We start from the raw sequence: 57,671 nt of genomic DNA, 5'->3' as shown, positions 1-57,671 counted from the left end.
TTGATTTAGAAAATATGGGATTATTGCTGAAAAAACATATTGAAATTCTAAACACAAGAGCACCTACTGTTCGTAGCGCAGGGATCAAAGTGAAATCAGTGCTCGAATTATTATATAAATTACAGCATGAAGCCAAAGTGCTTTCATAAGGAGACACACATGAGCACTTTAGTACTTGTTGAACATAATAATCAAACCATGCACCCAGCAACACGCCATGTTTTAGCAGCAGCAATACAATTAGAGCAGCCCATTACTTTGCTTGTTGTTGGCCATCAATGCAGAGCAGTTGCTGATGAGGTAGCTGTACTTTCTGGTGTAGATCACGTTTTATATGCCGATAAACCTTGTTATGAAAATCCAGTCGCAGAGCAAATGAGTGATTTAGTGCTTTCTGTTGCTAAATCATTTAATGCATTGCTTGTTGCTTCGAGTACTTTTGGCAAAAATTTAATGCCACGTGTAGCCGCTTTGTTGGATGTTGCCCAAATTTCTGATGTTAGCAAAGTTATTGATAGTAATACTTTTGAGCATCCAATTTATGCTGGCAATGCGATTGAAACGGTTCGTTCTTTGGATCCAATTAAAGTAATAACTGTTAGAACGACTGCCTTTGATGCAGTCACTTTAACACAGGCTGCTTGTGTTATTGAATCATTGGATAAAGAATTTACGGCCAAAGCAACGCATTTTGTAAAACATGAGCTGAGTAAATCAGAGCGCCCTGACTTAGGCAATGCCAAAATTGTAGTTTCTGGTGGGCGCGGCTTGCAAAGTGCAGAGAAATTTAAATTAATTGAAGAGCTGGCAGATGTTCTTGGTGCTGCAGTAGGAGCTTCGCGTGCAGCGGTTGATGCAGGATTTGTGTCCAATGATTATCAAGTAGGTCAAACTGGAAAAGTTGTTGCACCTACGCTATATATTGCGGTAGGTATTTCAGGAGCAATACAGCATTTGGCTGGGATGAAAGACTCCAAAGTCATCGTTGCTATTAATAAAGATGAAGATGCTCCTATTTTTCAAATTGCTGATTATGGATTAGTTGGCGATTTGTTTGAAATTGTACCACAATTGATAGAGCAATTAAAAAACAGATAGTATTCCAGCGAATTATTTCTCGGCGAAGAGAGATAATTGTTGATCGTTATACAAACGTTATAGGGAGTAGGTATGTTAGTAGGCGTTCCAAAAGAAATTAAGCCCCAGGAGTATCGTGTTGGATTGGTACCTTCAAGTATTCGCGAAATTACTAGAGTTGGTAGTACGGTGATTGTAGAAAAGGGTGCTGGATTAGGAATAGGCATTTCTGATGATGATTACAGTCATGCTGGCGCAGAAGTAGTTGATAGTGCTGATGAAGTATTTGCCAAAGCTGATTTAATCGTTAAAGTAAAAGAGCCTCAACCTATTGAATGCAAACGCCTTCGTGAAGGTCAAACTTTATTTACCTATTTACATTTAGCTCCAGATCCACATCAAGCACGTATGCTGAAAGAATCAGGGGTTACTGCGATTGCTTATGAAACAGTAACTCAAGATGATGGTGGTTTACCTTTATTAGCCCCTATGTCACAAGTTGCTGGACGCATGGCAATTCAAGCTGGAGCCCATTGCCTTGAGGTAGCTCAAGGTGGAAGTGGTATTTTATTAGGAGGTGTCCCTGGCGTTGCAGCTGCTAATGTAGTAGTTGTTGGTGGTGGTGTGGTAGGAACAAACTCCGTACGTATGGCTATGGGCATGGGAGCACGAGTGACTGTCCTTGACCGTTCCTTACAACGTTTAAATGAATTGGATTTTCAATTTGGTTCAAAGATTAATACGGTTTATTCTACTGCGGATGCGATTGAGAAATACGTTTCCAGAGCTGATTTAGTTATTGGTGCAGTACTTGTTCCAGGAGCTGCTGCCCCTAAACTGGTAACACGCTCCATGTTAAAGTCAATGCGTCCTGGCTCAGTATTAGTGGATGTTGCTATTGATCAAGGCGGATGCTTTGAAACCAGCCATGCTACCACGCATCAAGAGCCAACTTACGTAGTTGATAATGTAGTCCATTATTGCGTTGCAAACATGCCAGGTGCCGTTCCTAGAACATCAACTTTTGCATTAAACAATGCCACATTACCTTTTGTGTTAAGTATCGTGACCAAAGGCATCAAATTGGCATTATTAAATGATCCACATTTATTAAATGGTTTGAACGTACATCAAGGTAAAATTACTTTTGAGGCTGTTGCACGTGATTTAAATTATGAATACGTTCCCGCAGCAATTGCGTTAGCTGGTCGATAATTCTAATAGACAGGGTGGCGAAATAGTTCAGTTAATGGACATCATGTTTTTTTAGTGATACTATTGCAAATAATTTAATACAATGGAGCATTTAGTTATGCCAAAAGTTATTTCGCATCCTGGGAAATATAGTGAGGAACAAGCTCAAAATGTAGAGTTTCAGCATTCAGAGCAGCCATTTGGTTATTTTGAGACGCAGGGTCCGCGCTCCTCTCAAGAAGATACTTTAGCATGGGAAACTTTGGAACAATTAGATTCCTTAAGTCCGGAAGATATTGGCAAACAGTTATCGGCAACTTATCAAGCTTTGGATGAGCACGTTTTAAAAAATGATTATGATGATGGAACCACAGCAGTTACGACAGTATATGATGGAAAAGGAAATTTTATTACAGCAATTTTAGCAGATGCTGCATCTTTTGCCGCAATTTATGATAAAGAGGATAAAGTTTTGGGTGTAGTTAGGTTAAATTCTGTCACTCATAAACCAACGGATCCAGAGGAAGAAAAGAGAATTAACAGTGTAGGTGGTTATGTTTATTTCAGCAGAGTAAATGGCATTCTTGCGGTGTCACGAGCTATTGGTGATAAGTCTCTTAAAAAGTTTGGCATTTGCTCAGAAGCAACAATTGATATTACTAACATTGATAAGCTTGCCGATCATGTTAACATTCATCGCGATGATATTGGGAAGATACAGATTATTGTAACTTGTGATGGCTTTACTGATGGTGCAGAAAAACAAACCAAAAAAGGACATGAAGACTTTTTATATGCAAATCTAGAAGAGATTGTAAAATCAAATAACAAGAAATCTGAAACAGAAATAGCAAGATTTCTGGTAGATCAAGTAATAAAATCTGGTCGTTCGCGTGACAACGTTACCGTTGCAATTCAAACGATCACTAAAGACACAAAGGCGGCTTTTTTGATCGGAGTTTATGATGGGCACGGGGGTGCAAACGCATCAACGTACGTTGCAGAAAATATTGGTACTGAATTTAATAAACAATGTGCTTTAACTCCAGAATTGTATAAAGAACAACCAATCAACGCGGAAGTACGCGATTATTTCTTTAAGAATCAAACTGAAGTAAAATCAGAGGTGTATGAACCAATAATCACACAACTTCGTTTGATAACTCAAGAATACCAAAATAATTTATCGAAAAAAAATCTAGACATACATACAATTATTGGCCAACTTTTGACGGCATTAGATAGCTCAGAACCAAATCAGAAGAAAATAGAAACTTATTATAAAATCCTTGAGACAAAAGAGAATGGCAGGGCATTAAATAATTTGGAGATTATCCAAAACAATAAAGCTCCCTGGACAAAACGATTTATTGCACGGATTGCAGAGCTTGCGACAATTCTTATCAATGGAATTCTCTCAGGGCTTGCTACTATCGGGGTAATGCCTGTTTTAACACGTCAAACTGCAGAGGGTTTATTTAAAATTAAAGCACATGACGAAAATGACACTTTTAGAGATAGTGTAGTGCAAGTTAAAGAACAACTTTCCTCGTCAGACTATGAAAATAAAGGAAAATTTACTCCATAAGAAAAAGAAACTATTATCATTGTGAACTTAGGTAGGGTTTCTATTTGCAACTCTCTACCCAATGACGGTAACTGTTCACACAATGGCGTCAACTTAAGGCTATTTCCTCTTTCTCTCTGTCATTAAGTTAAGGAAAATCGTAGGTTGGGCCTTGGCCCAACAATAGGTTATGATGATACCAGCTTCAATGTTGGGCCAAGGCCCAACCTACAAAAAAATTGCTTAATTTAATGGCAGTGGGTCCGGAGGGGCCCACTATATGTTACAATACTTAATTGACACCTTGTTCGGGTCAACAAATCTTAGCCATAATAATCATACAGCGGAATATATGCCACGTTAGATAGAGCCGCCCCTAATCCATTTGTACCCGCATAGATTTGCCCATTTTTATCAACAGAAATAGCCCCTGTATTGTTTCCCTGTAAACCATCCGCCCAATAAGCATATCCTAGTTCTTTTAATTCCAAATCACAGATATTTAGAACATTATTGGTTGCAATAAAGAGCCGTCTATTCACGGAAAAGAGCTTAGGATTACATCCTACGACAGCAATATCTAGAGCCCGCATAGAAGGGATTACCAGAAACCATGTTTTACCATTATCAATAGACTTCATGAGCAAGATCATACTGTTGGTCCCTTCGGAAAAGAGTCCATAAAGCTCGCTAGTGGTTGGATCATACCAAACATCATAAACTGCATTATGACCCAAACAGCCATTTATTTGCTTATTGCCCAATTCAACGTACACACATTGTACTTGGTTACTGGCCAAACCATCCTGTGTCGTTAAATGCCATACCAGCTCATTCGGAGCAGCGCTGGTAACAGGATTACTGCAAATTACAATCCCTATTTGTTCTGTAGCTAGGGCATAATAATCCTCATTTATCATCCATGAAGTTTGAATGTCATTGATTTGTTGTCCCTTTAAATCAGTATTCCTTACGGCATCAATTCTCTTCCAACTCGCTCCTCCATCCACACTTCCCATCAAACCTTTATCTCCTCCAGCCAATACGACCGCCGAACCCGAGGCTGAACGTCCCGCGCTAAGACATAAGACCGTATTGCTAGTTAAACCATCTTCTGTTGTAGCGTAATCCCATATTCTTGGGTACTGTGCAACATCGGCCATGTTGGCAATTGCTATTCCATTATTCGTTGGAATATAAACCTTATCTTGCTGAACAAGGAATTTATCCGGCCCATCAAGCGCTTCATCCTCGTAATTAAGGTTAAGACCATTACTACTATCAAAAAGACGTAACGACATTTTCTTCTTATCAAAAACGCGCAACGCTTTCCCACTGCAGACAAATAAGTCATTATTTAATGCTTCGATACGCGTAAAGCCTACAGCATCAGAATGAAGTATATAATCCCATGTCGTTCCATGATTCGTAGATATTAAAACATAAGATTCACCAATGTTATTAGGCACCTCGTAAGTGCACGCTAAATACCAAGTGTCTGTAGGATCGATATAAAAATCAAGAACATCACTAATAATCTCCGATCCGAGCCCAAATTCTTTAAAAGACCGCGAACTTACGTTAAAGCCGGTCATAACATTCCAAGTTGTTCCATCCTTCGAGATGGCAAGCGCTCCTTCTGCGCAAACATAAATCGTTTCGTTATAGAATTTGATTGTATTGATCGATTGAACCACACCAGCAAATTCTGGTGGTTGGAGGATTTCCCATTTTTTGCTTTGTACGTTATATCTGGAGATAGTCCTATCGTCAACTTCGCCTCCAAACAGAGTACCACTATAATGAGTTATATAAACAGCGCTAAGTGGATCATCCGATGAAATACTTTCATTAATTTGAACCGAATTAACCTTATTGGAATAAATACCATCTTTTTCTTGCGTGATGTAATAAGGATTAGGATTTTCTGCATTCTTGGATTTTACTCCAAGGCCACGATTGTCCATATAGGTAAACAAAAGTACGCCTGAGCGCTGATTGATACAAATATCTATTTCACCATTATCTGCAATGGCTCCTTCTACTTCAGGCTGCCATGTGCCACCTGAATCCTTCGATGAAGAGCTCCCTTTATCTGTGGCCGCATAAATAATACCTCCTGGCCCACTAACGACGTCCTCAATGCCATTTGATAATAAACCGTTTTTTTTAGTGTTGTATGTCCATATATCTTTCATAATGACCTTCCTTGTCTAGTTTCCTTCATAAATAATTTATTGGACTAATATCAGGTCTTGTTGTAAAAAAGAATAGCAAAAAACGGAAATATTTGCTTGATTCGGCTGAGTGATTAGATAACGTAAAATGTCGCTGACGCGGCATATATGATTCCCTCTCTTCACATATTTTACGCGGTGGAGAGAGGACTTGATCGAATAATAACGATTGCTCTTATCCCGAACTACGTTAATTTAACTCTCCAATCTATCTTTATATTATTAATTTGGAATTGAATGAGTACTAATTTAGACCTATAATATTTTAAAAGGAGAACGGTTATGTTATCTAGTACAAATAAGCTAATGAACTATTTTAAAGATCCTATTAAAGAAATAGAAATAATAAGAAAAGGCATTAATCCTGAGTTGATTGAGAATTTTTTAAATGATCAATCCTTTGTAGTTAAGGATGTTCTTAGTCGATTAAAAATTACGACTTCTACCTATTTTGCAAAGAAAAAAGACCATAAATTACTCGATTCAGGTTCTACAGAAAAATTTTTAAGATTAATTTCTGTTGTAAAAAAGGCAGAGGAAATTTTAGGAAGCCAAGAAGCTAAGGGGTGGCTTTATAAAAAAATTCCTTCATTAGGAGAGCAAATTCCAATGGATTTATTGGATACAGAAGCCGGGCATCGTCTTGTAGAGCAGGCATTATTACAAATTAAATATGGGATCTATAGCTAATGTCTATTTGGTTTAGAGGAGTTCAAAACCAACAAATCGAAGTCGTATTCTCAGGTGAGGGTGGATTATACGTTGCAGGTAGGTGGAATGACAAAGGAACAAAAGCTGTATATTGCTCCCAATCAATATCTCTTTGTACATTAGAATGGTTATCGCATAATGGACTTTCCGTATCTGGTTTTAGCTATTATAAGTTTTCGGTTGAAATTCCCGATGAATTGATCATTAAATATATTGTCTCTGATTTGCCTAAAGAATGGAAAAATACACCTTCACCAAATTCGAATCGTGATTTTGCTGCGAAAAATTTTTATGATTCGAACGAATATCTGGCAATGGCTATTCCTTCAGTAATGGTTCCAGAGGAATTTAATTTAGTTATAAATCCATTGCATGCAGCTTTTGCAGAGGTTAAAAAGACAATACGTATTTTAGGTCAGTTTACTGCTCCTAGTAGATAAGCATTAATTGAAATAAGCTAAAGCTAAAATAAGCTCTCTTCATCCATAGGTATTTGGCCTTGATCATTACTGGCATTGTAAACAGGAGTGGGATCTTCTTCCGCAGGCACTTCTTTCTCACGGAAGTATTCTATAATCCCATTTTCTTGGTTTGGTTTAGCTAATAAACCACTGCTTGGGTCAATGCGTACAGCAACAACATTTTCTGGTTGTTTCATCTCACTTTCAGGCTTACCTTTAAGTGTATTTTTCATGAAATCAATCCACAATGGCAGAGCAAGGTTTGCTGCATATTCATGTAATGATTTAGGATTATCAAAACCTATCCAGGTAGTGACTACCAGGTCAGAGTTAAATCCTGCAAACCAAGCATCTACTTGATCGTTTGTGGTACCGGTTTTACCTGCAATGTCTTGACGATTTAAGATGCGGGCTGCTTTTGCGGTTCCATGCTGAATCACGTCTTTTAATGCTGTAGTCATTAAATAGGTAATATCCTCAGGTAGAACTCGTGGTGCTAGAGTGGAATGGTCTACATTGGCATCGCAATTATTGCAAGCAATAGTTGGCTTCGCTTGTAATAGAATTTTTCCATCTTTATCGGTAATGCGATCAATTAAAAAAGGTTCTACTTTATAGCCGCCATTTGCAAATACTGCATAAGCAACGGTCAAATCCATCGGGCTAATAGACAAGCTCCCTAAAGCAAGTGATAAACCTTTTGGAAGTAGTTTTTTATTAAATCCGAATCGAGTGAGGAAATCAATGGTGTAATTAATACCAATATCATCCAATATACGAATGGAAACTAAATTTTTAGATTGTACTAAAGCTTGTTTTAAGCGAGTAGGGCCATTGAATTTTAAATTTACATTATGAGGACGCCATAAATTAGGCTGGCTTGGATCATCAACCACAATGGGAGCATCGTTAATCAATGTTGCTAAGCTGTAACCTTGGTTTAATGCTGCTGCATAAACAAATGGCTTAAAACTTGAGCCTGGTTGTCTGCTTGATTGAGTTGCACGGTTGAATTTACTTTTTTGGAAGTTAAAACCACCTACTAATACTTCAATAGCACCGTTTTTGGGATTTAAAGCAACCATTGCTGATTCTGCTTCAGGTATTTGTGCTAATTCCCAATGCTCTTTGATGGCATGGACATAAACAATGTCACCTACAGCAACGACTTGACTGGCTTTAGCAGGTGCTTTACCAACCCAGCCATTTTTAAGTGCCGGTCTTGCCCAGGATAATCCAGTCCATGGAATAATGACTGAATGACCATTTTGTAACACAGCAGTTGCCGCTTTATCATGAACTTCAGTAATTGCGGCAGGGAGCAAATGATTGAGCTCGGGATATTTTTCCAGGTTTTTATGGATAATGGTCAGTGATTTACTGTCTTTGATACCAATTGTGGCGATTGGACCGCGATAACCATGACGATGATCATAAGCAATTAAATTTTTCTCAACAACTTCATCGGCAGTATTTTGCATGTTACCATTAATTGTGGTGTAAACTTTATATCCTTTAGTGTAAGCATCTGGGCCAAAGTTATCATATAAAGATTGGCGAATCATTTCAGCAACATAAGGTGCACTGACTTTGATGTCTGTGCCATGATATTTAGCGGTAATTGGCTGATGGATCGCCTTTTGGTATTGCTCTTCATTGATGTAATGCTCTTCAAGCAGACGCTCAAGTACATGATCTCGGCGTTTTTTCGCAGCCAGAGGGTTAGCTATAGGGTTTTGTGTTGAAGGTGCTTGGGGAAGCCCTGCGAGCATGGCTAATTCTGCCAGGTTCAATTCTTTTAGTGATTTACCATAATAGACCATGGCTGCGGCACCAACACCATAGGCACGGTTACCTAGATAAATACGATTAAGATATAATTCAAGAATCTTTTCTTTGCTGAGTTCGCGGTCAATTTTAATTGCCAGCATGATTTCATTGAATTTGCGTAAAAAGGTTTTTTTACGAGTCAAGAAAAAGTTACGAGCGACCTGCATTGTGATGGTACTGCCTCCTTGGGACTTAGTTCCAGTTTTTACCATGCGCACTGCAGCACGGCCAAGTCCCATGACATCAACACCAGGGTGCTCAAAAAAACGTTGATCTTCAGTAGCTACCAATGCATGAATCAACGTTTGTGGGATTTCATCATAGGTTACGGGAATACGCTTTTTTTCACCGTATTCTTGAATCAGTAAACCTTCTTTACTAAAAATTTGTAGTGGTACTTGTAATTGTACTGTTTTTAATGAGTCTACATTAGGTAACTGGCTTTCAAGATAGAGGTATAAAAAACTACCTGCTCCCAATAAAAGGAACAACAGGCTCATTAGTGCCCATAGACCCTTGCGCCAGAAGTATGTCAGTGTTTTCATAGAACCAATGTAAATATAAATTTAATTTGGTGTCTATTATACAGTGATTCCTTATAAGATTGCGAGTTTTGTACGAAAAAGTCAGCGACTCTCTCTTGAAGTAGGGTATTTAGCAATTTAGAAAGCGTTTCATCAAGGTTTTTTAGTGAACTATTCAATGAAACGCTAGATGGTTTAATTATTTCCCTCATTGCTAGATAAGCCTGAATGCAACATTGGAGAAGAAGGCGAAGGAGGTAAAACTGTGGAATGAGATAACGAAGACCCAAATATTGTTTCTCTGATAAAAGGAGCTAATGTTACATGAATACGCTTGTTGGGTACAAGAATTGGAGGAATGGCTTGTATTTGTCTTTGCAAAGAATTAGTAACCTCTGTCTTTGTTTGAATAGTATTGCTTATTTCTTTATATTGTAGTTCTTGAATCTTTATCTCGCTCGCGTTTAATTGTTGTTTTAGTGTGGTAATTGTTCCATTCGCTTCTGACAACTCTATAGATAGTGTATTTTCTTTTGTCTGTAACTCAGTAATTTTATCTGCTTCTTTGTCGAGTAGCTCTTTAGTCGCTACTTGATTCGCTTTCAATGAATTGATTTCTATATCTTTGGTGGAAATTGTTTTGTTCGCTTCCGATAACTCTATAGATAGTGTATTTTCTTTTGTTTGTAACTCAGTAATTTTATCTGCTGCTTTGTCTAGTAGCTCTTTAGTCGCTACTAGACTCGCTTTCAATGAATTGATTTCTATATCTTTAGCGGAAATTGTTTTGTTCGCTTCTGATAACTCTATAGATAGTGTATTTTCTTTTGTCTGTAACTCAGTAATTTTATCTGCTGCTTTGTCTAGTAGCCCTTTAGTCGCTACTTGACTCGCTTGCAATGAATTGATTTCTATATCTTTGGTGGAAATTGTTTTGTTCGCTTCTGATAACTCTATAGATAGTGTATTTTCTTTTGTCTGTAACTTAGTAATTTTATCTGCTTCTTTGTCTAGTAGCTCTTTAGTCGCTACTTGGTTCGCTTGCAATGAATTGATTTCTACATCTTTAGCGGTAATTGTTTTATTTGCCTCTGACAAGGTTGCATTTAATTTCTCAATTAAGATTTGAGTTTCTTTTAATTCTGAATGAGTCACTTCTTGTTTTTTAATTATCTTTTCGTGATTAACTTTTTCCAGATCAAGTTGAGCCTGGAGCTCTTTTATTTTGGCATTGAGTAAGGAGTTTTGGTATCGCTCACAAATTCTCATCACTTGTTCTTCAATTTTATCTAAAGATTTGAACTGACATTCAAATCTTTTCATCAATTCTTCTTCAACACATTCTCCTGATGTACATAAAACTGATGTACATAAAGTACTATTTAAAAGCCCATAAGCATTCCAAACTTCAGAACTTTTTTTGAAGCCTCTTAGTGCAATTATATCTAATGGCTTATTGTCTAATCGATTAACACGAACATTATGGGTTTGCAACTTATTGATCTTTGATAAGAGTATAAAATCTTCAAAAAGCATCGTAATTTTTTTTCTAAATTCTTCAAATTCCTGATTATTAAATGGAGTTTCTCTGTTAAGTTGCGATCTTAGAAAGATAATTTCATCTCTTATAAACGTTAAAAATTCATAGCGTTCAGAGTATTTTTTTGTACATTCTCTTATTATTCGTTCAAGTTCCGTCTCATAGTTATTTTTCTTTAATAGAGCAATTGCATGGTTAATATTTTGTATTTCATCTTTCGTAGGATTAATAAGTACCACTTCTTTTTGACTGTCATGATAACGAACAATGATTGCTGCTAAAGAATTAATGAATGTTTCTATTGTTTGGATCATAAGCCAATCTCCGTATTTAAAAGCACAAATGTGAAATTCCATTACAAACTGATTTTTCACTATATTAAATGTTTTGTTGGAGTTCAAGACGTTCTATGAGAAGCTGGTAATGGGGATTTAACTTATTAAAATATAAAAAACATTTCAAATTTATAAGAACTTACGTTAATATTAAGCTCCCAGCCCTCGCGGAGTTTTTGGGATGAAAGGACCATTTAAAGGAATAAAAAACGTACTTAGATTGTTTCAACCTAAGCATCATTCAATTCTAGGTATAGATATAACATCAACGACTGTCAAAATATTAGAAATTTCCAGTGATGGCGAACGTCTTTGCGTTGAAAATTATGGGCGCGAAGCCTTACCCCCTCACATGCTTGATGGAAATATTATTAAAGATATTGACGCGGTAGCCTCCTGCATTAAAAAATTAATGGACCGTCTGCATACACGTTGTAAACAGGTTGCCTTAGCTGTTCCAGATGCGGGGGTAATCAGCAAGGTCGTTCAAATTAGTGATGGCCTTAATGATGTGGAGATGGAGGAGCTAGTTGCCATTGAGGTGGATAAATACATTCCTTATTCAATTGATGAGATTAATCTTGATTTTGAAATTCTCGGGTATTCAGAAAAAAATCCCTCCATGCTTGATGTACTTATCGTGGCCTCACGAGCAGAGAATGTTAATAATCGTGTTGAGGCTGTTATTCGTGCAGGTATGGATGTTCTGGTAGTTGATGTAGAGTCTTATGCGGTAGAGCGAGTAGCCTTGCAATTGGCCAAAGATTTACCTGAATTAGGACAAAATAAAACCATTGCTATTATCGATATTGGTGCAACCTATACCCATTTATTTGTTTTGCATGGCATGAAATTAATCTACTCTCGGGATGAGAAATTTGGCGGTACCCAGTTGATTGAAGCCATTGCTGAACATTATAAGCTAACCTTTGCCCAGGCTTTGGCTACTCAAGAACAGGTCGCTTTACTTATTGATTATGAGTCTGCTGTTTTAGAGCCATTCAAAGAAAATATTTTATTACAGATAAAACGTACCTTGCATTTCTTTTATTCCGTTAGTCAAGAAGAGAATATAGATCATATTTTATTAGCTGGAGGCTTAGCGCAACTTCCCGGTTTAGTTGACGTGATTCAAGAACAATTAGAAATTGTCACTTCTGTGGCTAATCCTTTTGTGCATATGACTCATGGAAAAATGGTTCATTGGGATTCTCTAAATAAAGACGCACCATCATTTATAGTTGCTTGTGGTTTGGCCTTAAGGAGCATTGAATAACGTCATGACCCAGATTAATCTGCTCCCTTGGCGTGAACAAAAACGCACGCAAGAAAAGAAAATATTTATTATTCTGTTGCTTGCTTGTGTAACTACAGTAGGTGCAATTGTGTTTTTAGTTAATTGCTACACCAGCGATTTAGTCAGTAATCAGATTACTCGTAATCAAATGTTGCGACAGGAAATTATGATTTATGATGCGCAAATCAAAGAAATTAAACATTTGGAAAAAGTCAGAGGTATCCTGATTTCGCGTATATCCATTGTTCGCAATTTGCAATCCATGCGCGTACTGATAGTGCATTTATTGGATGAGTTAATTAAAGTCACGCCTGCGGGAATTTATTTGACCCATATTGAAGGTAAAAATAATCAGATCACTTTAACAGGATTTTCCCAGTCAAATACTTTTGTATTACAAGAAATGAAAAATATAGAAAAGAGTGACTGGATTCGTAATCCGATACTTAATGAAATTAAAAAGCGAAATGATAAAAATCAGCGTGAAGATAATGAGTTTAAATTAATGTTTATTCTTGAATCCAAACATTCAGTTGAAAACGTCTAATGGTAAAGATTAACTTACATGAATTAACCGTGGATAATGTTGGACAATGGCCTTTGCCAGTTAAGGCCAGTATTCTTTTCGGTATGAGTCTATTCATTAGCATGCTTGGATATTGGCTGATTGTGTCTCATCATGTTGCGAAATACGATCGTTTAAAGGTACAGGAAATTACTTTAAAAAATGAGTTTGAGAATAAGCAGCGCCAAGTAGTTAATTTAGCAGAATATCGTCAGCAATTGGCAATTATGACGGAGCGTTTTGCTGTCATGCTCAAACAGCTAGCAGCAAAGAATGAGATACCTGGCTTACTGGAAGAAATCTCCAAGATCGGTGTTGCTTCAGGATTACGCTTTGAATTATTTGCACCACAACCTGAAATAGCTCATGACTTTTATGTTGAGTTGCCTATAAAGATATCAGTGGTAGGCAATTATTTTCAGCTAGCAGAGTTTTTAAGCCGAGTAGCTGAAATGACCCATATTGTCACAGTGCATGAGTTTTGTGTTGAAAGGGAGTCCTCTAAACAGCATAAAGTAGTTTCAGAGGATGAATTAGTGATGAAGATCACTGCCAAAATATATCGATATCTTCCTTAAAATGAGTTATAAAAATAAAATTCTATTCATTTTGTTTGTTATATTATCAGCTTCTTGTTCTGATGATAGTGATCTACAGCGTTATATCCAGCAAATCAAACAACGAAAGACACGCTTTATAGCTCCAATTCCTACTTTTGCTCCTGTGCCAGAGTTTAAATTTCCTAATCGTGAAAATAGACGAAGTCCATTTAAAATAAGTAGTCAAAGAAAAATGGTAGATTCTTACACGTTTGATCCACATAGAATGAAACAAATTTTAGAAGCCTATCCTCTCGATACCTTAAAATTTGTGGGAACGTTGACGCAAGATAATGAAATGTGGGGGTTAATAAAACAACCTGACAACCAAATTACCCATATACATGTTGGTGATTATGTGGGGCAAAATTATGGTCGAATTATTCTGATTAAAAATAACCTGATTAAGCTGGATGAAACAATTAAAAGTTCTTCAGGAAAGTGGGAAAGGCATATCAGCACTCTTAAACTGTATGTCGAGAAGTAGGAGTTATAATGCTTAAAATATTTACATTTTTCATCCTCATTAGTATGAGTATCAGTTTTACTGTCAATGGAAAAAGCGGTGATTTAAAAATGTTCACTGGAAAACGAATTTCTTTAAACTTTCAGAACATCAGCGTTCGTGCTGTTTTGCAATTATTAGCAGATTTCACTCATATCAATATTGTGGTAAGCGATAAAGTACAAGGGAATATTACTCTTAGATTAAATAATATTCCTTGGGATCAGGCCTTAGACATTATTCTTACTACTCATGGCTTAGATAAACGCCAAACAGCTAATGTCATGCTAATTGATACGAAAGAGTCCTTAGACAAAATAAAAGAGCAGCAACTGAAAAGCCAACAACTCATACAACACTTAGAGTCTACACGCTCAGAATTATTACAAATTAATTATGCTAAAGCATCTGATATCGCTCTATTGGTTAAAGACCGAAAAAATTCCCTCCTATCCGAAAAGGGGAAAATTAGTGTTGATACGCGCACGAATATGATTTGGATCCAAGACAGCAATACGAAAATAGAAGAGATGCGCAAGTTAATCAAACAACTGGATGTACCAGTAAAACAGGTTTTAATTGAAGCTCGTATTGTTGAAGTGACTAAAGATTTTGCTCGTGATTTAGGCATTCGCTGGGGCATTTCTAAGCCCTCACATTTAAGTGGTACATTGGTGGGCACTAACCAAATGGAGCAAGATGCTTCACAAGCAAATGCGAACTCCTACACCCAACGTTTAAATCTGGATTTGATTGCTACTCCTATAACAGGAATGACTCCGGCTTCGGTAGGTATTGCTATGGCCAAGTTGAGTGATAGTATATTGCTTGATTTGGAATTGTCTGCGTTGGAAAGTGAAGGACGGGCCGAGTTAATATCTAGCCCTCGCTTGATTACGACAAACCAGCAACCTGCAGTCATTGATTCAGGACAAGAAATTCCTTATCAAGAATCTACCTCCAGTGGTGCTACCGCTGTATCATTTAAAAAGGCTGTATTAAGTTTAAGGGTAACACCGCAGATTACTCCAGACAGTAAAATCTTGATGGAGTTAAAGATTAACCAGGATACTACATCATCACAATTATTTAATGGAGTTCCTGCTATACTTACTAAAGAAATTCGAACGAACGTTTTAGTAAATAATAATCAAACTATTGTTCTTGGCGGAATTTATCAACAAGATACAAATAGAGCGATTACTAGGGTACCATTTTTAGGGCAACTCCCGATAGTAGGAAATTTTTTTAGGAATACGCAAACCTCATTAACTCATGATGAGGTGCTGATTTTTATTACACCCAAAATAATAACTAATTCTTTGGCAATTACGTCTGTTGAGGGACGAAAAACTAATCAGGCAGTAATGCAGGATAAACTTGGCAAGCCAATAGTTTGGAAAGAAAAATAATTTTATGGGTTTTTGCAAGGTAATTGTGTAAAATATTCTTTAGGATTTTAGAGCTGCGAAGACTTATCGGATGGAGTTTTGACAATTAGCGCTATTAATGTTTGGGAGATGCTCTGTTACTAGTTTAATGACTGCACGAAATATAATTTGCTGTTATAATAACTTGTTTAATTTATGGCGCTACAGAAGAAAAGAGGTATGTAATTAAAAATGAGCATAGTTAAAGTACGAAATATTTTTCTGATTGGGCCTATGGGTGCTGGGAAAAGCACAATTGGTCGTGCTTTGGCAAAAGAGCTCAAGTTGGAATTCTTTGATTCTGATGAAGTCATTGAAGAGCGCGCGGGAGCGGACATATCATGGATTTTTGATATAGAGGGTGAGGAAGGGTTTCGACGTCGAGAACAAAAAGTTATTGATGAATTAACTCAAAAAAACAATATTGTTTTAGCCACTGGTGGCGGCGTAGTAATTACTCCAGAAAACCGCAATGCACTTGCAGGAAGAGGCACGGTCATTTATCTCAAAACTTCTCTGCAGCAACAATTTGAAAGAACCAAGCGTGATACTAAGCGTCCATTGCTGCAAACCAATGATCTTGAAGGACGATTGGAATCATTAAGAGATGAGCGTGAGCCATTTTATGATGAGTTAGCCGATGTAAGTTTTGAAACTGATAAATTAACGGTCAAAGCAGTGGCAAATAATATAATAAAATATATTTATGGCGAATTTTAAGACTTATGGCCAAGTGAATGTTTCTTTCACAGGGCATCACTATTCGATCTCCATTTGTCGTCATGGTTTGAGCTGTCCGGAGTTGCTCCAAGCCATAGTGAAATCACCACAGGTTCTTATTGTTACTAATCAGACGATAGCTCCTTTGTATTTAAAAAAAATTCAATCGACTTTTTCAGGTATTCAATGTGACGCCGTTATTTTAAAAGACGGTGAGCATTACAAAAACCAAGACAGTTTGTTTACTATTTACGATGCATTAATCCAATATAAACACCATAGAGACACAACCATAATTGCTTTAGGTGGTGGTGTTATCGGGGATCTTGCAGGTTTTGCTGCGGCAACCTATCAACGTGGTGTTGGTTTTATTCAAATTCCTACGACTTTATTAGCACAAGTTGATGCTTCTGTTGGCGGCAAGACTGCGATTAATCATGCTCAAGGAAAAAACATCATTGGCAGTTTTTATCAGCCTGATGCTGTTTTTATTGATGTAGCAACCTTAGATACTTTACCTGAACGCGAGTTTCGTGCCGGCATTGCCGAAATGATTAAATATGGTTTGTTGGCAGGCGGTGAATTTTTAAAGGAACTGCATCAATCCTTAAATAAAGGATTAACAGCAAATAGCCCACAATTACCTTATTTAATTACACAATGTTGTCAGATAAAAGCGCAATTTGTGGAACGCGATGAAAAAGAAAAAGGCCAACGCGCTTTACTCAATCTGGGGCATACTTTTGCGCATGCTTTAGAGGCTTATACACATTATCAACACTGGTTGCATGGTGAAGCAGTGGCAATCGGATTATATTGCGCCTCAGTCTTGTCCGAGCAAATTGGCTTGATTAATAAAAAACAGGTGGCGCAAATCGAGCAAATGCTGCAAAATGCTGGGCTACCACACAAAATTCCAGAAACAATTAATTTGCACAAATTAAGAGAGTTGATGAGCCTGGATAAAAAAATTAAAAATAATTGTTTACGATTTGTACTGATAAAAGAACTTGGTTGTTGCTACCTTGACGATCAAATAACAGAAAAGCGTTTACATAAGGCACTTATAGCTGCAGTTGAAGGAGAGTAAAAATGAATGAGGGAATGTTTCAATCTGATTTAGCAGCTGCAATACAGCCGAGAATATTGCTTAAGCCTGAATCTTGGCTGTCTAAGATTGATTTCATTAATCATTTAATTCTTTTTAATAATGGACTAATTACTATTTTATCAGAAAAACGAGGCGGTAAGTCTTCATTTGCTACATTACTCCAAGAAAATCTGGACCCACAAGTTAAGGCTTTGTCGATAACGGTGAGAGCGCCTTGCAATCGTGAGCAAATTATTGAAGATATTGCTGCGCAATTCCATTTAAAGCATCATCCAGAGACTGACATTTCTTCTTTAGTAGCACAAATTAATGAACGTCGCTCTCATGTTTTACTTTTGATTGATGATGCGCAGCATGTACCAGAAGTTTTTATTAAAGAAGTGATGTTAGCAATTAAAAATCAGGAAAATTTTAATTTCTTTCATTTATGCCTTATTTCGGATTATTCAATTGTCGGTGCGTTAAACGGTTTATCTGCTTCTTTTTTTCATGATTTGGTACATACATTGGAAGTAGGGCCATTAACTGAGCATGAAGCAAGAACTTATACCTTACAACGTGCCATGGCCACGCATTTGATTACTAAGCCATTAACTGAAGCCCAGCTTAAACAGTTTTATCAATTAACCAAGGGCAATGTGGCAAAAATTAATAATAGTTTGGAATCTTTTGTATTTGGTTTGGATAATAAAAAACAGAGTAGTCTTCTGGATGTAGTAAAAAAGGCAGGCTTACCTGTAGGAAGTGCAGTTTTATCTGGATTAGTTTATCTGTTTTTAGTTAAATCTTATTATGAAGAGCCGCACGCAACAAAGGTGACAATGCCGGCAGTCCAAGCTCGGAATATTGTGAATCTTGACAAGATTCCTGAAGTAATATCAAGTCAAATTGCTTCTTGGCAAGATGGGGCAACACGAGAGTTAGTGGATCATTCTTTAGCGAAACAGCAAGATTTAGACATGCTGATGAAGGCGGTCAAGTCTGAAGTTGTAGCGGTTGCTGACAAAGCTTCCAAATCTGCTCAATACAAGACCATGGTAAACGCAAAATGGCAAAAACGTCATTCTATATCGTATCACCAAAAGCAGATTATTAAAGAGAAAATAGCTCAAAATAATAAAAAATTATACACAATTCAGTTAGTAGCCAGCCCTGATAAAGTAGACATGCAACGCTATTTGAAGAGTAATAAGCTTTTGTATACCACTGCTAAATTAAAGCATTACACTGAAAATCATGTAGTGTGGTATGTCTTAACTATTGGTGAGTATGGCAATATGACGGATGCAAAACGCAGTATTGCCAAGTTGCCTCCTTCATTAATGAAGCTAAATCCTTGGGTTAGGCCTGTTTCGTCTTTGGGATAGGTGAATAGATTAGCATGTGCTACTGATCCAGGAAAAATACCATTTACTTTTTTTTTAGAATTGTTAAAATGTGGACAAAAAGAAAAAATTGAGAGCAAAGCATTGAAAAAATTAGTCTACACAAAAGAAGGTAATGGGCACAGTTATCATAAGAGTTTGGATGGAACAATAGAAACTATTGGAATAACGTGTGGTGGATTAACTGACGATTTTATAAAGATGAACCGTAAGCATCGTAACGCCACTCATTTTAAGTTTGGATTAGGTCATTCTTTTGGAGAGAAATTTGAAATCGAAGATAAATACGTAGGAATATTTCCATCTATAACTCATTTTAGTTGTAAATATGAAACGATTAAAAAACTGTCTGAGAAAGAAATTAAAGCGGTGGCATCTCTTTTCCCTAATTTGGTTTCTTTAAAGTTATTAGATGAAGATGGGCAAGAAATAAAATTACCTCTTCTTGAAAATATGAAATTTAATCGCTTATTTCTCCGAAAAACACTTTATTCACTTAAAGATCAATGCGCTTTTTTAATTTATAATAATAATATTCCTACATCTTCTTTACCTGAAGATTTAAAAGAAAAATATTATCCATCTAATAGCAATGTGTAATACAGAGATCCTGAACAATCCTGTCATCCTTGTGGAGTTTACGACGAAGGATCTCTTGAATGTGCCTCATATTGTTTTTTTGATTTGCCCAATACGCTCATTTCCAGCTTGATAAACACGTTGAAACGAGGCAAAAAAATCCTCGACTGATAATTGCTGTAACGAATGTTCAGTAACGCCTTGCGGTGTAGTCACACCCGCACGTAATTCTGTGAAAGAACGTTGCGAATGTTCTGCCAGCATTGCCGTTCCTGCGGTAACATCAAAAGCGATTTGTTTTGCTACAGACGCAGGAACTCCTTGACTTATTGCGGCTTTTTGTATGGCTTCCATAAACAAAAGCACATATGCCGGGGCGCTACCAATAGCTACTGTGAGTGGATCAAGTAGTTGCTCCTTATCGAGCCAGAAGGCTGAGCCTACATTGTTAAATAGGGTTTCGGCTATTTTTTTATCCGCAGCTGAGACAAACTGATTGGCAAATAATGCGGAAGTCCCTCTACAAAATTCCATAGGTGTATTGGTCATCACCCGTATCATTGGCAAGTCGTCAATCCCAAGCCACTGGCAAAGATGTGCAATTTCCGTTACTGCAGCCAGGGAAATAATTAACGGACGTTTTTGTTGCACTACTGAAGCAATTTCTTGGCATAATTCATAAATATACTGCGGTTTGACTGCTAAAATCACAACATCTGAATGCATTACTGCTTCTCTATTCGATGCTTCAGGCACAACGCTTAACTCATCAACCAGGCGTGTTAATTTATGATGATTACGGTTACTCACCCGGATTGTTTTTGGTGAAAGCCCTTTTTTTATTAAACCGCGGGCTAAGGCACTTCCTAAATGGCCCGCACCAATAATTGATATTGATTTCATAATATATGTTACCGCTAAGACCACAAATTAAACTCCCATATTATCACGATAATATGGAAGAAGAAGAAATTAAGCATATTTCTTAAATATTTTCTTCGAGCTTTCAACACCCGGTTGATCAAAGGAATTAATGTTCCAAATAATCCCTTGCACGAATACTTTATGTTCATACATGGCGATTAATGCACCTAGTGTTCTTGGTGTTGTATCTGCAATTGAAAGGTGATTTAAATTCACTGCTCCATGAATATAACTATGAGGATTTTCTTCAGTGACCACCCCATGAGTTAATACTTTACGATGACCAAGACACATTTTATTTATGGGTTCTTCATCAAAAATTATAGCACTGATTAAATCAACAGAGATGCTACGTGTGCCTTGGCAGAGTAATTGATAATAGCTGTGCTGAGCCTGATTTCCTTGACCACCCCAGATAATCGGTCCAGTATCATAATCAATGCGCTGGCCTTGCTTATTGATTGATTTACCATTGCTTTCCATATCCAATTGCTGTAGATAAGGGACAAAATATTGTAAATCTTCAGTATAAGTAAGCACTAATAAGTTATTTTTATTAAGAAAATTAATATTCCAAATTCCTAATAGAGCTAAAAGTACAGGTAAATTTTTTGAAAATTCAGTATTTCTAAAATGTTTGTCCATACTGTTGGCTCCAGCCAAGATTTCAGCAAAACGTTCATATCCTATAGCAATACAGCTAATTAAATTAATTGAAGAGCAAAAAGAATAACGACCACCAACCCAGTCCCAAATTGGCAAAATATTTTTAAAATCATATTCACGTGCTTGTTCAATGTTGGCAGTTACGGCAATAAAATGCTTATCCTGATGTGCTTTTTGATTAAGCCATGCAAACGCCTTTTCCATATTGGATAAAGTTTCAGGCGTTGTAAATGATTTTGAAGAAACAATAAATAAAGTGGTTTCTGGATTTAATTTTGCACTAAGCCGTGAAAAAGAATTAGGATCAATTTCAGAAACAAAATGAAATTGTAATTCATTGGTCACATAATCACTTAAGGCATCAATGCAGAAAAAAGGGCCGAGCATTGAGCCGCCAATGCCTAAATTAACTATGTCGGTAATAGATTTTCCTGTATATCCTAACCATTCTTTATTCCTAATTTTTGTAGAAATTTCTTCCATTTTTTTACGTGCTTGAATTACATCAGTGATCACATTACGCTCATTTACCAATACCACTTCATCATCAAAAGCGCGCAAGGCAGTGTGTAACGCGGATCTGTTTTCGGTGTTATTCACCGGATGACCGTCTAATAAGGCATTGATGTGTTCACTAAGATTACTTTCATAGGCAAGATCTAAAAGGGTAGATAAAATGGTTTGATTAATAAGTTGTCCACTATAATCTAAAGCGATATGTTCGCTTGCAGCGAAATGGTCTTTAGAAATTTGCGTGGGTAATTTAGAACTATTTAGTGCATAATCCTTTAGTTTTTTCCAGGAATTCATTTCTGTTGGGTGACTCATAAGTACGTTTCTCTCTTCGATAGATGTTCTTCAATGATCCATTTAGAAAATTTTTCTCCTTCAATTGGATGAGATTTTCCAAGATCGACATTAGCTTTGAGAAAACCCAGCACACTGCCACAATCATAACGCTTTCCGCTATAGTTATAAGCAAGAATTGTTTCCTGCTTGAGTAAACTATTAATTGCATCTGTCAGCTGGATTTCCTTATTCTCTACTTTAGGTAATGCTTTTATCTGTTCAAAAATCTTTTCTGTGAGAATATACCGCCCAACAATTGCTGTATTTGAGGCAGCTAAATGAGGGAGTGGTTTTTCTACAAGATTTTGAACTTTTAACAGATTCTTTTCCCAGGGAATTCCTTGAATGATGCCATATTGCTCCGTCATTGCTGATGGAACATGTTCGGCTGCAATAATGCACTGTCCATATTGTTCATAAAGATCCGTCATTTGTTGCAAAACCGGAGGCTCCCCAATCATTAAATCGTCTGCCAATAGTACTGCAAAAGGCTCCTCACCGACAATTTTTTCTGCGCATAAAACTGCATGACCTAAACCAAGGGTTCGTGGCTGACGTACAAAAAAACATTCCATATCGTTTGGTTTTACTGATTGAACTATGGATAATAGCTCGTCTTTATGATGGGCCATCAGTTCATTTTCAAGTTGATAGGCAAGGTCGAAATGATCTTCAATTGCCCGTTTGTTATGGCAAGTGACAAAAATCATTTGCCGTATACCCGAAATATAAGCTTCTTCAACGGCATATTGGATAAGCGGTTTATTAACAACAGTAAGCATTTCTTTAGGAGCTGCCTTGGTTGCAGGTAAAAAACGTGTACCGAGACCGGCAACTGGAAATACTGCTTTACGAATAGGTGCGTATTTTGTTTTCATTGTTAATCTACCTATTTCACAATAATATAGAGTGGAGACGCATACACTTTAAGTATGTATCAAAATCCATGATTGTATGGGAATTTTGAATATTTTTTTCAAGGTGGTTGTCATGTATTCTTTAAACTGGGGAAGAGCTCATGGTTTGCCCCAAGCAACAGCGCAATTTAAATACAATCCCGAAGACTTTCAGGTGCACGAATTTTTTGATGCTCCCTTTAGTGGTCATGGTGAGCATATTATTCTTAAAGTTGAAAAACGCGGACTAACCACAGCAGAAGTGATTAAATCTTTATCACATCTTATTAATAAACATCCTAAGCTTATTAGCTATGCCGGTTTAAAAGACAGACAGGCTGTGGCGACGCAATGGTTGAGTATCCACGCACCTGGTGAAGAAATTGCAGGGCTTGAACAACTTTCGGCGCCAGGCTGGCGAGTTTTGCATAGCACTAGACATCATAAAAAACTTAGACCAGGGTTTTTAACCGGGAATAAGTTCGTTGTATGTTTGCGAGCGCTTACACAGCCTAAGGCACTGATGCAACGTATTGATCAGATAAAACAATGTGGCGTACCTAATTATTTTGGTGAACAACGGTTTGGTTTTGAAGCGGGTAATTTGGTGAAAGCAGAAGAATTATTAGTATGTGGAGCAAAGGTGAAAGATCGTTTTCTAAAAGGAATGTATTATTCTGCTGCACGCTCATGGATTTTTAATTTGATACTCTCACAGCGGGTTAAGGACCAATCTTGGAATGCTCCGTTAGCAGGGGACGTTGTACAATTAAGTGGTTCAAACAGTATTTTTGTGATCAATGAAGTGACTGATGAAATCGCGCAGCGCATTAAAGATAAAGACCTTTCTCCAGCAAGTCCTTTACCAGGGAAAACTAAAGATAAGGTGCAAGCGGAGGCTTTGGCTTTAGTTAATAAAATTTATGCTGAGTGGCGACCGTGGATAGCCGGTCTAGAACAGCATGGATTAGAAGAATCTTGGCGAGCAAATATTTTACATGTACAGCAGTTTGCATGTTTTATTGAAGGTAATCAGGCAGAATTATCATTTATTTTGCCTGCAGGATCTTATGCAACTGCGGTATTACGTGAATTGGTGCTTTATGGGAATGAATAAAAAAATTCTGTTTAAATTTTTTTTCTTCGCGCAGCGGTGGTATATGTGTCGGGCTAAGGCCCAACAACTGACTCTAACAATCTGACTCTCTTGCTCAGATTGTATCTGCTTATTTTTCAATCAAATTGCCTTATAGAGCGTGATTTTTTACCTTAATGACAATGCCCCACGGCAGTGTGGGGCGTAGCATTAGCCAACAAAAATTTTTCAACACTGTAAACCAGATGAGGAATTTTCCAGGTCGTGGAATAGATCTGCTGTTCGCTTGGAAATCCATCGACCTTGGGTGGCTCTTGGGAATTTTTTTTTGGTCAATTCTACTGCTTCAACAACAGGCATCGACTTAGCATTAGTCATGAGTGCATTTAATGCATAAATTTTATGTTGTTTCAAAGCCCTGTTATACATATGAATGGGCCAATAACTTTTCATTTCGAGCTCTAATTGATGAATCATTCCATTAATTCGCTTTAGCTGATCTGGGTTTAGTGAAGAGTCAAGATGTTGAGTATTTGATGCATCAACTTTTTTCGCTTCGGATGCTGGTGGGAAGAAGCCATTTGCACCTGGGGCTTGTAGAGAAGGAGCGGTTGATGAAGATAAGAAAGCTTGTTCGAATACATATTTAGGCGCTGTTTCATCCTTAGTTTCTGTATGTGATCCAGATGGAGTTTCTATTGTGTTTTGCTCCATTGGTGCCACACTAATGTTGTCTGACAGAGGTACATCCTGTGGTACCTGGTCAGGTTTCTTGATAACCGTATTGTTTAAATTTATTTCAATGATGCGGTCATAAGCTTCTGAGTTGATACCGTAGCTACCTAAAGGCGCTGTACTAATAGTGCCAATAAAGGCTTCCAAGCTATGACTTGGGTGGGTGCCATTAACTTTTAGTTTGGAATCTATTTGCCAATGAGCACCTACATCTTTTAATCCATAAACCACATCGCTACTTGCAGGAAGATGTAATGCACAGTACAGCTTTTCTGATTGGAGATAGAGGACGACGTCAATAATATCTTTTGTAGTTTGCGCTACATTAGCTGGATAACCGGCAAGTTGAAATGCCTTTTCAAAAATACTTTCGTTAGCTCCGGTGTTATAAATAATGTTTAATTGCGGATATTCTTGGGCAACGGTCATTAAGGTGTTAAAATACATTTGCGCACTGCCGTTATGCTTACTTAAACCGACTGCTGGCATGACAATGTATTTGCGACCTTCTTTAATTGTTGCAGAGAAAAGGTTACGGTACATGCTGGTAATATATTTTATCTGTTCTTTATTTTTTAGAGCTTTGGTGTGTTCTTTACTTAGATCAAGTCTTGGATTTGAGAGTAATAAAATAGTTGGTGTATCTTCAGAAATAAGAGAACGCTCTGGTTTTACGGTCACATGCGATCTTTTATGTTCACTGAGGCAAGTATCTACTAGAAGATCAATTTCCTGAGCATGACAAATTCCTACAGCAAGATTTTCGTATGAGGTACGGTCATTGTCTTTGGCGGTTTGATCTGTATGAATCATTGGTTTTTCGGTGATGATTTTTTTATAATCTTCAGTACTCATCAGGTCTGGATTAAGATAAATTTTGCTACTAGCAAATAAGTTATCAATACGTTTTCCCCTAATAGTAAGATCACTTGATTTTTTCTTAGGCATAAAACTATTGATCATAATATCAGCATTACCAACTGACTTGATTGTCCCTTTGGCGGTGAGTAATGGTGTTTGGTGTGAATCTTTACAAGCACCAAGTGCTGCTAATACTTGTTGTGAGGGTTTGAGTTCAAAGGGAATATTGTAAGTGTGACTATTACTTATCGTTTTATGTGATTTTGAAAAGATACCTAAGTTTTTATTATTTTCTATGTTTACAATTAGTTCTGATAACTTCATTATAACAACTCCTTATGTTTGTGGTAATTCTTCTCTTATGAGAGCAAATAGAAGAATTAGCATGCCGTATTGGTTAATCAAACAGCATGAATTCAGAATATCGTAAGGAGAAAATTAGTGCAATTACTCTTAGGGTGCAGAGTATTCGCGAATGACAGCAAGAAATTCTTTTCCATAATAAGCTAATTTATGTTGACCAACACCAGGAACTTCAAGAAGTTCTTCACTATTTTGTGGCTTGGTATCTGTCATGACATGTAAAGTGGCATCGCTGAAGATCATGAATGGTGGTTTATTTTCTTCATCAGCTAATTGACGTCTTAGAGCACGTAAAGCAATAAATAATGGGTTGTCATTAACTGTATTAAGTCGAGTTTCTTTCGTTTTCTTTTTGCGTCCTTGCAGATCGTTATTGGGAATGGTTAAAGCGATTTTTTCTTCCCCTTTAAGTAAGGGAATTGCTTTTGGAGTTAATTTTAATACATTAAATTGATTTACATCTTGTATGCAATAATCTTTGTGAATAAGTTGCCAAGCCAATTGTTTCCAGTAGTGGACTGATTTTTCTTTACCAATGCCAAAAGTACTTAAACGTTCGTGCCCAAATTGTTTTATTTTATCAGAGCTACTACCACGTAAGACGTCAATGGTATGAGTTAAACCATAGTTTTGCCGTAATCGATAAATACACGATAAGAGTTTTTGTGCATCTTCTGTAGCATCGGCTGTAACTGGTGGATTGTCACAGACATCGCAGTATTTGCATTCTGTGTCTGAAGGTTCATCAAAATAACGTAATAAGATTTGTCGTCGGCAATGAGAGGCTTCTGCAAAAGCCAGCATGTGATTGAGCTTGTTGGTTTCTACTCTTCTTTGTTCATCGAGCGGATTATTGATAATCCATGAACGTAGTCTGGCGCTGTCTGCAGCATCATACAGAAGTAAGGCTTGTGCTGGCAAACCGTCTCTTCCTGCGCGTCCGGTTTCTTGATAATAACCTTCAATATTCTTAGGTAAATCATAGTGAGCTACAAAGCGCACGTTGGGCTTGTCAATGCCCATACCAAAAGCAATAGTGGCAATGACAATATCAATGCGATCGTAGCGAAATAAATTTTGTACCTCTTTACGTGTATTATGACTAAGTCCTGCATGATAGGCACGTGCTTTAAATCCTAAGCCTTGTAATTTTTCTGCAAGTAATTCAACACTATTACGTGTACCACAATAAATAATCCCAGATTGTTGCTCTACCGTTTCTAAAAATTGACTCAATTGTTTTACGGCATTAGTTTTGGGCACTACCTTGTAATGAATATTGGGACGGTTAAATGAGGCAATATATTTTTGCGGAGAATAATTTAATTTAACCACAATGTCTTGTCGTGTTTGTTTATCCGCAGTGGCCGTTAGGGCAATAATTGGAATGTTCGGAAAATGCGTTTTTAATAAGCCTAAAGCTGCGTATTCAGGACGAAAATCGTGACCCCATTGTGAAATGCAATGGGCCTCGTCAATGGCAAATAAAGAAATGGCACATTCTTGCAAACGCTCTAAAAAGGAAGTACTAATAAGTCGCTCAGGAGCAATGTACAGCAAATCTAATTCATTATTATGTAATTGAGTGAGTACTCTTTTTGCTTCCTCGCTGGATAAAGATGAGTTGTAATATGCAGCTCTAATGCCTTGTGATTTGAGTGCCGTGACTTGATCTTCCATTAAGGCAATCAATGGTGAAACTACAATTCCTATTCCTGGCCTTACGATCGAGGGAATTTGATAACAAAGGGATTTTCCTCCACCTGTTGGCATTAATACCAACACATCGTTGCCTGCAATCACATCATGGATAATGTCTTCTTGCGGGGACCTAAATGAATCAAAACCAAAATATTCTTTAAGTACTGCTAATGCTTCTTTATTTTTAGTTGAGGTTGGCGTTGAAGTTTCCATGCTGTTATTCTTATTATTCATTAATGCCTAAGACCGGCAATCATATCATTATGGCTTGGAAATAAAAGGATTATCTTTGATATAAAATCGTAGTAATTTATCAGCCCAATCTTTAGCATAGTGTACGCCAATTCTTGGTTTTTCAATAATAGTGAATGATTCTGGCTGCTCAGGTTCTGCAACGTAAAAATTATTACTAGTTAAATCATGGGCATAAAGACGTTTGTCAATATTCATTGCTTTGGAAAGTAAACCAGGTCCCTGAGTACGCCCTTCAATATTTTGAATGGGCTCAAGAGCACGTAATAACACACCACAACCAATCCCTTCGGTTTCGGTTACGATATTAGTGCAATAGTAAATACCATAAATTAAATAAATGTACGCATGGCCGGCAACGCCAAAAAGGGCTTGGGTTCTTTTAGTATTACCCTTTGAGCTATGGGCAGCCAAATCATGTTGGCCTACATAAGCTTCCACTTCCACAATTTTACCAACTTGATGTTCATGAACCAGGTATTTTCCTAACAGTGCCTTGGCTACAGTAACAGTATCTTGCTCATAAAATGAGCGAGGGAGTTTATGAAACATAAGTCTTTTTATAAAAGCGAAAAGATGGCAATAATATTACATTAATAGTATTGTTATAACAAAGATTTCTAAGGATGGTGTATGGATTTTAAATTTACTGAGGAGCATCAGGCAATTAGAGAAATGGCAGCTGATTTTGCGCGTGATAAATTAGCACCTATGGCTGATGAGTGGGATGAACATGGCTATTTTCCTGTTGATATATTCCGTGCTGCTGCCGAGCTTGGTATGGGTGGGCTCATGGCACGAGAAGACATCGGTGGTTCGCAATTAAATCGTTTGGATTCAGCTTTATTATTTGAGCAATTAGCGACGGGTTGTGTCAGTACAAGTGCTTATCTTTCTATTCACAATATGGTGACTACTCTGATTGATCGCTACGCACGTACCGAGTTACGAGCAAAATGGGGACCAAAATTAACGGCAATGGATGTTTTTGCCAGTTATTGTCTTACTGAGCCAGAGTCAGGTTCTGATGCAGCTTCATTAAAAACTAAAGCAATAAAAGATGGTGAGTACTTTGTCTTGAATGGTTCAAAAGCATTCATTTCTGGAGGTTCTGTAAGTGATGTATATTTGTGCATGGTGCGCACTAGTGATGATAAGCATCATGGTATTTCTTCTTTGCTTATTGAAAAAGATACTCTGGGATTGTCTTTTGGCAAGTTAGAAAAAAAAATGGGTTGGCGAAATCAGCCTACGTGCATGCTTTATTTTGAAAATTGCCATGTGCCTGTTACTAATCTGGTTGGTGAAGAGGGGATGGGTTTTAAGATCGCCTTAAATGCCCTCAATGGAGGGCGTATCAATATTGCTGCCTGCTCTTTGGGGGGAGCACTTGCTTGTTTGCGTTACACACAACGATATATGAACGAACGTAAGCAATTTAATAAACCTTTAAAAGAGATTCAAGCCTTACGTTTTTATTATGCTGACATGCTTACTGATTATGAAGCTGCTCGCTTAATGGTTTATCGCGCAGCTGCTGCTCTGGATGGTGACGATCACCACGCACCAATGTATTGTGCTATGGCAAAGCGAATGGCAACGGATGTTGCATTTCGTATCAGTGATAAGGCAATGCAATTACATGGGGGTTACGGTTATTTACGTGATTATCACATAGAACGAATTTTTCGAGATTTACGTGTGCACCAAATCCTGGAGGGAACTAATGAAATTATGCGTGAAATTATTGCTAAAGCGAGTTTCGATGATGAGCATTTATTGGATTAACGTTGGCTTAATAAGTACGTCTGGAAAATTTATAGTACGAACAGGAGTTAACGAATGAATTTAATTGAACAAGAATTAGATAGTAATGGTATTTTACTTTTAACTTTGAATCGCCCTGATAAATTGAATGCTTTAAATAGTGATGTATTAACTGGACTGGCGGAACTATTTCTTGCCGCAAAAAGTAACTCTAAAATCAAAGCCATCATGCTCACTGGTAATGGCAAGGCTTTTTGTGCAGGTGCTGATATTAACCGTCTGGCGGAATGTACGGCTCTAACTGGATATGAATTTGCCTGCCAAGGTCAGGAGACTTTCCGTTTATTAGAAACTATTGGCAAGCCTTCACTGGCGGCAGTTAATGGTTTTGCTTTTGGTGGTGGTTGTGAGTTAGCGATTGCAGCAACACTACGGCTTGCGTCAACCAAAGCACAATTTGGCCAGCCAGAAGTGAAGTTGGGTGTGATTCCTGGTTATGGTGGTACGCAACGTTTGGCGCGTTTAATTGGTAAAGGGCGTGCTTTAGACTTATGCTTAACGGCGCGATTTATTAACGCCGAAACAGCTTTGCATTGGGGTTTAGTCAGTGAGGTTGTAGAGCCTGAAGTATTAATCGAGCGTGGTAAAGAAATTCTGCTTGGTATTTTAAGTATGTCACCACTTGCTGTAGCTGATGTAATGGACGTGATTCATTTTGGTTATGATTTACCTTTGACTGAAGCCTTGCATTTAGAAGCAATTCATTTTGCAAAAGCGTGTGCGACTGAAGATAAGCAAGAAGGAGTTACAGCCTTCTTAGAAAAAAGAGTTGCTAAATTTAAAGGAAAATCGTGATGACAGATGAAGTGCTGTTTACCCAGGAAGGGCAATTAGGCTTAATTACCTTAAATAGACCCAGCGCCTTAAATGCGCTGACGCTTAATATGATTCTTGCGATGCAACGGCAATTAAACCTGTGGAAAAATGATGAGCGAATTCGCGCTGTGCTAGTGCAAGCAGCACCAGGGAATGCTTTTTGTGCGGGTGGAGATATTCGCTCATTGTATTTTTCTGGCCGCTTAAGTGATGCTGAGCAAATGCAATTTTTTTGGCATGAATACCGTTTAAATCATTTCATTCATCATTTAGGTAAGCCTTATATTTCCTTAATCGATGGTATTGTGATGGGCGGAGGTGTTGGGATTTCATTGCATGGTAGTCATCCTATTGCAGCAGATCATTTCGTTTTTGCTATGCCTGAGACAGGAATTGGTTTTTTTCCGGATATTGGTTCTAGCTATTTATTATCTCGTTGCCCTGGTTATTTAGGTATTTATCTAGGATTAACGGGTAACCGCTTAGGGGCTATGGATGCCTTAAATGCGAGATTAATTAAGCAAATTATTTCTTCCAAGCAAATTCCTGAAGTGATTCCTGCTTTAAAAAGTGCTAACTTATCTGCTGATCCTTTTGAGGGGGTAGATCAGTGTTTGCATGAATATTCAATCATGCCATCTTCTGTAGAACCAAGTCAGATAAAGCCTGCCATTGATGTTTGTTTTGCACAACCTACGGTAGAGTTGATTAAATCGTCTTTGCAGAGGACAGAAGGGGTATGGGCAGTCAGCATTGATAATAGCTTATCGCAAAAATCACCTTTAAGTTTGAAAGTAACGCTGGCGCAACTACAAAAAGCGAAAGGGTTGAGTCTGGCGCAATGTTTACAAATGGATTATGACATTGTCAGTCATTTTATGCACGGTAAGGATTTTTATGAAGGAGTTAGAGCGTTATTGATTGATAAAGACAAGAATCCTCATTGGCATCCTGAATGTTTGGAACTGGTTACAGAAGAAGTGATTGAAGGGTATTTTGCGCGTAGTCATACAGCTTTGGAATTTATTGAGTAAAGGCTTATAGATTATTTGGTATCTCAATAGATTTGCAAATAGCAAGCTGTAGGATGTTGACTAAGAACACTCTTTAGGTTTATAATTGAACATATTGTTTTAATATTGGTCATTTATCGGGTGTATTGATGCTATTTCGTGAACTTTCCTCTACCGATTTGATGAAAAAAATAAAAGATTTGGGTATTACTTGCACTTGGATGTACTCTACAATATTTTATCGTATCGATCCTAACGAGCAAAAAAGCTGGCCTCTAAAGGAGCATTATAAATCATCTTCTGTTTCTTATGGGATATATACTGAGTATCTCAAGGCAAAGCAAAATGATCAATATCTTGTTAACAAAGCTCAAAATAAAATGCAAAATGCACATTTTGAGGGACAGAATTATAATCATCCAGAAGCCTCTTTAAAATTACATCTCAGCCTTAATAATATTGGAGAGGTCCATGAAGATGTACTATTAGGTTTGATTAAATTATTGACATCTGAGGCAAATAACCCGGAAAATCATTTAAATTTTTATTTCAAAATTATCGACCCCGCAAAGTACAATGATTCACGGTTTAAAATGAATGATCAATTAACTCTTTATTTTGACAAGTATTCTTCAACGGGTGATGTGATAGGTCTTACCGAAAAAATTAATCATTATTTAAAACAATATTTAAAAGAAAATACTCAAGCTTTAGGGCCTAAAGATAGCCTTTCTTTAAACTCTTTTGTGTCTGCACGTTTTGATACTAATGGACTTCTTAAAAAATATGATGTTTATCCATTTTTTGATTTGGAGCTAAAAAAATTTTTTGAACGTCACAATTTTGAAGATCTTGTAAATCTTCCTTTATGTGCACTGGACGCAGTATTTATTGAGATTATTACTTCCAAGGAAATTACTATTCCTAAAATGGGTATAAAAGAAGCATTAAGTGAGAAAGATAGTAATATTGTACAAAAAGAATTGGAAAAAATGCTGAAAGCTCCAATAGAATATTTAAATGTTAAAAAGAGATTGGAATCCTCAGAGAAACTAAATAATTCCATTATTTCAGGTGTGGATGGAATTACATTACAAGAAAAAAAATTTCAATCTAAAGAACAACAATTACTTAACCAGGAAGCGATTCAACATTTCGAAGACTTATTAGAGCGTCATAATAAAAAACACCAAATAAGTAAGGAAAATGCGTTCGAGTATGCCAATGATATTGATTTAATGTATGAAAAAATACATCTTTCCTTTATTCGTCATAGACAAGGATACAAATTGTTTCGAGAATTCCAAAATGAATCTGAAGAGGCCATTACTCGAACTGAATCAAAACTAGAGGGAGAGGGTGAATGGAGATTGAAAGATCTATTCTTGGATTTGTGGACCTTAATAAAATCATTGGGGAACTCTTTGTATAAGGGATATGAAAAAATAAGAGAGAAACATTGCTTTTTTAGTGCATCCAATGAAGATAAATCAATTGATAATTCAAAGCATTGGGTATATGGAATAAAATAAAGAAGTAATGTGAAAGCGTTACCGAAGCTGAAAAAATAAGGTTACTCCCTCCATATCTACGTACCGCGATATGGTAGAGGATTACCTGAAAACTACATAATCCCCTGAGTCGAGGATTATATTTTAAAATTCATTACTTGTTTTCTAACCAGCTATTTAAAATATCAACAATTTTTTGTGCTTGTTCCATGCTGGAAATGTTAAATTTGGATTTTAACCAATACTGATTATTACGTTTTTGATAACGGCGAATGGAGTATTTTACTGGGCCAAAATCATTTTGTGCATTATCCCAATCTTGGTATTTAAACATAATAGTGGTCCACGCACCTTTGCTTAATATTTTTTTATCTAGCTCTTTAGTTGTTTCAGTGCCATTTTCACTAAAAGCAATGGTGATATCATCTATAGTTTCAGACATTTAGCATCATACCTCAATTAATTAGTCGATGGATTGTAGTTTACCTTCAACAAAAGTCAAGGTTACTGTAGGTTGATATTCACCGGGTTGATAGAGCCAAATTTGTGGTTTTGATGAAGTTGGTACTACTTCATTAATGTAGCTATTATTGACTAAAGAAGGGGTACCACATGAATAATATACTTTTGTTGCCGGATCACCTACTTGAATACTATTGCCGCGACAGATAGAAACAGCATTGCTATTGGAGTTATTTAAGCGAATATTTTTTACTTTTTTGTTCACTATATCAATCTCTAATTGTACTCCACCATTACCTGTGGGTAGATTCCAAACACCATAAAATGCAGTGCTGGTGCCTTTATTATTATAAATCATCTGCGTTACTGGAATTTTTTGAGTTACTGGTTGATTGGAGTCTTGTTTGCTAAGAGGCTGTCCGCAAGCTGCAATTACCTGATCCATAGTCATGCCTACGTTAATATAGCGATGATTTTGCGGGCAATATAACGATTGTGTATCCGCAAATAGGCTAAAAGGTAAAATAGCTAATGCAAAAGCTACGCTTTGAGCCGCTTTCATAATATCATCCTTGTCACTCAAGCATACAAGTAAGTATAGTAGTTTTTATAATAATCTCCAGGGAAGGCTGGCGTTAATAAAAAGGGTAATCACTTTCAATATCATCAGGATAATGAACGGTGAAAAATCAAAGCCAGAAATATCAGGAATGATTTTTCTTCCTAATTTGAGTAATGGTTCAGTGATAATGCGTAAAAAATCAGCAATTGGTCCATTCCAGGCAGGATTGACAAAGCTCATAATCACACGAATTAATATTACAAAAAAGAGCAGATCACAAGGTTGTAAGATCAAATCAGCAAGAACGTAAAGTACGAGATAGCCTATGTTCATCAAGCCATGGAAGGCAATCAGGCTAATGAGGATAATTTTTACCAGCTCAACTAAAATTAATAGAATAATTGTTGGAATATCATATAAATCACCGGACTTAGGTTTTTGTTTCACTACGAATTGTATTGGTTCGATTAAAGGATCGGTAATGGTATGAATCAGCTGACTTAAAGGATTTAGGGCGCTAATGCGAAAATAGCGTACCGCTATACGTAGCCATAGGGTAAAAATAAGTAATGAAAAGAGTAATGAAACAAGAAATAATGCTACTGTTGTTAAACCGGACATAGTTTTCCCTCATGAGATTATTTTAACTGGTTGAGCAAAACAAGTATATCAAGGGCTATACTTTTTGTCGCTCACCAAAAATTGCACGCCCAAGACGGACAATGGTTGCCCCGGCTTGAATTGCCGGGACTAAATCATCTGTCATTCCCATCGATAGGGTGTCCATAGTTAAACCTAATTTCAGGTTTAGGTCATGCAGCAGCTGATTTAATTGCATGAACAAAGTATATTGTTGTTGCTGATTTTCTGGCGTAGGGGGGATAGTCATTAAACCTCTAAGCTTTAAATTAGGTAAGTGGCTTACTGCCAAAGCTAATTGTGCTACTTTTTCTGGAGTAATTCCTGATTTTGTTGCTTCAGGGATTAAATTAACCTGTAAACAGACATTAAGTGGTTCTGTATTAGGAGGTCTATATTTACTAAGTAACTGTGCTATTTTAAACCTGTTGATGCTATGCACCCAGCTAAAGTGTTGGGTAATTCCTTTGGCTTTGTTACTTTGAATTGGGCCAATAAAATGCCAGTGTAGAGGCAAATCGCTTAAATTAGTTATTTTAATTAGAGCTTCTTGGAAATAACTCTCTCCAAAGTGAGTTAAACCTAAAGCAAAAGCCTCTTTAATGGCGGTAATGCTTTGTTGTTTGCTGACCGCGAGTAATAAAATCTCTTCGGGGTTTCTGCTGCTTTTCAAAGCAGTTTGCGTAATTACTTGTTTAATTTGAGTCAGTTTTTGTTGCATGTCCATTTTTATCTTTTACATTATTAAAATGCTAACAATAACAAAAGAAAGGAGGTTTGCCGAGTAGGCTTCTCATGCATTAATCTATCTTTATTAAACCAACTCGCATTTAGGAAATATAAGGCTATGGATATAATAGAATTATTAGCGTTTTCTGTTAAAAATAAAGCATCAGACATACATTTATCTGCAGGTTTACCTCCAATGATGCGCGTGGATGGTGATTTGCGTAAAATCAATTTACCTGTGATGGAACATACAGATGTTATTAAAATTGTTTATGATTTGATGAGTGATTGGCAAAGAAAAGAATTTGAAGAGCATTTAGAAATAGATTTTTCTTTTGAAATCCCTAAATTGTCACGTTTTAGAGTGAATGTCTTTAACCAAACGCGTGGTGCAGGAGTAGTGTTTCGTACTATTGCTTCGACTATTTTAAGTATGAGTGATTTAAATTTACCGCCTATTGTTGAAGAAATATGTCATTTTCCTAATGGATTAGTTTTAGTTACAGGGCCTACCGGTTCGGGAAAAAGTACTACTTTAGCATCGATGATTGATTATATTAATTCTTCGCGTTATGAACATATTTTGACAATAGAAGATCCAGTTGAGTTTGTACATCAAAGCAAGAAATGTTTAATAAATCAGCGTGAAATACATAAAGACACTCATAATTTTAATATGGCTTTGCGTTCTGCGTTGCGTGAGGACCCTGATGTGATTTTGGTAGGTGAACTGCGCGATCTGGAAACCATTCGCTTGGCGATGACTGCTGCAGAAACGGGGCATTTAGTTTTGGGTACTTTACATACTAATTCGGCAACTAAAACAATTAATCGTATTATTGATGTATTTCCTACAGAAGAAAAATCGATGGTTCGTTCAATGCTTTCTGAATCTTTACAAGCAGTTATTACACAAACCTTATTGAAAAAAAATGAAGGCGGACGAGTAGCGGCTTTAGAAATCATGATCTGTACAGGCGCTATTCGTAATTTGATTCGTGAAGATAAAATAGCACAAATGTTTTCCTTTATCCAAACAGGCCAAGCTAAGGGAATGCAGACTTTGGATCAGCATTTAAAGGATTTAGTGAATAAGAACATAATTTCTAAATATGTAGCTTATGAAACGGCGGTAGATAAAACTCTTTTTTGCTAGAAAAACAATGGGATCTGTAGATCCCATTGTTTTATTTAGGAACCAGGATACGCTCTAAGCATATCTTTAATCTTAAGCTAGTTTAAGAATAAGATGCTTTTGCCTGTTCCTGATTGGGGCGGAGTATATATTCCACTATTATACTCTTGCCATGTTTGTGCGGATCTGATGTCACAAGATTTTGGAACCATGTGCCATCCTGGTGTATGCATATAGCATGAGCATGCTGCTTGGACTGATCCAATTGCTGCAAACATTGTAGCTGTTGTAACAATTAATCCAGCAGTTAATGATTTAACTCTCATAATCGATCTCCTTATCCTTCTCTATATCAATGCATATTAACACTGATACATATGATTATATATTGAACAGGTTGTGTATTCAAGTTTCATTCTCGAATAGTGTTACATGGAACTCTGTAATCAATCTACTTGGGTACGAATAAGTCCATATTTCGAATCAAGCTTCTTTCGTGAGAGCGAGTATTTGTCATTGCCCTTAAGTTAAGCTTTTTTCTGTAATTCAATTAACTGCGGAATTCCCGCTTCAGCGAGGGCTAACATACTGTTTAATTGTTCACGATTAAAATTTTTATCTTCTGCTGTGCCTTGAACTTCAATAAAATGCCCTTCTTCATTCATCACCACATTCATATCTGTTTCTGCAAGAACATCTTCGGCATAATCTAAATCCAGAACCGGCTGTCCGCGGTAAATGCCAACAGATATTGCGGCAATATAGTTAAATGCAGGCATTTTGCGAATTTTTTCACGATCAACCATCCAGGTGATTGCATCGCGTAGGGCAATGCAGGCGCCAGTAATTGCTGCGGTACGAGTACCGCCATCGGCTTGGATGACATCACAATCTAAAGTAATCGTGTTTTCACCCAAATGTTTTAAATCCACACAAGCTCTTAATGAACGGCCAATCAAACGTTGGATTTCCATAGTTCTACCACCTTGCTTGCCCTTAGCTGCTTCACGCTCAGTGCGGCTATGAGTAGCACGTGGCAGCATGCCATATTCAGCAGTTATCCAACCTTGATTTTTTCCTTTGATAAAACGAGGAACGCCGTCAATAACTGATGCAGTACACAATACTTTAGTTTCGCCAAACTCAACAAGTACAGAACCTTCTGCATGCTTGGTAAAATTACGAGTTAATTTTATGGAACGGGGTTGATTGGGTTCACGATTACTAGGGCGCATGGGATAATCCTCGCAAAAAGTGCAATTATAACGCTTAATACCGAGAGTTGCACCCAAGCAGAACAAAAAACTCTGTGGCTTGTTTAATTAATAAACTATACTGTCCAATTTCTTTAAATTGCGGTATATTCGCGCAAGGTTTATTTATTGGTATTGACATGATTCAAAGTATGACGGCTTTTGCCCGTGTACAACGACAATTTGGTGCAGGGAATTTTTGCTGGGAAATTCGCGCAGTAAATCATCGATATTTAGATGTCTCTTTACGATTACCGGAGTCTTTTCGTTTTATGGAAACTCATCTACGTAATTCATTACGCGATAAGGTCAGTCGTGGAAAATTAGAATGTCAACTTAAGTATCAAGATACTGGTTCGGAGAATCAGGCTATGCTTATTAATGAAAGTTTGGTCACTGGGCTAGTCGATTTAAGCCATAAATTAGCTGTTTCTCATCATTTAGCCAATGATTTGGGAGTAAGTCATGTACTTTCATGGCCTGGAGTAGTACAAGCGAATACTCCCGAGGTGGATGTAATGGCTCAGGATGTTTTGACGCTATTTGCTGAAGCGATTGAACAATTATTACAGGTACGTATTACTGAAGGCAAGGCATTAAAAGCACATGTTGAAATGCGTTTGGAAGAGCTGAAACAGCAGCTGGACAAAGCACGTTCTATAGTTACGGCACAAGAAGGGCAAGTGAAAGATAAATTGCTTACCCGTTTACATGCGGTCCAGGTTGAAGTTCCTGAATCTCGTGTAGAACAGGAAATTGCTTTAATTTTGGCGCGTATGGATGTGAGCGAGGAATTAGATCGCTTACAGACTCATCTTAGTGAAGTGAGCCGTACCGTAAATTGCGATAAAATAGCGGGAAGGCGTTTGGATTTTCTGATGCAGGAATTAAATAGAGAGGCTAATACTTTAGGGGCAAAGTCTGATTCTGTTGAGTTGACCCAGTGTGCAGTAGAAATGAAAGTATTAATTGAGCAAATGCGTGAACAAATCCAAAACATTGAGTGAGTACTATTGTGGGCGATTATTTGGGGAATTTATTTATTGTTGCCGCACCTTCAGGAGGGGGCAAAACCAGTCTGGTAAGACATTTAGTCAATTCACTTGATCATATTGAAGTATCCATTTCGCATACCACACGTATGATGCGACCTGGAGAAATGCAAGGGGTGGATTATTTTTTTGTTGAAGAGAATGAGTTTTTGACAATGGTTAATGCGGGTGCTTTTTTAGAGCATGCGCATGTGTTTAACCATTTATACGGTACTTCAATGGAACAAATTAAATTACGTTTAGAACAGGGAATTGATATTGTATTGGATATTGATTGGCAAGGAGCGGCGCAAATTAAGCAGGTTTTTCCAGAGGCGGTGAGTATATTTATTATTCCACCATCTATTGATGAACTGAAACAACGCTTAATGAGCCGACGGCAGGATAAAGATGATGTTATTAGCGATCGTATGAAAAAAGCGCAAGATGAGTTAAGTCATTATTCTGAATTTGATTATTTAATTGTAAATGACACATTTGAGCATGCAGCTAAGGATTTGGAGGCAATTGTGGTTGCAAACCGCTTACGCACCAAGTGTCAGGTAAATAAACAATCAAAATTACTTTCTTTCCTATTGTCATCGCAGTAAAATAAAAAGTTTTGGTTATCGGAGAATGTATTATGGCACGAGTTACAGTTGAAGATTGTTTAGAACACGTAGCAAACCGTTTTGAATTGGTGATGGTTGCTACAAAACGTGCACGACAAATTGCTGTTCGTGGTGATCAACCTATGGTTGAGTGGGAAAATGATAAACCTACGGTTGTTGCTCTACGTGAAATTGCAGAAGGCTTGATCACTGCAGAAATTTTAGATAAAGAATAAGCGATAAAACTTTTCCCAAAACGAAGTAATATATTGGTTAAACTTTAGGCCTAAAAACTCCTTAGAGCCTTGGCTCAGTGTATGAGCTAGGTACAGGCTACACTGCTATTAAGTTAAATTTGTCATCCCCGCGAAGGCGGGAATCCATGCTCAATGTTGGCTCTGTGCTTGCATGGAAATGGGTCCCTGCTTTCGCGGGGACGACAATGAAACGCTTGACTTAAGGGCAGTGGGTGCAGGCCAGAGGGCGTGGTTTGGGCTATTATTTAAATAAGAGTTTAATTTTGCTTAAACAGTAGGAGATATTGTTGGGGCAGTTGTCCCCGTATTACATTATATCCGTCTAAATAATGCCTGCATTCAAGGGGTAAAGTGAGGTACGGCCATGTTGGACATTAGGGAGTGCTGCGTGAGCTACTTTAAGGAGCTTGACGAAGAGCTTAAATGCTATCTTGAACAAGCTCAAATAGAAAAATGTTATCAAGCTTATTTAGTGGCTGAAAAAGCACACCATGGCCAAATGCGCCGCTCTGGTGAACCCTATATCACTCATCCTGTTGCTGCAGCTTTAATTCTTGCACGAATGCGTCTGGATTATCAGACCATCATGGCTACCTTGCTCCATGATGTAGTTGAAGATACTAGCGTGAGCAAAGAAGATCTAACTCGCTTGTTTGGGGAAGATATTACCGCCTTAGTTGATGGAGTAACCAAACTCACAAAAATAAAATTTGAATCCAAAGCTGAAGCGCAAGCAGAAAACTTTCGTAAAATGGTTTTAGCTATGGTCAAAGACATACGAGTAATTATCGTCAAATTGGCTGATCGCTTGCATAATATGCGCACTTTAGGCGCTATGCCCGCTGCCAAACGCCGTCGTATTGCTATTGAAACTTTAGAGATTTATGCCCCCATTGCTAATCGGTTGGGGATGCACTCTATTTATGTAGGTCTTGAAGATTTAGGATTCCAGGCTTTATATCCCATGCGTTCCCGTGCAATTAAATCCGCAGTAGAAAAATCCCGAGGTAACCGTCGCGAATTAACCCAAACCATTGAACGAGACTTGCAACAAGCTTTAGCCCAATTAAATATTCCTTATGAGCAGGTTTTTGGTAGACAAAAACACTTATATAGTATTTATCGTAAAATGCGCCAAAAGAAGGCATCGTTTACTGAAATTACCGACGTATTTGCTTTTAGAGTGATCACCGAAGACATTGATTCGTGTTACCGCATTTTAGGTGCCTTACATTGTACTTATAAACCAGTACCGCAGCGCTTTAAAGATTATATTGGTATTCCTAAAGCCAACGGATATCAATCATTACATACTACTTTATTTGGTCCTTTTGGCGTGCCATTGGAAGTACAAATTCGTACTCGTGATATGGATAAAGTGGCTGATAATGGGGTTGCCGCGCATTGGATTTATAAATCATCGGGCCTGGAGGTCAATGAAGCACAATTACGTGCCCGTGAATGGGTACAAAGCCTATTAGAAATGCAACGCAGTACTGGTAGTTCCTTGGAATTTATTGAAAACGTTAAAATTGATTTATTCCCTGATGAGGTTTATGTATTTACTCCTAAAGGCCATATTATGGAATTACCTAAAGGGGCGACCCCTGTTGATTTTGCTTATGCAGTACATTCAGGTGTAGGTAATAGCTGTGTTGCTGCTAAGGTTAATCGTCGTTTAGTGCCTTTGAGCGTGCCTTTGTCTAATGGGCAAACAGTAGAGATTGTTACTACTTCGGGTGCACATCCAAACCCTTCCTGGCTTAATTTTGTTGTCACTGGAAAAGCGCGTTCTAATATCCGTCATTTTCTGAAGAGCCAGCAAAATACTGAATCGATTACCTTAGGAAAACGCTTGTTAGAACAATCACTTAATGATTTATCCAGTGATTATGCAAAAGTTCCGCCAGAATCGTGGCATGCTTTATTAAGCGATTTGCCCTATAAAACCACTGATGATTTATTATATGCCATCGGTATTGGTAACCAAATGGCCATGGTTATTGCCAAGCGCTTGGTTATTACACCGGATGCGAATGAATTAGATAAATCTAAATCTGGTAAGGCACGACCTTTAGCAATTAAAGGTACTGAAGGCATGGTAGTGCATTTTGGTGAATGCTGTCAGCCTATACCCGGTGACAGTATTGTTGGAATATTCCAACAGGGTAGGGGAATCGTTGTTCACAATAGTGATTGTAGTACATTGAAAACATCTCGACTTAATCCCGAGCAATTCGTTGCTTTACGCTGGGATGATCAGGTTGAGGGTGAGTATTGGGTCGATATTACCGTTGAGGTACCTAATGTGCGCGGCGTACTAGCGGCTTTGGCAACTGCTATTTCAGAAGCGGGTTCTAATATTGGTAATATTAATGTTGATCCACGAGATGGCCGCCATAATGCGGTCACGTTTTCCATTAGTGTGGTGGACAGAACACATTTGGCACGTGTAATGCGCAGACTGCGTGCCAATAAAGTTGTAATGCGTTTGTATAGAAAAAAACAAGGGGAGAATTAATGCAATCGGTACATAGTAAATCAGCTCCAGCAGCGATTGGCACTTATTCACAAGCCATTCAATGTGGAAATACTGTTTATTTGTCAGGGCAGATACCACTAAATCCTAAAACTATGGAACTGTGCAGCCACGATATTAAAGCACAAATCGCCCAAGTTTTAGATAATTTATCTGCTGTATGCCAGGCAGCAGGCGGTAGTTTGGCAAATATTGTCAAATTAAATGTATTTCTTACGGATTTAAGCCATTTTCCTGTGATTAACGAAGTTATGGGGCAGTATTTCACTGAACCTTATCCTGCACGTGCGGCTATTGGTGTTGCTGCTTTACCACGAAATTCTCTGGTTGAAATGGATGGAGTTATGGTATTGCCTGTTTAGGGCATTTGTTTAGATTAATTGAGTTAATGCATGAGTATTGTTTCCCTTCACGATTTAAGTTTAAATATCGCTGGTAATCAACTGTTAGATAAAGTCAACTGGCAAGTCCAACCTCACGATCGCATTGCGCTTGTAGGTCGCAATGGAGCTGGAAAATCAACGCTCTTAAAGCTATTGCAAGGAGATATTGTTCCTGATAGCGGTCAAATTAATTGTTTGTCTGGATTAAAAGTAGCGGGTTTAACTCAGGAGGTTCCTGTTTCTGCTGATGATTCTGTTTATCATTTTCTAGTAAAAGGCTTAGGTGAAGTTGGTGAAGTTTTAACGCAATTTAACGAACTATCGCAAAAAGGAGATATGGATAAATTAGCAATTTGCCAGCAAAAAATGGACAGTTTGCATGCTTGGGATAAGTTGCCACTCATTGAAACTATGGCTACTCGCTTGGGAGTCAGTGCTAATGAGCGCATGTATAATTTATCGGGAGGCATGAAGCGGCGAGTACTCTTGGCTGCAGCGCTCATTGTTTCACCTGATTTGTTATTATTAGACGAACCAACAAACCATTTAGATATTGAAGCTATTGAATGGTTGGAAGCTTATTTAAAAAACTTTAAAGGCTCAGTATTGTTGGTTACTCACGATCGCGAATTTTTGGGACAAGTAGCTAATCGTATTGTTGAAATTGATAGAGGGAAGCTTTATCAACACGATTGTGATTACAAAACTTATTTAGAGCGTCGTGAAACTATTCGTCTTAGTGAGCAAAAACAAAATGATTTATTTGATAAAAAGCTTGCTGAAGAAGAAGTATGGATTCGCACTGGAATTAAAGCCAGACGTACTCGTAATGAAGGACGGGTTCGTGCATTAAAAGCCATGCGTGAAGAACATAAAGCACGCCGTAATCAAATAGGTAAAGTGAAAGAGATCTCTTTGGACGTCAATCGCTCCGGTGCCGTGGTTATTGAAGCCAATAAGGTTAATTATTCACTAGGGCAAAGAAAATTACTGCACGATTTTTCTTTATTACTAATGCGTGGTGATAAATTAGGCATTATTGGTCCCAATGGCTGTGGTAAAACCACTTTGGTTCGTCTATTGCTGGGAGAACTTCAAACTGATTCTGGTGAAATCAAACAAGGTACTTCATTAAGTGTTGCCTATTTTGATCAATTACGTCGGCAATTACATGAAGATAAAACAGTGATGTATAATATCGGTGATGGTGCTGATTATGTGTCTATTAATGGCAAGCAAAAGCATGTAGCCAGTTATTTGAAAGATTTTTTATTTACGCCTGATCGTTTTAACCAACCAGTTTCTGTGTTATCAGGTGGAGAGCGCAATCGATTATTACTCGCCAAATTATTTGCCAAGCCTGTTAATTTCTTGGTGATGGATGAGCCTACTAATGATTTAGATATCGAAACTTTAGAATTATTAGAAGAAATGTTAGTCGAATATCCTGGCACTTTAATTCTGATTAGCCATGATCGGGAATTTATTAATCAAGTTGTGACCAGTGTTTTGGTTTATGAAGATGTAGGAAAATTTAGCGAGTTTGTTGGTGGGTATGATGATTATAAGGTACATCAAAAACAACAACAAAAGCGTGAACGTGAAGTCAGTGAAAAAAGCACATCGGTAGTTAAGCGCTCTTCCTTATCGAGTAAGTTAAGCTTTAATGAGCAACGAGAATTGATGCAATTACCTCAAAAAATTGAACAATTAGAAAAAAAGATTTCTGGGGTACAACAACAAATGGCAGAATCAAAATTTTACCAACAAGATGCTAATACCATTGCAAAAATCAATCAGGGCCTTGCTGCAGATGAAGCTTTATTAATTGAATTGTACGCACGTTGGGAATCTTTAGAGGAACGGATGTAGTTTGTGTAGATTATTAAAAGGAATAAGTACATGTTATTCACGTTAACTCTAGTGATTATATTCGCTTCTATTGTCGTTTTCTTTTCACAAGAGTTTGGTAAGGCGTTTAAGAAATTTTTTGCGATTAAAGGAGTCGCTTTATTCTTACCTTTATTAATTGGCTCCTGGTTTATTTATGCTTTTGATTATTGGATATTATGGGGAGTTTATTATTACCGTGAGCTTTTGCAAGTTGCTTTGCATTATATAGGTAATTTTATGCCTTTTACTCTGTATGCTGAAGAAGTTGCATTAGTTATCCTCTTATGGTGTGTTTCCGTATTGCCCGTGATAGTGATTGTTCACTATGTACGGCGAAAAAGTTATAAAGGGTATCAATATCCTAATATCACCAGTCTGATTATCTTTATTATTAGCGCCCTTCTTTTACTTGCCTTATAGTTAAACCTTCGGTGCTACACTCCCTTTGATATTTTGTGTATAATGCCGTCAATTTATTTTCAGGTTGCGTTATGAATAAGCAGGACTTTTACTTCGATTTGTCTCCTGAGTTGATTGCTCAATATCCTTTAGCAAATCGTAGTGATTCGCGTTTGTTGACCTATAATCGCTATACTAAAAAATATGGTCATCACCAATTTAGAGAAATTGCTGATTTCCTAAATCCAGGCGATTTATTGGTAATGAATGATTCTAAAGTAATTCCGGCACGGCTTTATGGCTATAAAGCAACAGGTGGTAAAGTGGAGTTATTGGTCGAGCGAATTACTGGTGAATTTACTTTTCTTGCCCATATTAAAGCCAGCAAGGCGTTAAAGGCAGGTGCTTTAATTTATTTGGAACAAAACAAACAGCTTGAAATTATTGATCGTGATGAAGATTTATTTATATGCAAATCCAGCATTGATGTTTTAGCGCTGTTGCATGGAGTAGGGCATATTCCCTTGCCTCCCTACATCACTCGTAGTGATGAGTATATGGATGAGGATCGTTATCAAACTGTCTATGCAAAATTTGAAGGTTCTGTTGCGGCTCCCACTGCAGGTTTGCATTTTGATGATGCAGTATTATCCAGTTTAAGCACACGCGGTGTCCAGGTTGCCTATGTTACTTTGCATGTGGGTGCGGGAACGTTTAGGCCAGTGCGTTGTGACGATATTAAAGATCATAAAATGCATCGTGAGCAGTTTACTATTAGTGCTGAATTATGTGCAGCGGTACATGCAACAAAAGCTGCTGGTCACCGGGTGATTGCTGTAGGTACTACAGCACTTCGTAGTCTTGAAAGTGCAACCCAAGATGAGGGTTTAATTCCTTGCAGTCGTGATACCGATATTTTTATTTATCCAGGTTATCAATTTAAAATCTGTGACGGTTTAATAACGAATTTTCATTTACCAGAATCAACTCTACTGATGCTCGTTTCTGCTTTTATAGGGCATAAAGAAGCAATGATGCTGTATCAGGAAGCGATAGAGAAGAAATACCGATTTTTTAGTTATGGTGACACAAGCTTACTGCTTTAATGGAGGACAGTGAATGCATGCAGGACAAAATATAATATCCGTTGCTACTTCAGAAGCAGGCTTATGTTTGACTACAGAAAATTGGCAAGAGGCAAAAGTTGATGCTCTTTCTTATTCTCTGGAGTTTTTATTGCATAAGCCAGGGTATAAGGTACTGCAAAAAATTGTAAGTTTAGCGCATTATGTGGGTTGGTCTAAGACTTTAATTCTAAATGCAGCCTCTTTAAAAGCAAATAGAGAAGGAGTCTATCACCTAAAATCACCTTATGACGGTTCTAAGACCAAGTTAAGCGCCCAAGAGCTTCTGGTTTTGATTCATCATTTGAATCCTGAGATGGTGCTGTTGCCAAAAAATATTTATCAAGATTATCCTCAGATGTGGGAGGATTGGCAGTCTTCTACTTTTCCTTTTATGCATGCAGATGATTTATCACAGCAAATGATTCCTTATGAACATGGTGTTTATTTTGATGAAACGATGCGTGCACAACTGGAGCAATGGTCGCATTTGCCACGTTATGTTATGGGAGCACTTGATGAATCTCTTATTCACCAGTTACGCTCTCAAGGAATCAAGCTGATTGAGTCAGACGAACCAGCAAAAGCGGCTCTGCATGGACAAGTATATAGCCAACTGGGGATGGTTGATTTAACTGATAAGGTGACCGAAATGCAGTTTGAAATTATTGATACAGACTGTGTTTGTCCTTCATGTATACAAAAATTTACCAAAGCCTATTTTTATCATCTATTGCAAAATACGCCATTACTTTGCCAACGCTTTTTAATTCAGCATAACTTATTTTGGATGGCGATTTAGGGCGTGTCATCAATTAATAAAATTTCCCCTCTCCACTGCGCGAAGCGTGGGGGAGAGGGTAGGGTGAGGAGGGGTTAAACTGTCGCGAAGCGACTCTTCATTCTTATTTACACCAGCGTGTGTGACGAGTATGAATCAAAGCACCCTGATAAATGCCTCGCAATTCCTGCTCTATATCGGTATAAAACAGCCTCTACAAACAGGCGATTATCTTTAGCTGTAACGCCAACTGACTCTTTTCGACCAGGAAGAATATTTGCGATTCGCTCCCACTGATCATTTCTCAGACCGTATCTACGCATCCTTGCTAACCTTTGACCTAAAAATAAATCAGGATAATTTATTTTTTAACAAAAGCAAGTCTCTTTGATTGTCTAATAACAATGAGGAGTCGCTTCGCGACAGTTTAACCTCCCCCTCACCCTAGCCTCTCCCCCACGCTTCGCGCAGTGGAGAGGGGAAATTTTATTAATTGATGACACGCCCTAGTTAAAAAGTGTTAAACTTATTACATTAGATTCTCTGATAAAGGATTATCGATGATTAATGTAAGCATCTCAGGATTTGCTGATTTAACCATTACCGATGTGATTTTTGATTACAACGGTACTTTGGCGGTTGATGGCATTTTAATTGCTGGAGTTGATAAATTATTAACCACTCTGGCGCGAAAGCTAAAAATTCATGTGGTGACTGGTGATAGTCTGGGAACGGCCAAAAAAGAGTTAACTGGTATTCCTTGTACAGTGCATATCGTTCCATCACTAGAGCAGGGTTTGGCGAAACAACAGTATTTGCAGCAATTAAATGCTAAAAATACCATTGCTATTGGTAATGGTCGTAACGATCGACAAATTATGCATGACACCGCGATTGGCATTCTGATTTTAGGTACTGAAGGTGCTTCTGTTCATGCACTTAAAGAAGCAGATATCTTGGTTGCTAATATCTTTGATGCAATTAATTTATTAGAGCATCCAGGTCGATTGCTTGCAACATTACGCTCCTAAGTTCAAGTTTGACACTTTTCAGAGAACACGTTAGGATTAGCATCAATTAGATGGCGCGGGGTGTCGTAAATAACGGCTGAGAAATACCCGTTGAACTTGATCTGGTTCATACCAGCGTAAGAACGCCTTTCAATCTAAAGAAGCCAAGATATTGATTTTCTTTGGATCTGATTTCTTTAGTTCTCTGCAAGAACACACCCTTGCCATCTTCTTTTTCTTAATTAAGGAGCAATGGCAATGAGCAAAAGTGAACTTTCTTCACGTACAACCCTGTTATTAAATTGGTATGCTAATCCTTACCATACCCCGATTTATGTAGCCCAATCTTTAGGATATTATCAAGAAGAGGGAATTAAACTTGCAATTTTAGAACCTACAGATCCCAGCGATGTTACAGAAATTGTCGGCTTAGGCTATGTTGATTTTGGTGTAAAAGCAATGATTCATACTGTAGCAGCACGGGCAAAAGGTTATCCCATTACGTCAATCGGTACTTTATTAGATGAGCCGCCAACGGGCCTTATTGCTCTAAAATCCAGCGGTATTAATTCGTTTAAAGATATTGTAGGCAAGCGAGTCGGTTATATTGGTGAGTTCGGCAACATTATTATTAATGATTTGGCAAAATTAGCCGGCATGGATCCTAATAGTTATGAAACCGTACGCATTGGGATGAATGTGACTGATGCTATTTGTTGTGGCATTATTGATACGGGAATTGGTTTTATCAATTTTCAACGTGTGGAGCTAGAGCATTTACGCGGTGAAACGGTTTTTTTACGTTTGGATCAATTAGCTGGTTTGGGTTGTTGTTGTTTTTGCTCCATTCAATTTATTGTGCCAGCGCGTATGTTAGAAAAACCTGATGTGCTGAAAGGTTTTCTTAATGCAACTCAGCGAGGCGCAGCATTTACTACGGAATACCCCGAGCAAGCCCATGAGCTTTTATGTCAAATGAAACCGCAATTACGTTCCGAACTCTATCATGCAATTTTTATACGTACATTGCCATTTTTTTCACGTACGTTGTTGAATGTAGAGCGTGATTGGAACAAAGTAGGGCGATATGGTCGACATTTAGGAGTAATTGATGAGTTTTTTGCGGTGAATGATTGTTATACCAATCAATATTTACCCACTAAGCCTCATTCCGATTTGCAACCTATCGCTTGTTGTGTAGAATAAAGTATGAATCCTTGTATTCTGAGGATGCTTTGTGGCACATTTTCAAATCAAGCGTCCAGGCTACTTGGTTCGGGATAATGTGCCTTAAGAGGATTCATAACATTGGTGCTGCAGGGTATTTACGGAATTTAGGATAAAATGCAATAACTACCAGCTGTAACTGGCTCTGCCGCCGTATTTTCTTGTATGCTAAAAAATTTTATTCCTTGACGCGTCCTGGCTTGGATTCGCGCATCGGCATATATGTCTTGCAAAGCTTCTATAAGATCGGTAACAGGAGTGTTTTTTTCTTTTTTTAGTTTTTCAACCTGATTTAGTGATTTTTTGAAATTTTCAGATGGAATCTTAGATACTGCTTCTTTCGCTCTAATTAGTTCTTCTTGATATTTATTTTCTTCTTGCTGCATTATCTCATAATTTTGTGGTTTACCTATGATTTGATTCAGTTGTGCACAAAAATCGATAATTTGGGGATCAGATTTTTCAAAAAATCTGATAATAAATTTCTCTTCTTGAAACATAATAGAGGCTAGATCCGGACCATCGTCACCTGGCCTAAAATTGATTATTTTAAATGGCAAACCTGTACTCGAATTGATTTGTAATTTTTGTAGATCTGTAAGAGTAGGTTCTTTATAATTATAATCATCTAGGGTACCTCCGGTTGTTCTTATATTAAAGTGTACATTTTCTAAGGTAATTCTAATTTCTTGATTAGCATTTGCAAATTGAGTGATATAGTTTAAAATTTGACTAAGTTGCTGCGGATTAATGGTCATTTTAACGCCTATGTAAAATTTTTAATTATTACATTAAACAAACAATTTGTCTAATATATTTATCTTTTGGTCATTTATATTTGCTTGGCTGATAGACTAAGGAGCAATTTTATTAAATTCTTATCTCCTGGAAATGCTGCACTAATGTTTACCAGAAATTACTTAAATTGACACATTATTTTTGCATCAAGAGGTATTCTAATGAATACGGTATGGGTTATTGCCGAAACCGAAGCAGACCAACAAACACTACAAGGATTAGGAGTAAATTTAGTACTTGCAGATAAAACTGCAGATGCAGTTAAAATTGGCTCTTGGCAATCCATTCAAGACATTAATTATATTCTGGACTTGTTAAAAAACTATTCAGGACATTTAGTAGTTGACATTTCTTATCTGCCACGAGCAATCAATCATTTATTATCGCAAGTGGATGTGCTGGTGTTGAATATCCATGAAGCAGAAGCAATTTTGCATTATGCGGTCAATTCTCATGAAGCAATGGAGAAGGCAGCTGCAGAGTTATTAAATTTAGGGGTAAAAAGTGTTTTGCTCAAAGGTAGTCAAATGCATGAGCCACAATGGATTCATGATTATTGGAGTAATGGTTCGCTTTCTTTTTGGTTAAGCCAAAAGCGTTATCCCGATGCTCAATACTCTGAAGCAGGAACGGTCTATTCCAGCGCTATTACTGCTGCCTTGGTTTTGGGGTATCCTACCGAAGATGCAGTAGTGATTGCTAAAATGTATGTACATCAAGCCATACGCTTGGCGACAACCACCCTTTATTATGGTGGATTTCCCGAGCATCAAATTGATTTACCTTATCTAGCCTCAAAACCTTTATTTGTTACTCCACAAGCATTTAAACGCTCACATTATTTAGGATTATATCCAGTAGTAGATAGTGCTCAATGGGTAGAAACTTTATTAAAATCAGGAGTGAAAACCATCCAGTTGCGTATTAAAGAGTGTATACCTACTTTAGAAGAAGAAATAAAGTGCAGTATTGCCTTGGCGAAACAATATCGCGCTACTCTATTTATTAATGATTATTGGGAGCTGGCCTTAAAGTTAGGAGCTGAGGCAGTTCATTTGGGGCAATCAGATTTAGATAATGCAGATCTCGAAGCAATTCGTCAGCAGGGGTTATTACTTGGAGTTAGCACGTATTGCTATCATGAGGTTGCCATGGCGCATGCTATTTGTCCTTCTTATATGGCAATTGGGCCTATTTATCCGACTACGAGTAAAGAATTGGTTTTTAGGCCGCAAGGTATAGACATGTTAGCACGATGGATACGTACCTTAAATTATCCTTTAGTGGCAATAGGCGGTATCAGTATAGCACGCGCGCCGGAAGTTGTGGCTACTGGGGTAAGTGGAGTGGCACTGATTTCTGCAATTACGGAAGCTGATGATCCTCAAGATGCAACACGACAACTTTTAGGGTTAATGTGAACAAAACCCTGGTCATTTAAAATTTAGGCTCCTGGATTCATTTACCTTCGAATCAATTCCCTATATGATGTCACGCGATAAATTTAATAGTTGTCTTTAGGAGATATTATGAGTTTTTTTATTAGTGATGCTTTAGCTGCAGTGGGCACAACGGCAGCCCCTCAAGCCGATGGAACTTTTTATCAGCTCATTATGATCCCTGCTATCTTTATATTGTTCTATTTTATGTTGATTAGACCACAAAATAAGAAAGCAAAAGAGCATCGTGAATTAATAAATCGTTTAAAGAAAAGGGATGAAATAATTACTTCTGGTGGTATGTTAGCTAAAGTAGTTAATGTTGATGAACAGTACATTAAAGTAAGTATTGCCGAAGGGGTGGAAATTTCTTTGCAAAAAAGCGCTGTGATCAGCATATTGCCTAAAGGCACCATCAAATCTCTTTAAGTCAGTCATAGGGACACGGAAATATGCAAAATAAATATCCTCTATGGAAAAACCTGATGCTGATTGTCATTGCAGTTATTGGATTTGTTTACGCATTACCTAATTTGTACACGGAAAATCCTGTAGTACAAATCAGTGCGGAAACACCAGTAGATTATGATGAGTTGAAAAGTCAGGTGGAAGCCCTACTAGAAAAAGAAAAATTCCCTTATCAGTCGATTTCTGCTCAGGACAATGGTTTAGAAGTAGTCTTTGCATCTACCGATACTCAATTATTAGCACGTGATGCCATTAAAAATAGTTTAGGTAATCAATATACGGTTGCTTTAAATTTAGCACCATCCACACCTCAATGGCTACGTTCTATTCGTGCTGAACCAATGAAACAAGGTTTGGACTTACGAGGAGGTGTACACTTCCTACTTGAAGTTGATGTTGATAGTGTGATTAATCGCCGTTATGAAGGGATTATGAGAAATATTCGCCAGTCTCTACGGGAAATTGGGATTCGCTATTCAGGTATTCGGTACATTGCAGACAAAGGTGTTAATTTACGTTTCCGTGATCCAGAATCTATGGAAAATGCCTTAATGGGATTACGAGAAAAAATGCCGGATGTATTGTTTGTGAAAAGTAAGGCAGATAATGAACTTGTTGCATCCATTACACCTGCTGAACTAAACACCATGCGTCAAAATACCATTGAACAAACAATGAGTATCTTACGTAATCGCGTCAACGAACTTGGTGTGGGTGAGGCTATAGTGCAACAGCAGGGCGCAACTCGCGTAGCAGTTGACTTACCTGGTATCCAAGATGCGGCTCGCGCTAAACAAATTCTTGGTGGTACAGCAACATTGCAGTTTTATTTGGTTGATCAAGATAATGATCCGCAAATTGCGAAGCAAACCGGTTCAGTGCCTGTAAGCGATAAGCTGTTTATGATGGATGGGCATCCTATCTTGTTAAAACGCCAAGTGGTTTTAAGCGGTGACTCAATCACTTCTGCAGTATCCAGTTTTGATCAACAAACAGCGACTCCTGCGGTACAAATCCAATTAGGTGGAGGTGGTGAAAGCTTATTTACTAAGGTAACACGCGATAATATTGGAAAGCGCATGGCCATAGTTTATGTGGAAACCAAAAATACCGTGCAAACTATTAATGGTGTTGAAACGCGTGTCACTCATAAAGAGGAACGGGTGATTAGTGCTCCAGTAATTCAAAATGCCTTAGGTAATAATTTTCAAATTACCGGCTTAGCAGATAGTAAAGAAGCCAGTAACTTAGCTTTATTATTAAGAGCTGGGGCATTACCTGCTGCTATTTATCCCGTTGAAGAACGTACAGTAGGGCCTACCTTAGGTAAAGAAAACATCCACAGAGGGATTGTTTCTTTAGCTGTAGGAATGGGGTTAATTTTAATCCTGATGTTGATTTATTATCGTTTCTTTGGATTAATTGCTGATATTGCCTTGATACTTAATTTAATTTTATTGTGTGCGCTTTTATCAATGATTGATGCAACGCTGACGTTACCTGGTATTGCCGGTATTGTATTAACCGTTGGTATGGCAGTTGATGCTAACGTCTTGATTTATGAGCGTATCCGCGAGGAGTTGCGTCATGGTTTATCACCGCAAGCAGCAATTTATGCTGGTTACGAGCGTGCGTTTGCGACCATTATTGATGCGAATGTGACAACTCTAATTGTTGCGATCATTTTATTTGCAGTTGGTACAGGGCCTGTGCGTGGATTCGCAGTAACCTTATCGTTAGGTTTGTTAACTTCCATGCTCACTGGTATTACATTCACTCGCGCTATTGTTAATTGGTACTATGGTGGTCGTGCAGTGAAGAAATTATCTATAGGTATTTAAGACGAGGCTCAGATGGAATTTTTTAATCCAAATTCAAAAGTGGACTTCATGGGTGCTCGTCGTTGGACGGCACTATTTTCCATATTTATTTTTGTGGCCTCAATGGCTGCGTTGTTGATCCATGGTTTAAAATGGGGTCTGGATTTTACTGGCGGAACACAGATTGAAGTATCTTACCCACAAGCGGTTGACTTATCGAGAATCAGGGAAGATTTAAGTAAAGCTGGATTTAAAGAAGCACAAGTAGTTAGTTATGGTACTTCAAGAGATGTATTAATCAGTATTGCTCCCAGGCAAGATCAAGAACAAACACAATTAGTTGATCATGTCATGAGTGCTTTACCTGGAGCGGTAAAACAGCGAGTTGACTTTGTCGGACCGCAAGTAGGTCAAGAATTGGCGACAAAAGGAGCTTTGGCTGTAGTAGTTTCTTTATTGGCAACGATGATTTACATTGCCATGCGCTTTGAGTATCGGCTCGCAGTGAGTTCAGCAGTTGCATTAATTCATGACCCAGTGTTGATTTTAGGAATTTTTGCTTTTCTGGGCATTGAATTTGATCTTAAAGCCTTGGCAGGGTTGCTCGCGGTTATTGGGTATTCATTAAACGACACGATTGTTGTTTTTGATAGGGTACGTGAGAATTTTATTAAAATCCGTCGTGGTACGCCCATTGAAATTATGAATATCTCAATTAACCAAACCTTATCTCGAACAATTATGACCTCTTTATTAACCTTGTTTGTGGTTGTAGCGTTGTTTATTTATGGCGGAGAAACTATTCGTGGATTTTCTCTTGCTTTAATCATCGGGATTATCATTGGTACCTACTCTTCTATTTATGTGGCAGGGGCTTTAGCTGTAGCGATGGGGCTAAATAGAAAAGATTTCATGCCTAGCCAACGTAAAGTAGATGAGCGTCCTTAATTTTATTGTGAATACGGTGTGCACCGTATTCACAATGATGTAATTGAGTTAAGTAATTCTATTCAAATGGTGATTTGATTCTTCTTCCACATCTAGTTCTTCAATAGTTAATGAGGTGGTTTTTTTTATGCATTTTTCCTCAGAGAACTCTTTGATGATAAGAGCCATTTGAGTACTTGGATTTTTAATTAAGGTATTTTCTAAAGAAATAATTTCTAAGTACTTGCATAATTCATCTTTAGGAAATTTATTTTATTTGTCAATTAACCTGCTGAAATGATGCTTTTTTTTATGATTATGTTACTTTTAACCTGATATAGGCTGGACTATGATCAGTAGGTGTAAAAGAGAAGGTGATTCAATTGACAGATGATATAAAAAATGTGAGTTTCATAGAACGGCTGCATCATTTAATTATGCTTTTGCGTATTCCTCATTGGGCAAAGGCAGTCTTTGTTATGCTGGGTTTTTGTTATACTCCAGTACCTGGATATTTTATTCCTGCTTTATGGGCTTCTTTAGCATTTTGTCTTATTTCAAGTGCGGTATATATCTATAACGATATTGAAGACCGCACTGAGGATAGTTTGCATCCCCATAAGCAGTATCGACCTTTAGCTAGTGAAAAAATAAGCGTCGCCGAAGCAGTGGTGATGTTATTTTTATTACTGATTGCGGGGTTAACAGTGGGATGGTTGGTTTCAAAAAAATTAGCGCTTATTTTATGTCTTTATTTGGTAGTTAATATTGCCTATAACCATGTTTTAAAACTGATTCCTATTTGTGATGTGCTTTGTATTGCCGTTGGATTTATGTTGCGTGTTTTGGCAGGAACTGTAGGTATTGGTTTGCCTATTTCCAAATGGCTGGCCATTGCTGCAACATTATTGAGCTTATTTATTGCCTTGAATAAACGCCGTCTAGAGATGCGTTTGGGACTAAAAAATTCTACGCGCCAAGTGCTTAAAAAATATCATCCTGCTCTGTTGCATGGCTTAATTATCATCACGGGGGTTGCAACTTTTATAACTTATATTTTTTATATTGCCTATGCTCGCGATGAATCATTTTATTTCATGCTCACTATACCCTTTGCGGCTATTGCTCTTTGGCGTTTTGGTTGGTTAGCAACACAAAACATTGATAATGATGATCCTGTTATTGTGTTTTTAAATGATCGGTTATCACGGATTAATCTTTGGTGTTTCGTCGTCTTAACCTTTATGGCATTAGCACGATGACTTGTAGATTACGGTGGTATGATAGCATTTTTGTTGTGCTATTTATCTATTTATTTATTTTGCAAATGCAAGCAATTTGGCCGTTTACCATTGATGATATGTATATTTCTTTGCGTTACGCCAAGAATTGGGCGGCTGGTTATGGATTAGTATGGAATATTCATGAACCACCTGTTGAAGGGTATTCGAATTTTAGTTTTGTCGTATTGAGTGCTCTAGCCATAATATTTAATATGGATCCAGTTTTTGTTTTGAAAAGTGCTGGAGTTATTGGATTATTTTTTACCTGTTATTTTGTTTATTTAATTAGCCGGTTTTGGTTTAATAAGCGTCTGTCCTTATTGCCTTGCTTGAGCTTACTTCTTTATAAAGGACAAATTGTTTGGACGGCTAGTGGTTTGGAAACTACAATGTATGAGGCATTGATTTGTGCTTCAGTATATTATTGTTTTCGAGGTATGGGATACCAATTAGCACCACAGGTTCGAAACAATGCAAAAACCACCTATTTTATTGCCGCAGGGCTTACAATGGCGGTTGCAGGAATGACCAGGCCAGAGGCACCGGTGTTAATGATGCTTTTTTTTATCTTAATTTGCTTGGATAGACCACAGGTAGCGTGTAAACAATATTGGCAAGGAACATTGTTTTTTTGTGTAACTATTGGTCTTTTTTTTCTACCTTATTTTCTTTGGCGCCTTTATTATTTTGGTTATCTTTTTCCTAATTCAGTTTATTGCAAAGGGTTGAATGAAACATTTACCTTATCTTTAGATCTTAACTATTTGTATTTAAGTTTGCCTTGGCTTCTTTTTTCTATTCCTGCTTGTATTAAGGCTCAAGATAAGCGTTATTATTTTTTGTGGCTGCCAAGTCTATTATATTTATTGATGCTGGCGGATTCAGATCCAATAGTAGCTTTTTATAATCGTTTATTTTTACCCGCATTTGCTCTGCTTCTCCCTCTGGCGTTGCAAGGCATGAGAATATTGGCTTATGCACTCCTAAAAAGTAGAGATCAGTTTTTAAATGTATTGCTTTGTTTTCTTTTTATCTGGGCTTCTTTTTTCTTTATTCCCAAAATGACTTTAGCTGATTATCGTTATTTCAGTGAAAGTCCGGTGCAAGGAGAACAATTGCGTCAACACGTAGTGAATTGGTTAAATACCCATGCTTCTCCAGGAAGTCGAGTAGTGCTTGCTGACAGCGGGATGATCCCCTATCTTAGTAGTTTGAATTTTATTGATTCGTACTGCTTGAATAATTTAGCCATGGCGCATTATCCAGCATATCAGCGTTATACCCGTTTTTGTCATGAAATTATGCCAATGCACCCAGAGGTGATTATTCTTACTTCTCTTATTCAGCGCACAAAGGAGATTTATACTCCAAGTGATTTATGTTTAAAGGATTTGCTTGCAAAACAGAGTAATTATCAATTAAAGCAATCATATTTAAGTCCTAATCCTGATTCGCAATATAGATATGAAATTTATGAACGAAATGTAGAGTAAATAACTCCTCGTTTTTGAGGTTGTGGGAAATTCAAAAGATAAAAGAGAGTTTTTGGACCGCCTAAATCACTATTCTCAAATCAATAACTTTATCAATTAAGTCAGATTTTTGCGACACAACCGATTTTTTGCCTTTAAATTATAGTAACTCCCCAGGTATTTAATTGAGCTCACCAGCTTCCCCTCTCCACCGCGCGCAGCGTGGGGGAGAGGGATCAAGGGTGAGGGGGA

General features: G+C 37.6%; 53 protein-coding genes, 2 pseudogenes and 1 riboswitch (1 of these 56 running past the window's edge). Of the genes and pseudogenes, 38 read left to right on the top strand and 17 right to left on the bottom strand.

The genetic code is table 11. The features are described from left to right. From QM652_RS02290 to QM652_RS02275, 4 genes are all read left to right on the top strand, one after another. Window positions 1-149, top strand: partial view of an electron transfer flavoprotein subunit beta/FixA family protein gene (locus QM652_RS02290; protein ID WP_415072534.1) — the end only. The gene continues 604 nt to the left of window position 1, outside the view; 149 of the gene's 753 nt are visible here — the last part of the coding sequence; the start codon falls outside the window, past its left edge; its stop codon occupies window positions 147-149. Window positions 150-159: 10 nt separating this feature from the next. Continuing rightward, window positions 160-1,098, top strand: coding sequence for an electron transfer flavoprotein subunit alpha/FixB family protein (locus tag QM652_RS02285; protein ID WP_415072533.1), 939 nt, complete (start codon window positions 160-162; stop codon window positions 1,096-1,098). A gap of 72 nt (window positions 1,099-1,170) precedes the next feature. Next, a complete protein-coding gene (gene ald, locus QM652_RS02280) occupies window positions 1,171-2,292 on the top strand; it encodes an alanine dehydrogenase (RefSeq protein ID WP_415072532.1) in 1,122 nt (373 codons plus the stop codon). 97 nt (window positions 2,293-2,389) lie between these two features. Further along, window positions 2,390-3,859 (top strand): PP2C family serine/threonine-protein phosphatase, encoded by a 1,470-nt coding sequence (locus QM652_RS02275; protein WP_415072531.1) that lies wholly within the window; start codon window positions 2,390-2,392, stop codon window positions 3,857-3,859. 302 nt (window positions 3,860-4,161) lie between these two features. Here the strand turns inward: QM652_RS02275 and QM652_RS02270 are convergent, their stop codons facing one another. Further along, window positions 4,162-6,036 (bottom strand): hypothetical protein, encoded by a 1,875-nt coding sequence (locus QM652_RS02270; RefSeq protein ID WP_415072530.1) that lies wholly within the window; start codon window positions 6,034-6,036, stop codon window positions 4,162-4,164. A 321-nt stretch (window positions 6,037-6,357) separates the two neighbouring features. Between QM652_RS02270 and QM652_RS02265 the strand changes: the two genes are divergently transcribed. Then, entirely contained in the window at window positions 6,358-6,765 is a 408-nt protein-coding gene (locus QM652_RS02265; RefSeq protein WP_415072529.1) for an antitoxin Xre/MbcA/ParS toxin-binding domain-containing protein, read from the top strand. Continuing rightward, window positions 6,765-7,226, top strand: a complete 462-nt coding sequence (locus QM652_RS02260) for an RES family NAD+ phosphorylase (protein ID WP_415072528.1) — start codon at window positions 6,765-6,767, stop codon at window positions 7,224-7,226. The genes QM652_RS02265 and QM652_RS02260 overlap by 1 nt, the downstream gene beginning before the upstream one ends. A 23-nt stretch (window positions 7,227-7,249) precedes the next feature. Here QM652_RS02260 and QM652_RS02255 read toward each other — a convergent pair whose 3' ends face one another. Both QM652_RS02255 and QM652_RS02250 read right to left on the bottom strand, forming a co-directional pair. Then, window positions 7,250-9,622, bottom strand: a complete 2,373-nt coding sequence (locus tag QM652_RS02255; RefSeq protein ID WP_415072527.1) for a penicillin-binding protein 1A — start codon at window positions 9,620-9,622, stop codon at window positions 7,250-7,252. Window positions 9,623-9,796: 174 nt separating this feature from the next. Continuing rightward, window positions 9,797-11,455, bottom strand: a complete 1,659-nt coding sequence (locus QM652_RS02250) for a hypothetical protein (RefSeq protein ID WP_415072526.1) — start codon at window positions 11,453-11,455, stop codon at window positions 9,797-9,799. A gap of 202 nt (window positions 11,456-11,657) precedes the next feature. Between QM652_RS02250 and pilM the strand changes: the two genes are divergently transcribed. From pilM to QM652_RS02205, 9 genes and pseudogenes are all read left to right on the top strand, one after another. Then, a complete protein-coding gene (gene pilM / locus QM652_RS02245) occupies window positions 11,658-12,752 on the top strand; it encodes a type IV pilus assembly protein PilM (protein ID WP_415072525.1) in 1,095 nt (364 codons plus the stop codon). Between the two features lie 4 nt (window positions 12,753-12,756). Then, window positions 12,757-13,320: a PilN domain-containing protein gene (locus QM652_RS02240; RefSeq protein ID WP_415072524.1), complete on the top strand. Its 564-nt coding sequence runs from the start codon at window positions 12,757-12,759 to the stop codon at window positions 13,318-13,320. Further along, window positions 13,320-13,916 (top strand): type 4a pilus biogenesis protein PilO, encoded by a 597-nt coding sequence (locus QM652_RS02235; protein ID WP_415072523.1) that lies wholly within the window; start codon window positions 13,320-13,322, stop codon window positions 13,914-13,916. Before QM652_RS02240 ends, QM652_RS02235 begins: the two co-directional genes overlap by 1 nt. Window position 13,917: 1 nt before the next feature. Further along, a complete protein-coding gene (locus QM652_RS02230) occupies window positions 13,918-14,424 on the top strand; it encodes a pilus assembly protein PilP (RefSeq protein ID WP_415072522.1) in 507 nt (168 codons plus the stop codon). A gap of 86 nt (window positions 14,425-14,510) precedes the next feature. After that, a pseudogene (locus QM652_RS02225) lies at window positions 14,511-15,854 on the top strand (type IV pilus secretin PilQ); the annotation flags it as partial. A 210-nt stretch (window positions 15,855-16,064) separates the two neighbouring features. After that, window positions 16,065-16,592, top strand: a complete 528-nt coding sequence (gene aroK, locus QM652_RS02220; RefSeq protein WP_415072521.1) for a shikimate kinase AroK — start codon at window positions 16,065-16,067, stop codon at window positions 16,590-16,592. Further along, the gene (aroB, locus tag QM652_RS02215; RefSeq protein ID WP_415072520.1) at window positions 16,579-17,682 is read left to right on the top strand and encodes a 3-dehydroquinate synthase; all 1,104 of its coding nucleotides are present in this window, start codon (window positions 16,579-16,581) and stop codon (window positions 17,680-17,682) included. Before aroK ends, aroB begins: the two co-directional genes overlap by 14 nt. 2 nt (window positions 17,683-17,684) lie before the next feature. Further along, on the top strand, window positions 17,685-19,070 hold the full coding sequence (locus tag QM652_RS02210) for an AAA family ATPase (RefSeq protein WP_415072519.1): 1,386 nt from the start codon (window positions 17,685-17,687) through the stop codon (window positions 19,068-19,070). Next, window positions 19,071-19,688, top strand: a complete 618-nt coding sequence (locus QM652_RS02205) for a hypothetical protein (protein ID WP_415072518.1) — start codon at window positions 19,071-19,073, stop codon at window positions 19,686-19,688. Window positions 19,689-19,754: 66 nt separating this feature from the next. Here QM652_RS02205 and proC read toward each other — a convergent pair whose 3' ends face one another. The 3 genes from proC to galU all read right to left on the bottom strand — a co-directional run bounded on the left by proC (window position 19,755) and on the right by galU (window position 22,984). After that, complete coding sequence (gene proC / locus QM652_RS02200) at window positions 19,755-20,570, bottom strand: pyrroline-5-carboxylate reductase (RefSeq protein ID WP_415072517.1); 816 nt, start codon at window positions 20,568-20,570, stop codon at window positions 19,755-19,757. Window positions 20,571-20,639: 69 nt separating this feature from the next. Continuing rightward, window positions 20,640-22,085 carry a glucose-6-phosphate isomerase gene (gene pgi, locus QM652_RS02195; RefSeq protein ID WP_415072516.1) on the bottom strand — a complete coding sequence of 482 codons (1,446 nt, stop codon included), beginning with the start codon at window positions 22,083-22,085 and terminating at the stop codon, window positions 20,640-20,642. Continuing rightward, complete coding sequence (gene galU, locus QM652_RS02190; RefSeq protein WP_415072515.1) at window positions 22,082-22,984, bottom strand: UTP--glucose-1-phosphate uridylyltransferase GalU; 903 nt, start codon at window positions 22,982-22,984, stop codon at window positions 22,082-22,084. Before galU ends, pgi begins: the two co-directional genes overlap by 4 nt. A gap of 112 nt (window positions 22,985-23,096) precedes the next feature. Here galU and truD point away from each other — a divergent pair, with 112 nt between their 5' ends. Then, entirely contained in the window at window positions 23,097-24,119 is a 1,023-nt protein-coding gene (gene truD, locus QM652_RS02185; protein ID WP_415072514.1) for a tRNA pseudouridine(13) synthase TruD, read from the top strand. 207 nt (window positions 24,120-24,326) lie between these two features. Here the strand turns inward: truD and QM652_RS02180 are convergent, their stop codons facing one another. The 3 genes from QM652_RS02180 to QM652_RS02170 all read right to left on the bottom strand — a co-directional run bounded on the left by QM652_RS02180 (window position 24,327) and on the right by QM652_RS02170 (window position 28,562). Next, on the bottom strand, window positions 24,327-26,018 hold the full coding sequence (locus QM652_RS02180) for a hypothetical protein (RefSeq protein ID WP_415072513.1): 1,692 nt from the start codon (window positions 26,016-26,018) through the stop codon (window positions 24,327-24,329). A 129-nt stretch (window positions 26,019-26,147) separates the two neighbouring features. Further along, complete coding sequence (gene recQ / locus QM652_RS02175) at window positions 26,148-27,971, bottom strand: DNA helicase RecQ (protein ID WP_415072512.1); 1,824 nt, start codon at window positions 27,969-27,971, stop codon at window positions 26,148-26,150. Window positions 27,972-28,019: 48 nt separating this feature from the next. After that, window positions 28,020-28,562, bottom strand: coding sequence for a DNA-3-methyladenine glycosylase (locus QM652_RS02170; protein WP_415072511.1), 543 nt, complete (start codon window positions 28,560-28,562; stop codon window positions 28,020-28,022). Between the two features lie 81 nt (window positions 28,563-28,643). Here QM652_RS02170 and QM652_RS02165 point away from each other — a divergent pair, with 81 nt between their 5' ends. The 4 genes from QM652_RS02165 (at window position 28,644) to QM652_RS02150 (ending at window position 33,198) form a co-directional block, all read left to right on the top strand. Next, a complete protein-coding gene (locus QM652_RS02165) occupies window positions 28,644-29,798 on the top strand; it encodes an acyl-CoA dehydrogenase family protein (protein ID WP_415072510.1) in 1,155 nt (384 codons plus the stop codon). A 54-nt stretch (window positions 29,799-29,852) separates the two neighbouring features. Next, complete coding sequence (locus tag QM652_RS02160) at window positions 29,853-30,632, top strand: enoyl-CoA hydratase/isomerase family protein (protein ID WP_415072509.1); 780 nt, start codon at window positions 29,853-29,855, stop codon at window positions 30,630-30,632. Then, on the top strand, window positions 30,632-31,687 hold the full coding sequence (locus QM652_RS02155; protein WP_415072508.1) for an enoyl-CoA hydratase/isomerase family protein: 1,056 nt from the start codon (window positions 30,632-30,634) through the stop codon (window positions 31,685-31,687). Before QM652_RS02160 ends, QM652_RS02155 begins: the two co-directional genes overlap by 1 nt. A gap of 128 nt (window positions 31,688-31,815) precedes the next feature. Continuing rightward, window positions 31,816-33,198, top strand: coding sequence for a hypothetical protein (locus QM652_RS02150; protein WP_415072507.1), 1,383 nt, complete (start codon window positions 31,816-31,818; stop codon window positions 33,196-33,198). Window positions 33,199-33,331: 133 nt separating this feature from the next. On the opposite strand, the gene QM652_RS02145 is transcribed toward QM652_RS02150, so the two are convergent. The 4 genes from QM652_RS02145 to QM652_RS02130 are packed head-to-tail and all read right to left on the bottom strand — an operon-like array spanning window position 33,332 to window position 35,567. Continuing rightward, window positions 33,332-33,619 carry a hypothetical protein gene (locus QM652_RS02145; RefSeq protein WP_415072506.1) on the bottom strand — a complete coding sequence of 96 codons (288 nt, stop codon included), beginning with the start codon at window positions 33,617-33,619 and terminating at the stop codon, window positions 33,332-33,334. Between the two features lie 21 nt (window positions 33,620-33,640). Next, window positions 33,641-34,201, bottom strand: a complete 561-nt coding sequence (locus tag QM652_RS02140; protein WP_415072505.1) for a DUF2845 domain-containing protein — start codon at window positions 34,199-34,201, stop codon at window positions 33,641-33,643. A 45-nt stretch (window positions 34,202-34,246) separates the two neighbouring features. Beyond that, entirely contained in the window at window positions 34,247-34,822 is a 576-nt protein-coding gene (locus QM652_RS02135) for a YggT family protein (protein WP_415072504.1), read from the bottom strand. Window positions 34,823-34,877: 55 nt separating this feature from the next. After that, window positions 34,878-35,567: a YggS family pyridoxal phosphate-dependent enzyme gene (locus tag QM652_RS02130; RefSeq protein WP_415072503.1), complete on the bottom strand. Its 690-nt coding sequence runs from the start codon at window positions 35,565-35,567 to the stop codon at window positions 34,878-34,880. Between the two features lie 120 nt (window positions 35,568-35,687). Between QM652_RS02130 and QM652_RS02125 the strand changes: the two genes are divergently transcribed. After that, window positions 35,688-36,725, top strand: coding sequence for a type IV pilus twitching motility protein PilT (locus QM652_RS02125; protein WP_415072502.1), 1,038 nt, complete (start codon window positions 35,688-35,690; stop codon window positions 36,723-36,725). Window positions 36,726-36,802: 77 nt separating this feature from the next. On the opposite strand, the gene QM652_RS02120 is transcribed toward QM652_RS02125, so the two are convergent. Beyond that, entirely contained in the window at window positions 36,803-37,030 is a 228-nt protein-coding gene (locus QM652_RS02120) for a hypothetical protein (RefSeq protein WP_415072501.1), read from the bottom strand. Between the two features lie 201 nt (window positions 37,031-37,231). Next, a complete protein-coding gene (gene rph, locus QM652_RS02115) occupies window positions 37,232-37,939 on the bottom strand; it encodes a ribonuclease PH (RefSeq protein ID WP_415072500.1) in 708 nt (235 codons plus the stop codon). Window positions 37,940-38,097: 158 nt separating this feature from the next. Here rph and QM652_RS02110 point away from each other — a divergent pair, with 158 nt between their 5' ends. The 9 genes from QM652_RS02110 to QM652_RS02070 all read left to right on the top strand — a co-directional run bounded on the left by QM652_RS02110 (window position 38,098) and on the right by QM652_RS02070 (window position 46,996). Then, window positions 38,098-38,964, top strand: coding sequence for a YicC/YloC family endoribonuclease (locus QM652_RS02110; RefSeq protein ID WP_415072499.1), 867 nt, complete (start codon window positions 38,098-38,100; stop codon window positions 38,962-38,964). Window positions 38,965-38,969: 5 nt separating this feature from the next. Next, window positions 38,970-39,599, top strand: a complete 630-nt coding sequence (gmk, locus tag QM652_RS02105; RefSeq protein ID WP_415072554.1) for a guanylate kinase — start codon at window positions 38,970-38,972, stop codon at window positions 39,597-39,599. Between the two features lie 32 nt (window positions 39,600-39,631). After that, complete coding sequence (gene rpoZ, locus QM652_RS02100; RefSeq protein WP_415072498.1) at window positions 39,632-39,835, top strand: DNA-directed RNA polymerase subunit omega; 204 nt, start codon at window positions 39,632-39,634, stop codon at window positions 39,833-39,835. 409 nt (window positions 39,836-40,244) lie between these two features. Beyond that, the gene (spoT, locus tag QM652_RS02095; protein ID WP_415072497.1) at window positions 40,245-42,377 is read left to right on the top strand and encodes a bifunctional GTP diphosphokinase/guanosine-3',5'-bis pyrophosphate 3'-pyrophosphohydrolase; all 2,133 of its coding nucleotides are present in this window, start codon (window positions 40,245-40,247) and stop codon (window positions 42,375-42,377) included. After that, a complete protein-coding gene (locus tag QM652_RS02090) occupies window positions 42,377-42,757 on the top strand; it encodes a RidA family protein (RefSeq protein WP_415072496.1) in 381 nt (126 codons plus the stop codon). Before spoT ends, QM652_RS02090 begins: the two co-directional genes overlap by 1 nt. Window positions 42,758-42,787: 30 nt before the next feature. Continuing rightward, window positions 42,788-44,650: an ATP-binding cassette domain-containing protein gene (locus QM652_RS02085; protein ID WP_415072495.1), complete on the top strand. Its 1,863-nt coding sequence runs from the start codon at window positions 42,788-42,790 to the stop codon at window positions 44,648-44,650. Between the two features lie 30 nt (window positions 44,651-44,680). Further along, the gene (locus tag QM652_RS02080) at window positions 44,681-45,091 is read left to right on the top strand and encodes a hypothetical protein (protein WP_415072494.1); all 411 of its coding nucleotides are present in this window, start codon (window positions 44,681-44,683) and stop codon (window positions 45,089-45,091) included. 71 nt (window positions 45,092-45,162) lie between these two features. After that, window positions 45,163-46,176: a tRNA preQ1(34) S-adenosylmethionine ribosyltransferase-isomerase QueA gene (gene queA, locus QM652_RS02075; protein ID WP_415072493.1), complete on the top strand. Its 1,014-nt coding sequence runs from the start codon at window positions 45,163-45,165 to the stop codon at window positions 46,174-46,176. Between the two features lie 13 nt (window positions 46,177-46,189). Next, entirely contained in the window at window positions 46,190-46,996 is an 807-nt protein-coding gene (locus QM652_RS02070) for a queuine tRNA-ribosyltransferase (RefSeq protein WP_415072492.1), read from the top strand. A gap of 161 nt (window positions 46,997-47,157) precedes the next feature. Here QM652_RS02070 and QM652_RS02065 read toward each other — a convergent pair. Continuing rightward, window positions 47,158-47,298: pseudogene (locus QM652_RS02065) on the bottom strand (transposase); the annotation flags it as partial. A gap of 237 nt (window positions 47,299-47,535) precedes the next feature. Between QM652_RS02065 and QM652_RS02060 the strand changes: the two are divergent. Together QM652_RS02060 and QM652_RS02055 are read left to right on the top strand one after the other, a co-directional pair. Beyond that, window positions 47,536-48,006, top strand: coding sequence for an HAD family hydrolase (locus tag QM652_RS02060; RefSeq protein ID WP_415072491.1), 471 nt, complete (start codon window positions 47,536-47,538; stop codon window positions 48,004-48,006). 46 nt (window positions 48,007-48,052) lie between these two features. Then, a riboswitch (TPP riboswitch) is annotated at window positions 48,053-48,146 on the top strand. A gap of 97 nt (window positions 48,147-48,243) precedes the next feature. Beyond that, window positions 48,244-49,191, top strand: a complete 948-nt coding sequence (locus QM652_RS02055; RefSeq protein ID WP_415072490.1) for an ABC transporter substrate-binding protein — start codon at window positions 48,244-48,246, stop codon at window positions 49,189-49,191. 128 nt (window positions 49,192-49,319) lie between these two features. On the opposite strand, the gene QM652_RS02050 is transcribed toward QM652_RS02055, so the two are convergent. Beyond that, complete coding sequence (locus QM652_RS02050) at window positions 49,320-49,970, bottom strand: hypothetical protein (protein WP_415072489.1); 651 nt, start codon at window positions 49,968-49,970, stop codon at window positions 49,320-49,322. 201 nt (window positions 49,971-50,171) lie between these two features. Here QM652_RS02050 and thiE point away from each other — a divergent pair, with 201 nt between their 5' ends. The 6 genes from thiE to QM652_RS02020 all read left to right on the top strand — a co-directional run bounded on the left by thiE (window position 50,172) and on the right by QM652_RS02020 (window position 57,440). Continuing rightward, window positions 50,172-51,431, top strand: a complete 1,260-nt coding sequence (gene thiE / locus QM652_RS02045; protein ID WP_415072488.1) for a thiamine phosphate synthase — start codon at window positions 50,172-50,174, stop codon at window positions 51,429-51,431. A 108-nt stretch (window positions 51,432-51,539) separates the two neighbouring features. Continuing rightward, entirely contained in the window at window positions 51,540-51,878 is a 339-nt protein-coding gene (gene yajC / locus QM652_RS02040; RefSeq protein WP_415072487.1) for a preprotein translocase subunit YajC, read from the top strand. A gap of 23 nt (window positions 51,879-51,901) precedes the next feature. Beyond that, the gene (gene secD, locus QM652_RS02035) at window positions 51,902-53,758 is read left to right on the top strand and encodes a protein translocase subunit SecD (RefSeq protein ID WP_415072486.1); all 1,857 of its coding nucleotides are present in this window, start codon (window positions 51,902-51,904) and stop codon (window positions 53,756-53,758) included. A gap of 12 nt (window positions 53,759-53,770) precedes the next feature. Next, window positions 53,771-54,685 (top strand): protein translocase subunit SecF, encoded by a 915-nt coding sequence (secF, locus tag QM652_RS02030; RefSeq protein WP_415072485.1) that lies wholly within the window; start codon window positions 53,771-53,773, stop codon window positions 54,683-54,685. A gap of 416 nt (window positions 54,686-55,101) precedes the next feature. Continuing rightward, the gene (locus tag QM652_RS02025) at window positions 55,102-55,926 is read left to right on the top strand and encodes a decaprenyl-phosphate phosphoribosyltransferase (RefSeq protein ID WP_415072553.1); all 825 of its coding nucleotides are present in this window, start codon (window positions 55,102-55,104) and stop codon (window positions 55,924-55,926) included. Further along, window positions 55,923-57,440: a protein LphB gene (locus QM652_RS02020; RefSeq protein ID WP_415072484.1), complete on the top strand. Its 1,518-nt coding sequence runs from the start codon at window positions 55,923-55,925 to the stop codon at window positions 57,438-57,440. The genes QM652_RS02025 and QM652_RS02020 overlap by 4 nt, the downstream gene beginning before the upstream one ends. Window positions 57,441-57,671 lie beyond the last annotated feature (231 nt).

The organism is Legionella sp., assembly GCF_047605385.1.
Taxonomy (GTDB): Bacteria; Pseudomonadota; Gammaproteobacteria; order Legionellales; family Legionellaceae; genus Legionella.
Note: the sequence above shows the minus strand (reverse complement) of the source record. Positions and strands in the feature narration are given on the sequence as shown.

Excerpts from the sequence above, each read along its gene's own strand:
- QM652_RS02110 (WP_415072499.1), top strand. The coding sequence starts at position 38,098 with ATGATTCAAAGTATGACGGCTTTTGCCCGTGTACAACGACAATTTGGT.
- QM652_RS02085 (WP_415072495.1), top strand. The coding sequence starts at position 42,788 with ATGAGTATTGTTTCCCTTCACGATTTAAGTTTAAATATCGCTGGTAAT.
- ald (WP_415072532.1), top strand. The coding sequence starts at position 1,171 with ATGTTAGTAGGCGTTCCAAAAGAAATTAAGCCCCAGGAGTATCGTGTT.
- QM652_RS02260 (WP_415072528.1), top strand. The coding sequence starts at position 6,765 with ATGTCTATTTGGTTTAGAGGAGTTCAAAACCAACAAATCGAAGTCGTA.
- QM652_RS02140 (WP_415072505.1), bottom strand. The coding sequence starts at position 34,201 with ATGAAAGCGGCTCAAAGCGTAGCTTTTGCATTAGCTATTTTACCTTTT.
- QM652_RS02060 (WP_415072491.1), top strand. The coding sequence starts at position 47,536 with ATGATTAATGTAAGCATCTCAGGATTTGCTGATTTAACCATTACCGAT.
- QM652_RS02180 (WP_415072513.1), bottom strand. The coding sequence starts at position 26,018 with ATGAAGTTATCAGAACTAATTGTAAACATAGAAAATAATAAAAACTTA.
- QM652_RS02160 (WP_415072509.1), top strand. The coding sequence starts at position 29,853 with ATGAATTTAATTGAACAAGAATTAGATAGTAATGGTATTTTACTTTTA.
- QM652_RS02125 (WP_415072502.1), top strand. The coding sequence starts at position 35,688 with ATGGATATAATAGAATTATTAGCGTTTTCTGTTAAAAATAAAGCATCA.
- QM652_RS02135 (WP_415072504.1), bottom strand. The coding sequence starts at position 34,822 with ATGTCCGGTTTAACAACAGTAGCATTATTTCTTGTTTCATTACTCTTT.
- rpoZ (WP_415072498.1), top strand. The coding sequence starts at position 39,632 with ATGGCACGAGTTACAGTTGAAGATTGTTTAGAACACGTAGCAAACCGT.
- QM652_RS02240 (WP_415072524.1), top strand. The coding sequence starts at position 12,757 with ATGACCCAGATTAATCTGCTCCCTTGGCGTGAACAAAAACGCACGCAA.
- QM652_RS02235 (WP_415072523.1), top strand. The coding sequence starts at position 13,320 with ATGGTAAAGATTAACTTACATGAATTAACCGTGGATAATGTTGGACAA.
- QM652_RS02155 (WP_415072508.1), top strand. The coding sequence starts at position 30,632 with ATGACAGATGAAGTGCTGTTTACCCAGGAAGGGCAATTAGGCTTAATT.
- secD (WP_415072486.1), top strand. The coding sequence starts at position 51,902 with ATGCAAAATAAATATCCTCTATGGAAAAACCTGATGCTGATTGTCATT.
- QM652_RS02210 (WP_415072519.1), top strand. The coding sequence starts at position 17,685 with ATGAATGAGGGAATGTTTCAATCTGATTTAGCAGCTGCAATACAGCCG.
- rph (WP_415072500.1), bottom strand. The coding sequence starts at position 37,939 with ATGCGCCCTAGTAATCGTGAACCCAATCAACCCCGTTCCATAAAATTA.
- secF (WP_415072485.1), top strand. The coding sequence starts at position 53,771 with ATGGAATTTTTTAATCCAAATTCAAAAGTGGACTTCATGGGTGCTCGT.
- aroK (WP_415072521.1), top strand. The coding sequence starts at position 16,065 with ATGAGCATAGTTAAAGTACGAAATATTTTTCTGATTGGGCCTATGGGT.
- QM652_RS02170 (WP_415072511.1), bottom strand. The coding sequence starts at position 28,562 with ATGTTTCATAAACTCCCTCGCTCATTTTATGAGCAAGATACTGTTACT.
- QM652_RS02275 (WP_415072531.1), top strand. The coding sequence starts at position 2,390 with ATGCCAAAAGTTATTTCGCATCCTGGGAAATATAGTGAGGAACAAGCT.
- pilM (WP_415072525.1), top strand. The coding sequence starts at position 11,658 with ATGAAAGGACCATTTAAAGGAATAAAAAACGTACTTAGATTGTTTCAA.
- galU (WP_415072515.1), bottom strand. The coding sequence starts at position 22,984 with ATGAAAACAAAATACGCACCTATTCGTAAAGCAGTATTTCCAGTTGCC.
- queA (WP_415072493.1), top strand. The coding sequence starts at position 45,163 with ATGAATAAGCAGGACTTTTACTTCGATTTGTCTCCTGAGTTGATTGCT.
- QM652_RS02050 (WP_415072489.1), bottom strand. The coding sequence starts at position 49,970 with ATGACCATTAATCCGCAGCAACTTAGTCAAATTTTAAACTATATCACT.
- QM652_RS02130 (WP_415072503.1), bottom strand. The coding sequence starts at position 35,567 with ATGGACATGCAACAAAAACTGACTCAAATTAAACAAGTAATTACGCAA.
- QM652_RS02250 (WP_415072526.1), bottom strand. The coding sequence starts at position 11,455 with ATGATCCAAACAATAGAAACATTCATTAATTCTTTAGCAGCAATCATT.
- QM652_RS02270 (WP_415072530.1), bottom strand. The coding sequence starts at position 6,036 with ATGAAAGATATATGGACATACAACACTAAAAAAAACGGTTTATTATCA.
- QM652_RS02090 (WP_415072496.1), top strand. The coding sequence starts at position 42,377 with ATGCAATCGGTACATAGTAAATCAGCTCCAGCAGCGATTGGCACTTAT.
- QM652_RS02165 (WP_415072510.1), top strand. The coding sequence starts at position 28,644 with ATGGATTTTAAATTTACTGAGGAGCATCAGGCAATTAGAGAAATGGCA.
- aroB (WP_415072520.1), top strand. The coding sequence starts at position 16,579 with ATGGCGAATTTTAAGACTTATGGCCAAGTGAATGTTTCTTTCACAGGG.
- QM652_RS02070 (WP_415072492.1), top strand. The coding sequence starts at position 46,190 with ATGCATGCAGGACAAAATATAATATCCGTTGCTACTTCAGAAGCAGGC.
- QM652_RS02055 (WP_415072490.1), top strand. The coding sequence starts at position 48,244 with ATGAGCAAAAGTGAACTTTCTTCACGTACAACCCTGTTATTAAATTGG.
- QM652_RS02285 (WP_415072533.1), top strand. The coding sequence starts at position 160 with ATGAGCACTTTAGTACTTGTTGAACATAATAATCAAACCATGCACCCA.
- QM652_RS02080 (WP_415072494.1), top strand. The coding sequence starts at position 44,681 with ATGTTATTCACGTTAACTCTAGTGATTATATTCGCTTCTATTGTCGTT.
- QM652_RS02265 (WP_415072529.1), top strand. The coding sequence starts at position 6,358 with ATGTTATCTAGTACAAATAAGCTAATGAACTATTTTAAAGATCCTATT.
- yajC (WP_415072487.1), top strand. The coding sequence starts at position 51,540 with ATGAGTTTTTTTATTAGTGATGCTTTAGCTGCAGTGGGCACAACGGCA.
- QM652_RS02230 (WP_415072522.1), top strand. The coding sequence starts at position 13,918 with ATGAGTTATAAAAATAAAATTCTATTCATTTTGTTTGTTATATTATCA.
- recQ (WP_415072512.1), bottom strand. The coding sequence starts at position 27,971 with ATGGAAACTTCAACGCCAACCTCAACTAAAAATAAAGAAGCATTAGCA.
- QM652_RS02120 (WP_415072501.1), bottom strand. The coding sequence starts at position 37,030 with ATGAGAGTTAAATCATTAACTGCTGGATTAATTGTTACAACAGCTACA.
- truD (WP_415072514.1), top strand. The coding sequence starts at position 23,097 with ATGTATTCTTTAAACTGGGGAAGAGCTCATGGTTTGCCCCAAGCAACA.
- proC (WP_415072517.1), bottom strand. The coding sequence starts at position 20,570 with ATGAAATCAATATCAATTATTGGTGCGGGCCATTTAGGAAGTGCCTTA.
- QM652_RS02145 (WP_415072506.1), bottom strand. The coding sequence starts at position 33,619 with ATGTCTGAAACTATAGATGATATCACCATTGCTTTTAGTGAAAATGGC.
- QM652_RS02020 (WP_415072484.1), top strand. The coding sequence starts at position 55,923 with ATGACTTGTAGATTACGGTGGTATGATAGCATTTTTGTTGTGCTATTT.
- QM652_RS02025 (WP_415072553.1), top strand. The coding sequence starts at position 55,102 with ATGCTTTTGCGTATTCCTCATTGGGCAAAGGCAGTCTTTGTTATGCTG.
- QM652_RS02150 (WP_415072507.1), top strand. The coding sequence starts at position 31,816 with ATGCTATTTCGTGAACTTTCCTCTACCGATTTGATGAAAAAAATAAAA.
- thiE (WP_415072488.1), top strand. The coding sequence starts at position 50,172 with ATGAATACGGTATGGGTTATTGCCGAAACCGAAGCAGACCAACAAACA.
- pgi (WP_415072516.1), bottom strand. The coding sequence starts at position 22,085 with ATGAGTCACCCAACAGAAATGAATTCCTGGAAAAAACTAAAGGATTAT.
- QM652_RS02255 (WP_415072527.1), bottom strand. The coding sequence starts at position 9,622 with ATGAAAACACTGACATACTTCTGGCGCAAGGGTCTATGGGCACTAATG.